This is a genomic window from Serratia sp. CY82433, assembly GCF_052166535.1.
Taxonomy (GTDB): Bacteria; Pseudomonadota; Gammaproteobacteria; order Enterobacterales; family Enterobacteriaceae; genus Serratia; species Serratia sarumanii.
This window is the reverse complement of record NZ_JBJNOR010000001.1, coordinates 563,050-617,343: the sequence shown is the minus strand read 5'-3', so window position 1 is coordinate 617,343 and position 54,294 is coordinate 563,050. Positions and strand designations below refer to the sequence as shown.

Genomic DNA, 54,294 nt, shown 5'->3' with positions numbered 1-54,294 from the left:
AAAGAAGACGACAGTGCGGTAATCAAAATCTTTGCCGGCATCGATTTGCCGCAGAAAAAGGAGGCAATCTGATGCTGCTCGGCGTAATCGCGGATGATTTTACCGGCGCGACCGATATCGCCAGTTTTCTGGTGCAAAACGGCCTGCCGACGGTGCAGTTGAACGGCGTGCCGCAAGACGAAACGCCGGTCAGCGCGCAGGCGGCGGTCATCAGCCTGAAATCGCGCTCCTGCCCGGCAGAGCAGGCGGTCGAACTGTCGTTGCAGGCGCTGGCCTGGCTGCAAAAACAGGGCTGCCGCCAGTTCTACTTCAAATACTGCTCCACTTTCGACAGCACCGCGCAGGGCAATATCGGCCCGGTGACCGACGCCCTGCTCGCCGCGCTGGGGGAAAGTTTCACTGTGGTATCTCCGGCGTTGCCGATAAACGGCCGCACGGTCTATCAGGGCCACCTGTTCGTCGGGGAACAGCTGCTGTCCGAATCCGGCATGCGTCATCACCCGGTCACGCCGATGACCGACAGCAACCTGCTGCGCCTGATGGAATCCCAGGCCACCGGGCGCTGCGGGCTGGTGACGGCGGCGGAAATGGATCGCGGCGCCGGGGCGGTCAGCGAGAAACTGCGGCAATTGGCGCAGGAAGGCGTGCGCTACGCGGTGCTGGATACGCTCAACGAACGGCATCTGCTCAGCCAGGGCGAAGCGTTGAAAACGATGAAGCTGGTGACCGGCGGTTCGGGCCTCGCGATCGGCCTGGCGCGGCAGTGGGCGCAGAACGGCGAGCGTTCGGCAGAGGCGGCCGGCGCGCCGCAGGGCGAGAAAGCGGCGGTGCTGTCCGGTTCTTGCTCCGTCATGACTAACCGGCAGGTGGCGCACTACCGCGAACGCGCGGCGGCGCAGGCCATCGATATCGGCCGCTGTCTCGATCCGCAGGCGCGCGCCGCCTACGCCGCCGAGCTGGCGCATTGGGCGCAGCGTCACGCCGGGGAGGCGCTTGCCCCGCTGATCTACGCCACCGCAGCGCCGGAAGCGCTGCAGCAAACGCAACGGCAGTACGGTAGCGCCGCCAGCGAGGCGGTGGAGGCGTTGTTCGCCGAGCTGGTAGTGCAACTGCGCCAGTTGGGATTCAGCCGCTTTATCGTCGCCGGCGGCGAAACCTCCGGCGTGGTCACGCAGGCGCTGGGCATTCGCGGCTTCCATATCGGCCCCAGCATTTCCCCCGGCGTTCCCTGGGTGCGCGCCAGCGATCGGGCCATTTCCCTGGCATTGAAATCAGGCAATTTTGGCGATGAAGCCTTCTTCGCGCGCGCGCAAACGGAGTTTCCAGTATGACCACGACCATCGAACAGCAGGCACGAGAAGAGATGGTGCGCCTGGGCGCCTCGTTTTTCCAACGCGGTTACGCCACCGGCTCAGCCGGCAACCTCTCGCTGTTGCTGCCGGACGGCGCGCTGCTGGCGACGCCGACCGGCTCCTGTCTCGGCGAGCTGCAGGCCGATCGTCTGTCTAAAGTGAGCCTGAACGGCGACTGGCTGTCCGGCGACAAGCCGTCGAAAGAGATCAGCTTTCACCGCGCGCTGTATCTGAACAACCCGGAATGCAAAGCGGTGGTGCACCTGCATTGCACCTACCTCACGGCGCTCTCTTGCCTGCAGGGGCTGGACGTCGACAACGCCATCAAACCGTTCACCCCCTATGTGGTGATGCGCGTCGGCAAGGTGCCGGTGGTGCCCTACTACCGCCCCGGCGACGAAAGGCTGGCGCAGGATCTGGCCCGCCTGGCGCCCACCCACCGCGCCTTTTTGCTGGCCAACCACGGGCCGGTGGTGACCGGTAAAGACCTGCGAGCGGCGGCGGACAATACCGAAGAGATGGAAGATGCGGCGCGGCTGATCTTCACCCTCGGCGATCGTCCGATCCGCTATTTGACCGATGATGAAATTGCCGAATTACGGAGCTGACCCATGCCTAAATTTGCCGCCAATTTATCGATGATGTTTAACGAAGTGCCGTTCCTCGAGCGCTTCGCCGCCGCTGCCGAACAAGGCTTCAACGCGGTGGAGTTCCTGTTCCCTTACGAGCATCCCGCCGAGCTGTTGGCGGAAAAACTGCGCGAACACGGCCTGCAACAGGTGCTGTTCAACACCGCGCCCGGCGATGTCGCCGCCGGCGAATGGGGGCTGGCGGCGCTGCCGGGCCGCGAGCAGGATGCGCGCGCCGATATCGATCGCGCGCTGGCCTACGCCATCGCCCTCGCCTGCCCCTGTGTGCACCTGATGGCCGGCGTGGTGCCCGCGGGCGCGGACCGGCAGCGTTATCTCGACACCTTTATCGCCAATGCGCGCTATGCCGCCGACGCCTTCGCCCCGCACGGCGTCAAGGTGCTGATCGAAGCGCTCAGCCCACCGGTCAAGCCCGACTACCTGTTCGCCAGTCAATATCAGGCGGCGGAGGCGGTGGCGGCTATCGAGAGACCGAACGTGTTCATTCAGTTCGACTTTTTCCACGCGCAGTTAGTAGATGGCAATATCAGCGGGCTGCTGGAAACGCTGGCCGGGCGCTACGCGCATATCCAGATAGCCTCGGTGCCGGATCGCCATGAGCCGGATGACGGCGAACTGAATTACCCGTGGCTGTTCGACAGGTTGGATACGCTCGGTTATCAAGGCTGGGTAGGTTGCGAATACCGGCCGCGCGGCGACACCGCCGCCGGGCTCGGCTGGCTGAAACCTTACCGCTAACGCCGCCGCCGACACCAGGAAATCGATTTTATAACAATGAAACGCACCCGTATCGCCACGCGGCGATCGCGGTGCCCAACGCTTACCCAACGAAAGGCTTTTTTCATGTCTACCTCTCTGCTGTTGCTGATTGCCGTACTCGGCGTGGTGCTGCTGTTATTGATGGTCATCAAGGCGAAGGTGCAACCCTTTGTCGCGCTGTTGGTGGTCAGTCTGCTGGTGGCGTTGGCCAGCGGCATTCCGACCGGTGAAGTGATGAAAGTGATGACCGCCGGGATGGGCGGCGTGCTCGGCTCGGTGACCATCATCATCGGCCTGGGGGCGATGCTTGGCCGCATGATCGAACACTCGGGCGGCGCCGAGTCGCTGGCGCAGCGCTTCAGCCAGGGGCTGGGGCCGAAACGCACCGTCGCCGCGCTGACCCTCGCCGCGTTTATCCTCGGCATTCCGGTGTTCTTCGACGTCGGCTTTATCATTCTGGCGCCGATTATCTACGGCTTCGCCAAGGTCGCCAAAGTGTCGCCGCTGAAGTTCGGCCTGCCGATGGCCGGCGTGATGTTGACGGTTCACGTCGCGCTGCCACCGCACCCCGGCCCGGTGGCCGCCGCCGGTTTGCTCAACGCCGACATCGGTTGGCTGACCATCATCGGCCTCGCGATCTGTATTCCGGTCGGCGCGATCGGCTATTTCGCCGCCAACTACCTCAACCGCAAAACCTATCCGTTATCGATAGAAGTGCTGGAACAGCTGCAGCTGGCGGCGCCTGAACCGCGTCCGGAAGGGCAAGCGCCGCTCAGCGATCGCATCAACCCGCCCGGCGCCGGGCTGGTGGCGGCGCTGATCGTCATCCCGATCGCCATCATCATGCTCGGCACCGTCTCCGCTACGCTGTTACCTGCCGGCTCGGCGCTGCGCGATACGCTGTCGCTGCTGGGCTCACCGGCGGTGGCGCTGATGATAGCCCTGCTGCTGGCCTTCTATTTCCTGGCGCTGCGCCGCGGCTGGAGCCTGCAACACGCCAGCGACGTGATGGGCGCTGCGCTGCCGACCGCCGCGGTGGTGATCCTGGTGACCGGCGCGGGCGGCGTGTTCGGCAAGGTGCTGGTGGAATCCGGCGTCGGCAAGGCGCTGGCGGAGGTGCTGACGGCCATCGGCCTGCCGCTGGTGCCCGCCGCCTTTATCATTTCGCTGGCGCTGCGCGCTTCGCAGGGATCCGCCACCGTGGCGATCCTGACCACCGGCGGCCTGTTGTCGGAGGCGGTCAGCGGCTTGAATCAGCTGCAGCTGGTGCTGGTGACGCTGGCGACCTGTTTCGGCGGGCTGGGGCTTTCCCACGTCAACGACTCCGGTTTTTGGATCGTCACGCGCTATCTGGGGCTGTCGGTGGCCGACGGCCTGAAAACCTGGACGGTGCTGACCACCCTGCTCGGCCTGAGCGGCTTTCTGTTCACCTGGCTGTTGTGGCTGGCGGTGTGATTTCTCTGGCATACTGAACGCCGTTGTTTTTCATCGCCTTTCACCCTGTGCAGGAGCAGCAACATGACCGTAATCAACACCGCGCCAACGCTTGTCACCGAACGCCTGCGGCTGGACGCGCACAGGCTGGACGACTTCGAGTCGCTAGCCGCATTGTGGGCCGATCCGCTGGTGGTACGCTATATCGGCGGCACGCCGCGCGACCGGGAAGACTCCTGGGGGCGCCTGATGCGCTACGCTGGCCACTGGGCGCTGTTGGGGTATGGAAATTGGGCGGTGCGTGACAAACAGAGCGGGGAGTACCTCGGCAGCATCGGCTTCTTCGACGGCCTGCGCGATATCACCCCGGCGCTCGACGCGCCGGAGATGGGCTGGACGCTGGTGAGTTCTGCGCACGGCAAAGGCTACGCCACCGAGGCACTGCGGGCGGCGCTGGCCTGGGGTAAAACGCACCTGCCGGGGGAGAAAACCGTCTGCATCATCTCGCCGGAAAACCAGGCTTCGCTGGCGCTGGCGAAAAAAGTCGGCTTTAGCGAAAGCCGCCGCAGCGAGTATCACCAAAGCCCGATCGTCGTGATGCATTGCCCGCTCTAAAACCTAACCGCGTTGCATCGCCAACGCCGTCTGAACAAAGTTGTCCCGCAGCGCGTCGGCGCGCTGCGGGTCCCAGGCGATACCGACCTGCCACTCAGTTTCCTCGCCGCTCAGCGGTAAAATGTCGATGCTGGCCGGCGCGATATGCGTGATGCTGTGCGGCAGCAGCGCAACGCCGACGCCGGCGGCGACCAGCGCCAACAGCGTCTGAATATCGCCGGCCTGCTGCACCACGTTCGGCGTCAAGCGGTGAGCGGCGATAAACCGCAGCGACTGATCGCTCAGCCCGCGCCCGCGCTTCGGAGTCAACTGCAACAGCGGCAGCTGATTGAAACGCGCCATCAGATTGTCGGCGCGCAGCGCCAGCGCGCCCGGCGCGGCCAGCACCAACCGGTCACTCAGCATTGCCACGCCGCACAGCGGCGTATTGACCGGCAAACGCACGAACCCCGCCTGCAACTCCCCCTGTAACAGCAACTGATACTGCCGCTCCGACGGGATGTCCTCCAGGCCGATCGCCACCTCGGGAAACCGTTGGCGAAAAGCCGCCACCAGCTGCGGCGCCAGATGAAAGCTGGAGAGGCCAAATCCCAGCGCCAGCCGCCCCGCTTCCCCGAGCGCCACCCGCCGGGCGCGCCGCTGAAACTGCTGGTACTGTTCCACCAGCGCCTGCGCCTCCGGGTAGAGCCGCTGCCCGCCGGCGGTGAGCACCGCGCCCTGTCGGCCACGCTCGAACAATCGAACGCCGAGCTGGGTTTCCAGCGCCTGAATCTGCTTGCTCAGCGCCGGCTGGCTGATGCACAGCCGGCTCGCCGCCTGTCGATAGTTGCCCTGCTCGGCCAGCGCCACCAGGGCGCGCAGTTGTTTTATATCCATTCCATCAGGTTATCAAATAGGGAATTTAATTGATTATACAGTAATCAATCCACCTGCTGTAATCAACGCAGACCCTAACCGGAGAGACACCATGACCATCTCATTGCGCGCCGCCACGGTGCAGTTCCAGCATCGCGCCAACGATAAGAATTACAACCTGTCGATCATTGAGCGCTTTATCGCTCAGGCGGCCGAGCAGCAGGTACAGCTGCTGGCCTTCCCGGAAATGTGCATCACCGGCTATTGGCACGTGCGCCATCTGTCCGACGCCGAAGTGCGGGCGCTGGCGGAACCGATCGCCGCCAGCCCTTCGCTGGCGCGCATTCGCCCGCTGGCGGAGCGTTACAACATGGCGATCGGCGTCGGGCTGATCGAGCTGGGCGACGACGGCCGTTGCTACAACGCCTACGCCGTATGCCTGCCGGACGGCGCGCTGCATGTGCACCGTAAACTGCACGCCTTCGAACACCCGGCTATCGCCAGCGGCGATCGCTATACCGTATTCGACACCCCCTGGGGCGTGCGCGTGGGCGTATTGATCTGCTGGGACAACAATCTGGTGGAGAATGTGCGCGCAACGGCGCTGCTGGGCGCGGAGGTGTTGATGGCCCCGCACCAGACCGGCGGCACCCATTCGCGCAGCCCGCACGGCATGAAGCCGATCCCACAGGCGCTGTGGCAGCGGCGGGCGGAAGATCCGCAGGCGATAGAAGCCGCCTTTCGCGGCGAACACGGCCGCGGCTGGCTGATGCGCTGGCTGCCCTCGCGCGCTCACGACAACGGGCTGTTTTTGCTGTTCAGCAACGGCGTGGGCCGCGATGACGATGAGGTACGCACCGGCAATGCGATGATCCTCGATCCCTACGGCCGCATCGTGGCGGAGACCTGGGCGGCGGAAGACCGGATGGTCAGCGCCGATCTCGATCTGACGCTGATCCCGCTCAGCACCGGCCGCCGCTGGATTTACGGACGCCGCCCCGAGCTGTACGGTTTACTGACCGAACCGCAAGGCTATGAGCGCGATGCCCGCAGCGCACGCTTTTCGACGCAGCCGACGGGGCGCGGCGGCCACTGACAGATAAAAAAAATCCGCCCGAAGGCGGATTTTTTATCCGCGCGGCAACCTGTGCCGCGCATTCACGCCCGCAGGCATGAAGAAATCTTAGAAGCGGTAGCCTACGCCAACGTTCCAGCTGCCAACGTCCACGCTGCGGATGCGGCTCTGCTCGTAGCCAACGTCCAGGGCAACGTTTTCGATTGGGTTGAACTGCAGACCGGCACCGTAGGTGAAGCCGTAGTCGCTGTTTCCACCTTTGTTACCACCAGCCTGGGCGTTGTCGATGTTTTTGCCGTAGCCAACACCGATCACACCGTAGATGCTCGCCCAGTCGTTGAAGCGGTAAGCTGGACCTGCGGTGATGGAATCGTACTGAGATTTCTTGTAGAAACCGTTTTCAGAACGATTTTTTTCCAGGTGGGTGAAGGAGCCGATCACACCCAGTGGGTTGTTGTCGAACTCGTAACGGTATTTCAGGTTGAAACCGTCGGCCTTGTTAGCAACGCCTTGGAGATCACCCTGCGCATAGCCAGCGGATACGGTGCTCTGACCAGCGAATGCGGTACCTGCGCTAACTGCTAATACGCAAGCTGCTACTGCGGAAAGACATGCAATTTTTTTCATAACCACCTCAAACGCGTTTTATTATTAAGTACATCCATTTGTTCATGCTTTGAAAATATAACAAAAATTAGCGTGAAACTCTGCCTTGAAATGAGTGTCTAAAGCTTTATATCGTGTAACAGAAGATTTCAAGAACAGTGTATCTGCTTCTTTTCGCTCTATTTTCGGCCGTATTCTACGGCTTTCTGTGACAAAAATCACCAATTTAATATCCAGATAATTCTTAAGAAAAAGCGCACTTTTTGACCAAATCCGCCACATCTCATCCGAGGATCGGCGGATTTCACCGCGATGCGCGCTTTTCTCAGACAGATTTTCGCCATTTCATTTACACTGCTCGCATCCCCGTTTCGACCGTTTTCTCAAGGCTGAGGAACGGCGCAAAAAAGGCTCGTTAAGGATGTCGTTATCTACTTCCGGCAGAGCGCCCTCCGCGCTGCTGCCCATCTGTCTGTTAATCATCGCCATGGTGTCTATCCAGAGCGGCGCCTCGTTGGCCAAAAGCCTGTTCCCGATCGTGGGCGCCGAAGGCATTACGACGCTGCGCCTTTTCATCGGCACCCTGATTCTGTTCATTATCTTCCGCCCGTGGCGTATGCGCATCGTCGCCGGCAGCCGCTTGCCACTGCTGATTTACGGCCTGTCGCTCGGCGCGATGAACTACCTGTTCTACCTGTCGCTGCGCACCGTGCCGCTCGGCATCGCCGTGGCGCTGGAGTTTACCGGCCCGTTGGCGGTGGCCATGTTCTCGTCGCGCCGGCCGATCGACTTTCTTTGGGTGGCGCTGGCGATCGCCGGGTTGTGGTTCCTGTTGCCGCTCGGCCACGGCGTGGGCGGGATCGATCCGTTCGGTGCCGCCTGTGCGCTCGGCGCCGGTGCCTGCTGGGCGGTCTATATCATCTTCGGCCAGAAGGCCGGCGGCGATCACGGCCCCGGTACGGTGGCGCTCGGCTCCTTGATCGCCGCGCTGGTGTTCTGCCCGATCGGCGCCTGGCAAACCGGCAGCGTGCTGTTCAATCTCGATATTCTGCCGGTGGCGCTGGCGGTGGCGATCCTCTCCACCGCGCTGCCATATTCGCTGGAGATCATCGCGCTGCCCAAAATTCCGGCGCGCACCTTCGGCACCTTAATGAGCCTCGAACCGGCGATGGCGGCGCTGTCCGGCATGCTGTTCCTCGGCGAACACCTGAGCGGCGTGCAATGGCTGGCGCTGGCGGCGATTATCGCCGCCTCCATGGGCTCCGCCCTGACCATTCGCCCCAAGCCGCGCCTCGAAAGCCTTTCCTGATCGCCTGACTCGCCTGCCGACCGCAACGTCGGAATGCAGGCGGGTTAACTGTTTTCCTCGTGACAAATCGGCATACTTCCCCTTAGCCTGTATCGCAGGCTCTTTGGACTTTCGCTCACATGGAGAATAACAGTGATTCACAACAGCCTGTTCAACCCCCGCTTCGGCCGCGGACTCGCGCCGGCGCTGGTTTCAACCCTGACCGAGTTACGCCGATGCGACCTGCCCGAACTGGCGCTGGGCCATCACCCGATCGACGGCGACAACATCTTTATGGACGTGATGACGCTGACCACCGTGCCGGCGGCGGAAAAGCGCGCCGAAATGCATCAGGAATACATCGCGCTGCATCTGCTGATCAGCGGCGAAGAACGCATCGAATACGGCCTGGCGGGCGACTGGCACCGCGAGCATCCCCACGCGGAAAATAGCGACCTTCTGCTGCTGGACATCAAACGCCACCCGCAAACGCTGCACATGACGCACGGCATGTTCGCGATCTTTTTCCAGATGGAAGCGCACAAAACCGGCTGCCTGTGGCAGCGGCCGCAGCACATCAAGAAAGCGGTGGTGAGGATCCATCACCGCCTGCTGCTGTGAACCTGCGGCAGCGTCCGTAGAAAATCGGCGGCCTGGCGGGGAGAGCGCAAGCGCTTGAAACGGCGCCCTGCATCGGTACGGGCCATCTCCGCCAGGTATTTTCGCCGGTTCTTCGAGTAAGTGCGGATCGTCCACAGCACGATCGACTCGCGGCTGAAGAAAGAACGGCGGAAACTTTCCCGATTGCCGGTGCCCGGCCACAGCTCGCGTTTGCTGGCCGCGCGCCGGCACGCGCGGCGCACGGCCTGCCACAGCGTGCGGCAGAAGCCGTAGTCCAGCCACAGGATATAATCGACCTCGCGCCACTTGATCGCCTGCGTGCGGCTGTAGTTGCCGTCCAGCACCCAGCCTCCTCCCGCTGCGGCCAGCGTCTGCTCAAGCCGCGCCAGAAACGCGTCATCGGGCGTCCCCTGCCACTCGGGCCGCCAATAGAGCCTGTCCATCTCGATATAGGGAACGTCAAGCCGTTCCGCCAGTTGACGCGCCAGGGTGCTTTTACCGCTGCCGCTGGTGCCGACGACGTTAATTTTCATCATTCGCCAATAAAGTCCGGGGTTAATTCCCTTACTTTATCCGCATCAATTACGGCTATCAATCTGAATAGGCTTGAAATTAACACCCCGATAACAAAGCAGATATTTAGCCGAACCCGCATGCCAGCAAAAAATAAAATAACAGGGGTAAATCTTCACTGACATAAATAATACCTTAAATTGAAATAACAATAACTTTCATAAAGTTACACAAAAACAAAAAACAAATAAAAATAGTGCCATTCGGCCATTCCTATTTGTGCAATAGCCATTTTCGTACGGCAAAAATAAATACCCCTGCTATAATTGATCCCGTAACGAAATAGGACAACGACTAATCAAGAGGATATCTGATATGAGTACCGCTAAACTGGTGAAAACGAAATCTTCTGATCTGCTGTATACCCGTAACGATCTGGACGAAAAAGTCAAACTGGCCGCCATCAAGGCGCTGAACCATCAGGTCGTGCAATTCATCGATCTTTCGTTGATCACCAAGCAGGCGCACTGGAACATGCGCGGCGCAAACTTCATCGCGGTCCATGAAATGCTGGACGGCTTCCGCACCGCCATCATCGAGCATCAGGACACCTTCGCCGAACGCGTGGTGCAACTGGGAGGCGTGGCGCTGGGCACCGTACAGGTGGTTAACGATCGCACGCCGCTGAAAAGCTATCCGACCAATATCCACAGCGTGCAAGAGCACCTGAAAGCGCTGGCCGATCGCTACGGCGCGGTCGCGAATGACATCCGTAAAGCCATTACCGAAGTGGAAGACGAAGATACCGCCGACATGTTCACCGCCGCCTCGCGCGATCTGGACAAGTTCCTGTGGTTCATCGAATCCAACATCGAATAACGCTAAAAAGTTGCAGAGCGCCCGTCGTTCCGGGCAGAACAGGCTGGGCTTCGCCCGGCCTGTTTTCTTTTGCGCGGCCGTTGCATTGTACAAAAAACGGCCCATATTAAACGGTAAGGTTCCTTTGTCAGGAGGTAATGATGGCCAGCGGCTGGGCGGCGGACGGCGCCGTACAAGATCAGATTGATTCCACCGTCGACGATGCGGTGCAGCGCGCGCGTGAAGCGCTCGGGCACGGCGAGAGCGAGCGCTATTGCCAGGAATGTGGAGAGCCGATCCCCGAGGCGCGCCGCAAGGCGTTAACCGGCGTGCGTTTTTGCCTCACCTGCCAGACCGAACAAGACAAAAAACACGCGGCCGCCAGCCTGTATAACCGGCGCGGCAGCAAAGACAGCCAGTTGCGCTAGCATTATCTGCCCCCCCTTTTCGCCGCACGCGGCTCCGCTTGCACCGTCAGTGCATCATGAAAGTTAGAGTTAGTTATCAATATTGAAGCAAAAACGTTAAAGAACGGTTGTTTCACAGCCAAAGTTTGGTTAATGATAGCCCCATGCACCAAGATAATTCTTACGCACCATTTTGGTGCCTCACGTTGGTGCATAACCATAACAATTCGCCTTTGCGGCACAACATCACGCAATAACTCTTTGTTTTTATAGTAGTTGAAAACATGGCACGATTTTTTCATGGCACCAACTGCAATATAAAAAATGGGTAATCCGCAACCTGTACAGGAATTCCTCTCATGAAGTCGATTTTTAAAGTCTCCCTGGCCGCACTCTCTCTGGCCTTTGCCGTAAGTTCCCACGCAGCAGACAAACTGGTGGTCGCCACCGACACCGCTTTCGTTCCTTTTGAGTTCAAACAAGGCGACAAATACGTCGGCTTCGACATCGACCTGTGGGCCGCCGTCGCCAAAGAGCTGAAGCTGGACTACACCCTGAAGCCAATGGACTTCGGCGGCATCATTCCGGCGCTGCAGACCAAAAACGTCGATCTGGCGCTGGCCGGCATCACCATCACCGATGAGCGCAAGAAAGCCATCGACTTCTCCGACGGCTACTACAAGAGCGGCCTGCTGGTGATGGTCAACGCCGACAACAACAGCGTGAAAAGCATCGACGATCTGAACGGCAAAGTGGTGGCGGTGAAGAGCGGCACCGGCTCGGTGGATTACGCCAAGCAGCACATCAAAACCAAGGATCTGCGTCAGTTCCCTAACATCGACAACGCCTACATGGAGCTGGGCACCAAGCGCGCCGATGCGGTGCTGCACGACACGCCAAACATCCTGTACTTCATCAAGACGGCCGGCGCCGGCAAGTTCAAAACCGTAGGCGATTCGCTGGAAGCACAGCAGTATGGCATCGCCTTCCCTAAAGGCAGCGACGAGCTGCGCGAGAAGGTGAACGGCGCGCTGAAAACCCTGCGTGAGAACGGCACCTATAACGAGATCTACAAGAAGTGGTTCGGCACCGAACCTAAGTAAGCTGTGAATTTGGCAAGCTATTAACTTAAGCACAGGGGGCGCTTACCCCCCTGCGCTTCGTTGTATCTGATACCCACGTTCGGGATCACCGGGAGAAATATCATGCAGTTCGACTGGAGCGCCATCTGGCCCGCCATTCCTATCTTGTTAGAGGGCGCCAAAATGACCCTGTGGATTTCGGTCCTCGGTCTGATTGGCGGCCTGATCATCGGCCTCGTCGCCGGCTTTGCCCGCACCTACGGCGGTTGGATCGCCAACCACATCGCGTTGGTGTTTATCGAAGTGATCCGCGGCACGCCGATCGTGGTGCAGGTGATGTTCATCTACTTCGCCCTGCCGATGGCGTTCACCGATTTGCGCATCGATCCGTTCACCGCGGCGGTGGTGACCATCATGATCAACTCCGGCGCCTACATTGCGGAAATCACCCGCGGCGCGGTGCTGTCGATTCATAACGGTTTCCGCGAGGCCGGCCTGGCGCTCGGCCTGTCGCGCCGCGAAACCATCCGCTACGTCATTATGCCGCTGGCGCTGCGCCGCATGCTGCCGCCGCTGGGCAACCAGTGGATCATCAGCATCAAAGACACCTCGCTGTTCATCGTGATCGGCGTGGCGGAGCTGACCCGTCAGGGTCAGGAAATTATTGCCGGTAACTTCCGCGCGCTGGAAATCTGGAGCGCCGTGGCGGTTATCTATCTGATTATTACCCTGGTGCTGAGCTTCGTGCTGCGTCGTCTGGAAAGAAGGATGAAAATCCTGTGATTGAATTTAAAAACGTCTCCAAGCATTTTGGCCAAACCCAGGTGCTGCATAACATCGATTTGAAGATCGACAAAGGCGAAGTGGTGGTGATCATCGGGCCGTCCGGCTCCGGCAAATCCACCCTGCTGCGCTGCATCAACAAGCTGGAAGAGGTCACCAGCGGCGATCTGATCGTCGACGGCCTGAAAGCCAACGATCCGAAAGTGGACGATCGGTTGATCCGCCAGGAAGCCGGCATGGTGTTCCAACAGTTCTACCTGTTCCCGCACCTGACGGCGCTGGAAAACGTCGCCTTCGGCCCGATCCGCGTGCGCGGCGCGAAGAAGTCCGATGCGGAAAAGCTGGCGCGCGAGCTGCTGGCCAAGGTCGGTCTGGCGGAGCGTGCCCACCACTATCCGTCCGAACTGTCGGGCGGGCAGCAGCAGCGCGTGGCGATTGCGCGCGCGCTGGCGGTGAAGCCGAAAATGATGCTGTTCGACGAGCCGACCTCCGCGCTCGATCCGGAATTGCGCCACGAAGTGCTGAAGGTGATGCAGGATCTGGCCGAGGAAGGCATGACGATGGTCATCGTCACCCACGAAGTCGGCTTTGCCGAAAAAGTGGCGTCGCGCCTGATCTTTATCGATAAGGGCCGGATTGCCGAAGACGGCAACCCGCACGACCTGATCAACCATCCGCCAAGCCCGCGTCTGCAGGAGTTCCTGCAGCACGTATCCTGATCCTGGCGGTTTCACGGCGGGCGCGCCACGCGCCCGCCGCTTTCATTCCGCACGCGTTCCCACGCCACATCGCGCCACCTTTCCTACTATATTCATTGTTTTTCATCGTATTGCTCTGACATCCGCCGATCACAGAACGCCAAAGAGAGGAACAATGCCGCCAAACGCAGACTCCCGACGAGGTTCTCATCTGCGAGAACACCTGCTTTTCCTGCTGCTGTTGCTGACCCTGAACGTCTTCGCGCCACCGGCGCTGGCGCAAAACGCGCCGCCCGCGCCCGTCGACAAGAGCGAGCAGCAGAAGGCCGCCTACGCCGCGCTGGCCGATCTGCTGCAAGACGACAAAGCGCGCGCGGCACTCATCAACCACCTGAAACAGGCCGCCGGCGACGCCCCCGCCGCCGCCCCAACAACGCCGGAGGAATCAACGCCGGCCACGCTGAGCGACAGCCTGAACTCGCTGGCGCAGGAAGGCATCGGCACCTTTAACCAGAAGCTCGGCGCGCTGCAAAAGCTGATCGACTCCGGCCCGAAGCGCGTTTTCAATCCCGCCGGCTTTTTCCGCGCGCTGGGTTACTTTCTGCTGACGGTGGCGGTCACCTTTGCGCTGTTCCACCTGATCCGGCGGCTGATCGCGCCGCTGTACAAACGCATGGGCAGCTGGGGGCACAACGCGCGGCTACAGCGCGGCCCGTGGTATAAGCGCCCCGCCGCCATTCTCGGCGCTTTCGCCGTCGATCTGCTGGTGCTGCTGCTGGCGCTGGCGGCGGGCAACCTGTTCGCCCGCCACGTCCACGCCGACAGCGCCACCATTCTGCGGCTGCAGACCCTGTTTCTCAGCGCCTTCGCGGTGATTGAGTTTTTCAAAGCGGTGCTGCGGCTGATTTTCGCCCCCAACTTCGACTACCTGCGCCCCTTCCCCTTCAGCGACCAGAGCGCGCGCTACTGGAACACGCGCCTCGCCTGGCTCAGCGGCCTGATCGGCTACGGCCTGATGGTGGTGGTGCCGGTGGTGGCGGTACAAATAAGCTACCCGGCCGCCGCCGCCGTCAACCTGGTGGTGATGCTGGCGCTGACGCTGTACGCCATCTGGCTGATCCTGCACAACCGCAAGCCGATACAGCAACAGATCAACCTGCTGGCCGAACGGTCGATGGCGTTTTTCAGCGCGATCCTGCGCGGCCTGGGGCATATCTGGCATCTGCTGGCGATCGCCTATTTTCTGGTGTTGTTCGTGCTGTCCCAGTTCGACATCGGCAACAGCCTGCGCTTTATGATGAGCGCCACGGTGAAAAGCCTGCTGGTGGTCGGCGTCGGCGCTCTGCTGTCCGGCATGCTGACCCGCTGGATTTTCCGCCGCATTTCGCTGCCGACCGACGTTAATCTGCGCTATCCGATGCTCGAGCGGCGCATCAACTCCTACATCCCCAACGGGCTGAAGATACTGCGGGTGATGGTGGTGCTGGCGGTGACGCTGTTCCTGCTCGATGCCTGGCACCTGATCAACCTGTACCAGTGGGCGGGCAGCGAAAATGGCCAGCGAACGCTCGGCGGGCTGGTGCATATCCTGCTGATCCTGCTGATCGCCGTCTTCAGCTGGACGCTGATGGCCAGCATCATCGAGCACCGCCTGGCGCTGGAACTGAGCAACGGCGTGCGGCCGAGCGCACGCGAACGCACGCTGCTGACGCTGTTTCGCAACGTGCTGGCCATCGTTATCAGCACCATTACCGTGATGATCGTGCTGTCGCAGGTGGGGCTGAACATCGCGCCGCTGCTGGCGGGCGCCGGCGCGCTGGGGCTGGCCATCAGCTTCGGCGCCCAGACGCTGGTGAAAGACGTGATCACCGGCGTGTTCATCCAGTTCGAAAACGGCATGAACACCGGCGAATATGTCACCGTCAGCGGCATCACCGGCACCGTGGAGCGCATGACCATCCGCTCGATCGGCCTGCGCGACGACTACGGCGTCTACCACATCGTGCCGTACTCCTCGATCACCACGCTGGCCAACTATGCGCGCGAATTCGGAGTGTATCGCGCCAACTACACCGTCAGCCGCGACGAGGACATCGATCGGGTCAATGAGGTGCTGCATCAGGCCGTCGCGGCGCTGAAACAGGATGAACAGGTGAAGCATTTCCTGATTGGCGAGCCGGTCTTCAACGGCGTGGTGGCGCTGGGCGACCGCTCGTTCACCACCCGCGTGACGGTGCGCACGCAGGCGCTGAAACAGTGGGTGGTGCAGTACGCCCTCGATCGGCTGGTGAAAATCCATTTCGATCGGGCCGGCATCGGCATGCCGCAGCAGGCGATGCAGATCTCCCGCGCGCCGCAGCCGCAGGAACCGCCCGCCGAACGCTAGCTTTCAGGCCCCGTCCGGTACGGGGCCGGACCATTCAGTGCAGCGCGTCGCCCTGCTTCACCGACGTGAACGCCTGCATCAGCTTCACGACGTCGTGCATGCCGATGTTGACCTGGTTGATCACTTCACCGGCGTCATGGGTCAGCGCCACGCCGCCGCCGGCCTGCTCTACGCAGGTTGCCATGCCGGCAATCGCCGCCGCCACGCCTTGCTGGATAGATTTGGTCATGCGTTCGATCTCGGTCGCCGCCTTGCGCGACTGTTCCGCCAGCGTGCGCACTTCGTTGGCCACCACCGCAAAACCGCGCCCGTGCTCGCCGGCGTGGGCGGCTTCGATCGAGGCGTTAATCGCCAGCAGGTTGGTTTGGGAGGCGATTTTACGAATGGCTTCGACGATGGTGCCGATCTGCTGAGAACACTTGCCCAGCTCGGTGACCACGTCCGAGGTTTCGCGCGCCGCCGCTTCGACCTGCTGCATGCCCTTCACCGCCTGCTGCACGATGATCGCGCCCTGCGCCGCCTGCCGATCGGTATCGAGCGACAGATGATGCGCGTTGCGCACCATCTCTTCTTCATGCTGCTGCTGTTGCATCAGCCGGGTGATGTCCTGGGCAATCTTCACCACCTTCACCACCTGGCCTTCGTTGTCGAGGATCGGGTTGTAACTGGCCTCCAGCCATACCCGTTCGCCGCGCCGGTTGAGGCGCTCAAAACGCCCGGTGATGAACTCGCCGCGCGCCAGGCGCTGCCAATGCCGCCGATAATCGTCGGAATTGGCGAACTCCGGCGGGCACAGCACCGCATGCGACTGCCCGCACGCCTCTTCCAGCCGATAGCCCATCAGCGCCAGCATATTGTCGTTAGCGCTGACGATGGTGCCCTGCGGCGTGAAAGCGATCATCGCCATCGATCGATTCAGCGCCGCCAGCAGGCTGCGATGCTCCTGCGCCTGGGTCACTCGCTCGGTCACTTCGCTGGCGATCTTGACGATCTCCACCACCTTACCCTGTTTATTCAGCACCGGCGCATAGGTGCCTTGCAGCCACACCGCCTCGCCGTTTTTCGCGATGCGCTTTATGGTGTCCGTAATGGGTTGGCCCTTATTCAGCGTCTCCCAATGTTTGCGGTATAGCGGGCTGGCAACATAGTTCGGATCGCAGAAAATACGGTGATGCCGGCCAATCACGTCATCGCGTTGAAATCCCAGCGTGTTGAGGAAAAGATCGTTGGCGCGCAATACCGTGCCATCGGGCGAGAATACGATCATCGGAACGGCGTGTTCTATCGCGCTCAGTTCGGCGCCTTTGTGGGTAGTTAACTGACTGAATCGTAACAGCATAAGGTGTAGTCCTTGTGGCAGATGATGGCGCTTTTCTTATTTTTGCCTGGCCACATGCCGCGCCCACACGCAGACGTGCCATCGCGGAAGGAACGGGCAGCGCCGTTCCTTCTGGTTATTGCTATTAACCGGATTAAATTTATTTATTCAGTAAAGTAATTATTCGAATTTAAATAAACCAACAGTCTAAGATTTTTATTATTAATTCCGTATTGAGAATAACGTAAGTGATGAAAATTGAAAGGTAAAATGCGGATTTTTGTCGGCGCCGGCAGGATAACCGGCGCCGGAAGGATTAGCGCCAGCGTTCGGCTGCCCAGGCGGCCTGTTGCTCGGCGTCGTGGAAGGTCCAGGCGACAAAGCGGCTGATCTTCTGCCCTTGCGCCATCTCGATGGTGCGCACCTCGGCCGCGCCCGCCACCTTCAGCGCATGGTAAATGGCCGGCAGCGTGGTGTTTTTCGAGATGAGCGAAGTGAACCACAGGCAGTTGTTGGCCTTGCCGACGCTCTCTTCCACCATCTTGCGCACGAAGGCTTCTTCGCCACCTTCGCACCACAGTTCGTTGTTCTTGCCGCCGAAGTTTTGCACCGGCTTGTCGGCCACTTCCCCTTTGCCCAATTTATGCAGCTTGCGGCGGGTGCTGGCGCGCGCTTCCTGCTCGGACGCGTGGAACGGCGGGTTGCACAGGGTGGCGTCAAATTTCTCGGCCGCGCCGATGATGCCGCTAAAAATCAGCTCAGGCTGTTTTTGCAACCGCAGACGCACGCTGTTGCGCAGCGTCGGGTTCATCTCGACGATCATTTTGGCCGCGTTGAGCGACACCGAATCGATTTCAGACCCGGTGAAACGCCAGCCGTATTCGCGCAGGCCGACGATCGGGTAAATGCAGTTGGCGCCGACGCCGACGTCGAGGATCGCCACGCCCTTGCCGCGCGGGATCTCGCCGCCGTTGCTGGTCGCCAGCAGATCCGCCAGGTGGTGCAGATAATCGGCGCGGCCGGGGATCGGCGGGCACAGGTAGTCCGCCGGAATATCCCAGTGTTCGATGCCGTAAAAGTGCTGCAGCAACGCACGGTTGAGCATTTTCACCGCCGCCGGATCGGCGAAGTCCACCGACACATCGCCCCAGGCGTTCGGTTTTACGAACGGCGCCAACGCCGGGCAGCTGGCGATCAGCGCCGGGAAGTCATAGCGTGAACGATGACGGTTGCGCGGATGCAGGCCGCTTTTCTGCTGCGGGAAGGTTTTCTTTTTTTCCACCGTGACGGGCTCTCTTGAAGGTATTTCCGGCGCGTAAGATAACACATCCCGCCCGCAATGGCGCAGCGGCGGGAAACCCGGCACAATGAAAACCTCATCGATTGCCACAGGATCCCCCATGAGCCGTGAATCTCGTTATTATTATGAACCCGCCGCCGGCCACGGCCTGCCGCACGATCCGCTGAACGCCATCGTCGGCCCGCGCCCCATCGGCTGGATCTCTTCCCGCAGCGCCGCCGGCTTGCGCAATCTGGCGCCCTACAGCTTTTTCAACTGCTTCAACTACCGTCCGCCGATCGTCGGTTTCGCCAGCACCGGCTGGAAAGACAGCGTGGCGAATATCGTGGAAACCGGCGAATTCGTCTGGAACCTGGCGACACGCCCGCTGGCGGAAGCGATGAACAACAGTTCCATCCCCCTGCCGCGCGGCGAGGATGAATTCGCCTTCGCCGGCGTCACGCCGCTGCCCGGGCGCCGGGTCAAAGCCGAGCGCGTGGCCGAAAGCCCGGTTAACTTCGAATGCCGGCTGACCCAATGCATTCAGCTGCAAACCGCCGCCGGCGAACAGGTGGAAACCTGGCTGGTATTGGGCGAGGTGGTGGCGGTGCACCTCGATCCGGCGCTGCTGGATGAACACGGCGTCTACCAGACCGCCGCTGCCGAACCTATCCTGCGCGCCGGCGGCCCGACCGCCTACTATGGCATTTCCGAACAGCACCGTTTCGATCTGGCGCGCCCGACGCGCTGATCGTCTCCCCCGTTTAGGCAGAAGATAAACGGGGGGATTAATAATCAAAAAATCTGAATAAAACCATCAACACTCTCCGATTTCATCCCGCCTGTCACTGCGCAATAATCTTCCCATCGAAAGGCAAACCCCTTTCTCCCTAATTCACTTTGACAGGAATGACGAACATGAAAACCATCAAAACTTTTGCTGCCGCTATCGCCCTGGCCACCGTTTCTTTCACCACTTTCGCCGCTGAACACGTCAGCGCCCAGGATGCCGCCCAATTCGAAAAAGCCGGCGTGATCGTCGCCAGCGGCGCGACCGACCTGAGCAGCCTGAAGTCTCAACTGGCCGCCAAAGCCGATGCCGCAGGCGCCAAGGCCTTCACCATCACTTCCACCAGCGGTAACAACCTGATGCACGCCACCGCGGTTATCTACAAATAATCACCGCCCCAGACGCCAAAAAGCCCGTCGGATATCACCCCGGCGGGCTTTTTTTATCTTCGCTTGCGTCAGCGCTGCATGGGCACGACAGCCAGTTTTTTGCCGCCCGCTTTATCAGCAACCCACCCGTACACGAACCGGACAATGCTGCCGGAAACGGGTTTAAACCCCGTATTTAATGGGGTTTACAGGGGGTATGTACACACATTTTTTTACCGTGCCATTGCTGGACTAACGGAAGAGGATGATTATCATATTACGCAGACTACAGATGCAGAGAGCGTTGTATGCAACATATCATTGAAGGTTTCCTCAGTTTCCAGAAAGAGATTTTCCCGCAGCGTAAGGAACTCTTTCGCAGCCTGGCCTCCAGCCAAAATCCCAAAGCGCTGTTTATTTCCTGTTCTGACAGCCGCCTGGTGCCGGAGCTGGTGACGCAGCAAGAGCCTGGGCAACTGTTCGTTATTCGCAACGCCGGTAACATCGTTCCTTCCTTTGGCCCGGAGCCGGGTGGGGTTTCTGCGACTATCGAATACGCGGTAGTGGCGCTGGGCGTCACTGATATCGTGATTTGTGGCCACTCGAACTGTGGCGCCATGAAGGCTATCGCGTCCTGTCAGTGCCTCGATCCCATGCCTGCGGTAGCCCACTGGCTGCACTACGCGGATGCGGCCAAAGCGGTGGTCGAGAAGAAAACCTGGAATAGCGAAACAGACAAAGTTAACGCTATGGTGGAAGAGAACGTTATCGCCCAGCTAAATAATATCAAAACCCACCCTTCTGTTGCGGTGGGTCTGCGCAACAGCGGGCTGCGCCTGCACGGCTGGGTGTACGACATCGAAAGCGGCGAAATTCGTACGCTGGATAGAAACACCAAGAGCTTCGTGTCCCTGGCCGATAATCCCGACGTCTATTTCGAATAAAATAACGCCCAGATTTTATCATTAAATAAAATCCACGCTGCCGCGTGGATTTTTTTATTGTCAGCCTTAAACCAAACGCGCCTCTATCGCCGCGGCGAAATCGCGACACATCCGTTCGTCGCCGTCGGCGTTGTCCGCCAATACCGTCTCGCCGTCCACCACCCGAATATGCGCCTCCAAATCGAAATCCGCCGGCGGCTGCGGGCGCGCGGCGGCTGCGGCCATCGTCTGCTGCGCCTCGCGCCACGCCTGCGCCACCGTCTGGTTACAGGCCTGCGCCAGATAGTCCGGGTTGAACCCTTCGCCGGTCAGGCTGCGCAGCGTGTCATCATGGCTGACGCTGTTGCCCGGCAACCAATAGTGTTGCGCCAGATCCGGGCCGATGGCCGGGTTGTCCGTCAGGTAACCGTCGCGCTGCAGGAAGAACTGGCGGGTTTGTTCCACCGCCATCATCGCCAGCAGATAACCCTGATAAGAGCAGGCGGACTCCAGCGACAGCAGGTGCGGGATCGCCAGCGTCGGGCGCGGGCTGCCGCTGATACCGAGGATCTTCTGCTCGACCTCGCGCGCCAGCGCGGTGATGGCTTCCGGCGTGCGCTGCTCGTCATCCCACTGATACAGCGCCCACTCGAAGTACGGTACCAGCAGGATATGGCGTTCGTTGAACGCGCGCATCGGCTGGCGCGCCGCGATACCGGCTTCGATCAGCGCATCGGGCACCGCTTCGCCGGCGGCGTTTTTCGCATAGCGTTTCAACCAGTCGGCGTCGTCCAGCAGGCTGTCGCAGAACATCGACTGGGTTTCGGCATAGGCCATCGAGGTCGGTGGGAATTCCTGCGAGAAGCACGGCGCATTCTGGCGAATGTTGGCGAAATGCGCCGCGTGGCCGCCCTCGTGGAACAGGGTGTTGAGCCCGTAAGCCCCGCTGCCCACCTGCCCCGGCTGCGCCAGGCTGGTGAAGTTGATGCGCGCCGGCACCCATTCCCCCTGGCGCACAAACGGCGGCACCGGGCCGTGCATAAAGCCGTTCTCATACTTGCCTTTGCGCACCAGCAGATCGAGGTTCATCTCGGCGCCGCCAAAGCCGATGTGCAGGCGTTTGAAGCTGTCGACCCAGCGTTCCAGCGAACGCGAAAACGGGAAGTAAGGATCCAGTTGGCGGGTGACGTCGCCGGCGCTGGCGAAGCGCACGTTCCACGGCTCCAGCGCCTGGCTGCCCTTGTCGGCCGCCAGTTGCTGCAGGCTGCGGGCGTTGGCCTCGCGGGTTTCCCGCTCGAAGCGATCCAGAATGGCGAACAGCTGCTCCGGCGTCATGCGCTCGGTTTTGTTCACCTTGTAGTCGAAATAGTTGCGATAGCCCATCTGGCGCGCAAAGCGGTTGCGCAGGCCAATCAGTTCCGGCAGGCCGTTATGCAGCAGCCATTGCTCCAGATCGCGCAGCGCCTGCTGCGAGCTGCGGCGGTAGTCTTCGTTCGGGTTGGTCGCCTGGTTGGTCAACAGCTCGCCGAGCGAGGCCGCCACCCGCCGGCCTTCGGCGTTCAGATGCGTAACCTGATAGCCCTTGCGGCGCGCGTAGAGATCGGACTCGGCGTGGATGATCCGATCCAACAGCGCCTGCGCCTGCGGATCTTCAATGGCGTTGCAGTCGAAGAAGCGGAGCCAACCTTGCAGGCCGTGGATCAGCGCCTCGCGCTGCGCCTCCTGCGGCAGCGTTTCCAATCCGGCCAGCAGATTGCGGATCTCCGCCAGCCGGCGCGGTTCGGCGATAAAGCGCTTATAGGCGCTTTCCGCGGCGGCAAAGCGCGCCGACACCTCTTCACCGCCGGTGCCCATGTAGTTTTGCCAGAACAGCTCTTCTTTGGCGCGGTGTACGTCGAGGTAATCCTGATTCAATTGATTGAAGTAATCGAGAGCCTGTTGCATAACCGTCCTTCTCAGCCGATGAGGAAATATCCCAGTATAGTCGCGCTCAGGCCTGATGCAGGCGCTGCAGCCCCTGTTCCAGCGTTTCGCTCTCGCCGGCGGCCACCAGGCAACAGGCGACCTGCCGCTGGATGGCCTGCGGGATCGCCACCTCGCCCGCCAGGCAGCGCTCGGTCCAGCGCGCGGTGGTTTCCGCGTCTTTCGCCGCCGGCAACGTCGGCGTTTCATCCTGCAAGGTGCGCTCCAGCAACACGCGCTGTTCGCCGCCGGCAATATAGTGAATCTGCGGGCAGCGCAGCGGGTTGGCGTAGGCTTCGCCTTCGGTGCCGTGCATCAACAGCCCGCGGGCGCCGATCTGGCGGAAAAACGACGCCACCCGGCCGACATACTCCGGGTGTGAGACGCTGGCGAGGCGCAGCGCATCCTGTTCGCCGAACGGCGTCGCCAGCTTGGCCAGCGTATGCGCGCTGTTGCGCACCCCCATGCGCCAACGCAGCCCGAGCTGCCGCGCCAGCGGCACCGACAGCGCGGAAACCGGCATGAACACCGCCTCGCCGTTATCGAGACGCTGCTGGGCGTGAACGGCCTGTTCCGACCACGGCAGCCCCAGGGCGCGGAAAATCTCGGCGCTGGTCACGCGGGTGCTGTCGTCCAGCACGCCGTGCACCACCACCGGCAGGCCCACTTTCGCGAGCAGCAGCGCCAGCAGCGGCGTCAGGTTGGCCTGCTTGCGCGCGCCGTTGTAGCTCGGCAGCACCACCGGCAGCGGCCGCCCCTGCGGCGCCTGCAGCGGCAACACCTGCTGCTGCATCGCCTGGTAGAAGCCCAGCATCTCCTCTTCGGCCTCACCCTTAATGCGCAGCGCGATCAGAATGCCGCCCAGCTCCAGCTCGGGGACCGCCCCGGCCAGCATCGCCTGATACAGCTGAAATGCGGTCTGCCGATCCAGGTCGCGCGCATGGTTTTTGCCGCGGCCTATTTCTTTGATAATTTTGGTGTAATCCATCCGAAGGTTCCCCTTGCTCACTCTTCGGTTAGCATACCCTATCCGCGCCGCCGCTCAACCTCCTCCGCCAGCCGCCGCTGCGTTTCATCGCCGTCGCGCAACCCGGCGATCACCCCATCGGCATCGTCGGCGCTGCGGTTTTGGCTCATCTTCCATTTGCCTTCGCGCCGGGTGACGGCGATCTCGATACCGACGATGCCTTTAAGCTGCGCGGTGATGTAGTTGGCCGGCGCGTCGTCGAGCCGCCAGGGCGCCGGGCGCCCTCCTTCCTGCTGCGCGGTCAGATCGATCAGCTGGCGCCGCAGCCAGGCCGGGTCGTCCGTCACCGTCGGCACGCCATACAGCTGCACCACGCTGTAATTCCAGGTCGGCACCACCTTGCCGGTCTGGCGCTTGCTCGGATACCAGCCGGGCGACACATAGCCCTCCAACCCCTGAAAAATCACCAGGCATTCCGCCGCGTGCTGCAGCCGCCGCCAGTGCTCGTTGGCGCGCGCCAGGTGCGCCCGCAGCCGGATCTGCCCCTGTTCGACATCGGCCAAAAACGGCAGCGGATCGGCCGTCAATCCCTGCTCACCGTGGCTGACCAGCAGCCCCAGCGGGTGGGCGCGCACCAGCGCCAGTTGGGCATCCAGATCGTCTTCGCGAAATGCGGCGGGTTGAAACATCAGTGTGGCTCCTTACGCTCTCTCATCATGACGACAGTAAAGCACCCGCCGGCGGCCTACTTAAGATCCGCTTTCTGACTATTTCGCGTGATCCGGTTTAACAAGATCAGGGCGACGCCCATCGCCAACAGATTAAATACCATGGCGCCGGCAAAGGCCTCGGCATAGCGCTCCGCCGCGCCGCCGTGCGCCAGCAGCGGCACGAAACCGACGCCGCTGACCACGATGCCCAGCGCGCCCCCCACCTGCTGCACGGTGGCAACCAGCCCCGCCGCCATGCCCGCCTGCCGCTCGTGCGCCAAACCGAGCACCAGATTCAGCAGCGGCGTCATGCTCAGCGCCTGGCCGAATCCCAGCACCACCAACCCCGGCAGCAGCCGCAGCGGATGCGCCAGCGCCGCGCCCCACAGCGCCTGCGCCATCAGCAGCGCCAGCCCGGCGGCGTAAATCGCCACGCCCGCGCTCAACGCACGGTTGCCCCAACGCAGCGCCAGCCGGGGCGCCAACATCGACGCCAGCATAAAGGCCGCGCTGGCCGGGGCGAACAGGCTGCCCGCCTGAAAAGGCGTCAGCCCCGCCCCCGCCTGCAGCAGCAGCGCGAAACACAAGAAAAACGAGGAAGCGGTGGCATAAATCGCCAGCACCACCGCCATACCCGGCGCGAAGCCCGCCTGGCGGAACAACGCCGGATCGAGCACCGCATCGTCGCCGCGCTGCGCCAGACGGCGCTCCCAACGCAGGAAGCCCCACAGCGTCAGCATTGCCAGCGCCAACATCGGCGCGATCCACCACGGCCAGCCACGCGCCGGCCCTTCCAGCAGCGGCAGCAGCAACAGCGACAGGCCGGTCGCCGCCAGCCCCAGGCCAACGCCGTCCAGCCGCTGCGCCTGCGCCACCCGCGATTCGGGAATGCGCCGCGCCGCCCACAGCGCCAGCGCGCCGATCGGCAGATTAATCAGAAAGATCATGCGCCAGCCGCTGCCGAACAGGTTGGCCTCGATGATAAAACCACCGAGGATCTGGCCGAAGATTGCCGCCAGCCCCAGCGTCATGCCCAGCCAGGCGAAGGCGCGCCGCCGCTGTTGCGGCTCGTACAGCACCCGCATCAAGGCGTAAATTTGCGGAAACAGCAGCGCCGCCGCCGCCCCCTGCAGAATACGCGCGGCGATCAGCAGGCTGAGCGATCCCGCCAACCCGCACAGCAATGAAGTCAGCGTGAATCCCAGTATGCCGAGGCTGAACAGACGCCGACGTCCGAAGCGATCGCCCAGACGCCCGCCGGCGATCAGCAGCACCCCGAACGCCAGTTCATAACCGGCGACGATCAACCCGACGCCGGCAAAATCGGCGGCGAATTCTCGCTGGATCACCGGCGCCGCCACGTTGACCACAAACAGATCGAACACCGTGACAAAACCGCCCAACAGCAGCACCGGCAGGCCGGCCAACCCTCGCCGTTCACGAGATAATGAATGTTCCATACCACCTCCAGAGATTATGATGGCCGCAGTATGAAACATGTTTTAAACTGTTACTATATAGCCACTTATACTATTACTGACAGCAACAGGACGGCCGCCATGCCCCCACGCACCCTCGAGCGCACTCGCCACGAACTGGCGGATTTTCTACGTCAAAAGCGAGAACAGCTGTCGCCACAGGCGGTCGGTTTGCCGAGCGGCAGCCGCCGCCGCACGCCGGGATTGCGGCGCGAGGAGGTCGCGGCGCTGGCCGGCGTCGGCCTTACCTGGTACACCTGGCTGGAACAAGGCAGGGAAATCAATGCGTCGGTGGCGTTTTTGGAAAACCTGGCGCGGGTGCTGCAGCTCGACGCCGCCGGCCGCTACCACCTGTTTTTATTGGCGCATCAGCGCCCGCCGGTGCCGGTCGGCCATCAGTGGTGCCAGGTCTCGCCGCTGGTGCGGCGGCTGCTGGACGATTTAGCGCTGCGGCCGGCCTACGTCATGAACCTGAGTTGGGACATCATCGCCTGGAACCCGGCGGCGCAGCGGCTGTTCGCCATCGCCGAACGCCCGCCGGAAGAGCGCAACATGTTGTGGATGCTGTTTGCCGATCCGCAGCTCAATGCGCGCCTGCTGGAGTGGCGGGCGCAGGCGCCGCAAATCCTGGCCAGCTTCCGCCGCGACTACGCTCGCGCGCCGGAGGATGAGGTGATGCGCCAACGGGTACAGGCGCTGGAGCGGGTGTCGCCGCAGTTCCGCCAGCTCTGGCGGCAGCACGACATTCACGGGCGCTGCCAGGGACGGCGCAGCTTCGCCATCCCGGAAATCGGCCCGGTCACCTTTGACCACGCCTCTTTCATCGTCGACGAAGAGAATCACCTGCGGCTGGTGATGTACAGCGCGCTGCCGGACGAACCGGCCAGCGCGGCGTTTGAAGCGCTGCTGCGCGAGGGTTAGCGGCGGCTGTCGAAAATGAGCTTGCAGGCCAGCCCGGCGAACACCCCGCTCAGCAGGTAGTTCGGCCAGCGGGCGCTGAAGCGGCGGCCGGCGAAGCGGCTTTTCATGCCGCTGACCGCCAGGATCACCCCGCCGTTAATCAGCAAGCCCACCAGATTCAGCACCGTCGCCAGCGCCAGCATCTGCACCACCACCGAGCCTGAACGCGGATCGATAAACTGCGGAAACAGCGCCAGCACGAACAGCGCCATTTTCGGGTTGAGGATGTTGGTGAACAGCCCCTGGCGGAAGATGCGCGCCGTCGGCACCGCTTGCAACCCGGCGGAAGCCTGCAAACTGCTGCCGGATCGCAGCGTTTTCCACGCCAGATAGAGCAGATAGGCGGCGCCCAGCATTCTCACCGCGTCGTAAGCCAGCGGCACCGCGACGAACAGTTGCGACAACCCCAGCGCCGCCGCCAGCGCGTGGCAATACGTGCCGAGCTGAATGCCCGCCAGCGAAGCGAAACCGGCGCGCCGCCCCTGGCTGACGCTGCGCGAAGCGATCAGCAGCATATCCGGGCCGGGGGTCAGCGCCAGCGCCACGCAGGCACCGGAAAACAACAACAGCGTTGCGGCATCAATCATGAATCACCTGATAAGAAGAGGGACGGGAATGGAGCGCCCATCATAGCGGCGCCGACGTGGCTTGTCAGCGCCGCTCGCGTCAGATCACCCACAGATCGAGATACTCGTTGACCGGCATCTGCGCCAGCCGCTGCCGGTCCAGCGACACCTCGAGAATACGCTGCTGCTGCAGGGCCGGGAACTGGCGCGCCAGGTTGGTTTTGAACTTATCGACCAGCAGCGGGATACCCTCTTCGCGCCGCCGCGCATGGCCGATAGGATACTCCACCGCCACCTCATCCAGACGGCTGCCGTCGGTAAACTCCACCGTCAGCGCATTGGCGATCGATCGTTTTTCCGGATCGTGATAATCGCGGGTGAAGGCGGGATCTTCATGGCAGCGGATCTTGCCGCGCAACGCATCGATGCGCGGATCCTCGGCCACCCGATCCTCGTAGTCCGCAGCCGTCAGCCGGCCGAACAGCAGCGGGATCGCCACCATATACTGAATGCAGTGATCGCGATCCGCCGGGTTATCCAGCGGCCCCTGCTTGTCGATAATGCGCAGGCAGGCCTCGTGGGTGCGGATGCTCACCCTGGCGATGTCGGTGGCGGTTTTGCCGGCGGCCTGCATCTGGCGATGCAGCGTCATGGCCGCCTCCACGGCGGTCTGGGCATGGAACTCCGCCGGGAACGAAATTTTAAACAGCACGTTCTCCATCACATACGCGCCGTACGGCCGCTGGAAGCGAAAAGGTTGGCCGTTGAAAGAGACGTCGTAGAACCCCCAGGTCGGCGCCGTCAGCGCCGAGGGATAGCCCATCTCGCCGGTGGCGGCCATCAGCGCCAGCCGCACCGCGCGCGCGGTCGCATCACCCGCCGCCCAGGATTTGCGGGTGCCGGCGTTCGGCGCGTGGCGATAGGTACGCAGCGACTGCCCGTCCACCCACGCCAGCGACACCGCGTTCAGGATCTCCGCCCGGCTCAGGCCGAACATCTGCGCCACCACCGCGGTGGACGCCACCTTCACCAGCAGTACGTGATCCAACCCCACCCGGTTAAAGGCATTTTCCAGCGCCAGGCAGCCCTGGATCTCATGCGCCTTGATCATGGCGATCAGCACCTGCCGCATGGTCAGCGGCGCTTTGCCCGCCGCCACCGCCTGGCGCGAGAGCCAGTCGGCCACCGCCAGGATCCCGCCCAGGTTGTCCGACGGGTGCCCCCACTCCGCCGCCAGCCAGGTGTCGTTGAAGTCGAGCCAGCGGATCATGGCGCCGATATTGAACGCCGCCTGCACCGGATCCAGCTGGAAGCGGGTGCCCGGCACCCGGCTGCCGTTCAGCACCTCGGCGCCCGGCACCACCGGCCCCAGCAGTTTCTTGCAGGCCGGATAGCTCAGCGCCTCAAGCCCGCAGCCGAGGGTATCGAGCAGGCAATAGTGGGCGGTGCGGTACGCCGCCGGGGTATCGACGGCCTCTTTCATCACATAATCGACGATATCGACCATTTCGCGATCGAACGGCGGACGGCGGGTGTTGGCAGACTCAAGCATCATGATTCCCAAAGGCTCCATAGTGAAAACGACACGATAGCGATCGGCGCTCAGCGCTGATCCAGCGGTACGAACGCCCGCGCTTCCGGCCCGGTATAGTTGGCGGACGGGCGAATGATTTTGTTGTCCTGCCGTTGCTCGATGATGTGCGCCGACCAGCCGCTCACCCGCGCCATGACAAACAGCGGCGTGAACATTTCGGTGGGCACCCCCAGCTGGTGATAAGACACCGCCGAGAACCAGTCGAGGTTGGGGAACATCTTTTTGGTGTCGCGCATCACGCTTTCCAGCCGATCGGCGATGTCATACAGCTTCATCGCCCCCGCCTCCCGCGACAGGCGCAGCGCGATCTCTTTGATCACCTGATGGCGCGGATCGGAGACGGTGTACACCGGGTGCCCGAAGCCGATCACCACCTCTTTGTTGTCGATGCGGCGGCGAATGTCGGCTTCCGCTTCGTCCGGCGTTTCATAGCGTTGCTGGATCTCCAGCGACACCTCGTTGGCGCCGCCGTGTTTCGGCCCGCGCAGCGCGCCAATGGCGCCGACGATCGCCGAATAGACGTCGGATCCGGTGCCGGCGATCACCCGGCCGGCGAAGGTCGAGGCGTTGAACTCATGCTCGGCGTACAGGATCAAGGAAGCGTGCATCGCCTGCTCCCAACTGGCGGAAGGCGCTTCGCCGTGCAGCAGGTGCAGGAAGTGGCCGCCGATGGAATCGTCGTCGGTCTCCGGCTGAATGCGCTCGCCGTTGTGGCTGTAGTGATACCAATACAGCAGCATCGATCCCAGCGACGCCAGCAGCCGGTCGGCGATGTCGCGCGCGCCGGCCGCGCCGTGCTGCTCTTTTTCCGGCAGCGTGCAGCCGAGGGCCGAGACGCCGGTACGCATCACGTCCATCGGGTGAGACGCCGCAGGCAACGCCTCGAGCACCGTGCGCACGCTGGCGGGCAGGCCGCGCAGGGCTTTGAGACGGTGTTTGTAGGCCTGTAGCTCATCGCGGTTGGGCAACTTGCCGTGGATCAGCAGGTGGGCGACCTCTTCAAACTCGCAGTGGCGCGCGAGATCGAGAATGTCGTAACCGCGATAGTGCAGATCGTTGCCGCTGCGCCCTACGGAGCACAGCGCGGTATTCCCGGCGGGCACGCCGGATAACGCCACGGATTTTTTCGGCTTAACGCCAGTCGGGCTTTGCGGGGGGATCGCTTGGCTCATACCGTCCTCGTTTGGCTTGTGCGTGAATGGCGCCTATTCGTCGCGTTGGCGAGCGAACAGGGCGTCGAGTTTCTCTTCGAACAAATAGTAGTTGATGCTTTCGTACAGCTCGTTGCGGGTCTGCATGGTGTCGATGACGCTTTTCTGCGTGCCCTCCTCGCGCAAAGCGCGGTACACCCGCTCCGCCGCGCGGTTCATCGCCCGGAAGGCCGACAGCGGATACAGCGCCATATCCACCTGGGCGCTGCGCAGTTCGTCGGTGGTAAACAGCGGCGTTGCGCCGAATTCGGTGATGTTGGCCAGGATCGGCACCTGCGTCGCCTCAGCAAAGCGGCGGTACATGCCCAGCTCGGTGATCGCTTCCGGAAACAGCATGTCGGCCCCGGCCGCCACGTAAGCCTGAGCGCGCTCGATGGCCGCCTCCAGCCCCTCCACCGCCAGCGCATCGGTGCGCGCCATGATCACGAAGTCCGGATCGCTGCGCGCATCCACCGCCGCCTTGATGCGATCCACCATCTCTCCGGTGGAAACGATGGCCTTATTGGGGCGATGGCCGCAGCGCTTGGCGCCGACCTGATCTTCGATATGCAGCGCCGCCGCCCCGGCCTTGCTCACCGATCGCACCGTGCGGGCGACGTTGAACGCCGAAGCGCCGAAACCGCTGTCCACATCCACCAGCAGCGGCAGCGGGCAAACGTCGGTGATGCGGCGAATGTCGGTCAGCACATCGTCCAGGGTCGAAATGCCCAGATCCGGCAGCCCCAGCGAACCGGCCGCCACGCCGCCGCCGGAAAGGTAGATGGCCTGGAATCCGGCCCGCTGGGCCAGCAGCGCATGGTTGGCGTTGATCGCGCCGGCGATTTGCAGGGGTTTTTCTTTACTCAGGGCCTGACGAAAGGCGAGCCCGGGTGAGCGCAGCGTCATGACGTTTTCTCCGATTAGCCAGATGAAACAGACAGAGCAAGGGACGGGCCAGGTTGCACTTCGGTGAGGCGAAAAATTAAAATCGATAAAAATAAGCGAGTTACAACATCTTCAGCGCAATCGGCCAGACAAAGAGGTAAAAAACGTTTCAGCTAACGTTTCAATCGCTGTTTCACGCAGAAAATTTGAAACATAACTGAAACCGGGCTACACCTAATGCAGCCACTTCCATTCGGTAACCCACCATGAGCGATCACGTCACGCCGGACAAACCGGTGATCTGGACCATCTCCATCACCCGCCTGTTCGATCTGTTCCGGGACATCAGCCTCGAGTTCGACCATCTGGCAACCATCATCCCGATCCGCCTCGGCTTTGAGGAGGCGGTGCAGCACATCCGCGCCCGCCTGGCTACCGAGCCTTGCGACGCCATCATCGCCGCCGGCTCCAACGGCGCCTACCTGAAAAGCCGCCTGTCGGTGCCGGTCATCCTGGTCAAGCCCGGCGGCTTCGACCTGCTGCAGGCGCTGAGCAAGGCGCGCAGAACCGCCGATCGGATCGGCGTCATCACCTATAAAACCCCTCTGCCCGCGCTGCTGGAGTTCCAGCAGACCTTCGATCTGCCGCTGGAGCAGCGCAGCTACGTCACCGAAGAGGACGCGCGCGGCCAGATCGCCGAGCTGAAAGCCGCCGGCATTCAGGCCGTGGTTGGAGCGGGCCTCATCAGCGAGTTGGCGGAAGAGGCCGGGCTCACCGCCATTTTTCTCTATTCCGCCGCCACCCTGCGCGCCGCCTTCAGCGATGCGCTGGACGTGACGCGCCTGATGCTGGGCGGCGGCAAACGCGGCGGCGATTACGCCGCGCGCAATACCCTGCAGCCGCGCTACGGGCTGAGCGATTTGCAAGGCGACTCCCCGCAGATGGAGCAGACGCGGCGCACCATCATGCTGTACGCCCGATCGCCGGCGGCGGTATTAATTGAAGGAGAAACCGGCACCGGCAAGGAGCTGGCGGCGCAGGCGATCCACCGGGAATACTTTTCCCGGCGCGGCGCGCCGGCCAGAGGCGCGACGCCGCCGTTCGTCGCCATCAACTGCGGCGCCATCGCCGAATCGCTGCTGGAGGCGGAGCTGTTCGGCTATGAGGAAGGCGCCTTTACCGGCTCACGGCGCGGCGGCCGGCGCGGGCTGTTGGAAACCGCCAACGGCGGCACTCTGTTTCTGGATGAGATCGGCGAAATGCCGCTGCACCTGCAAACCCGGCTGTTGCGCGCGCTGGAAGAGAAGGCCGTCACCCGGGTCGGCGGGCAGCAGCCGGTGGTGGTCGACTTTCGCGTCATCAGCGCCACCCACAACCACCTGGAGCAGGCGATTCAACGGGGCGGTTTTCGCGCCGATCTGTTCTACCGCCTGAGCGCCCTGCGGCTGCAGCTGCCGCCATTGCGGGCGCGCGGCGACGATATCGCGATGCTGGCGGAACACTTTCTGAAGCGGTCGCTGGCGGCGCTCGACGTGCCGCTGACGGAGCCGCTGCGCGCCGCCCTGGCCGGCTGTTACGCCGCGCTGAGTCATTACGCCTGGCCCGGCAACCTGCGCGAACTGCGCAACATGATGGAGCGGGTGGCGCTGATGCTGAGCACCGGCACCGCGCCGAGCGGCGAGACGCTGCGCTGGCTGCTGCCGGAGCTGGCGGCGGCCACGCCGTCCGAGACGCCGCCAGCGCCCGTCTCCGCCCACGAAGCGCTGGCGCGATGCGGAGGCGACCACGCCGCCGCCGCCCGATTGCTCGGGATCAGCCGCACCACCTTATGGCGCCGGCTGAAAAAAACGAACTGAGCATCAGCCGGCGCGCCGGCCGTCCGAGGCCGGCAGCAGCTGTGCTCGCCGCTCGCCCAGCAGGTTCATGCCCGCCGCCGCCAGCAGGATGATCGCCGCGCCCAACAGCTGCCAGGCCGACAGCCGGTGGCCAAACGCCAGGCGATCCACCAGCATGGCGGCGATCGGGTAGATGAACGACAGCGAGCCGATCAGGTTGGTCGGCAGCTTCTGCAGCGCGCCGTACATCAGCACGTACATCAGGCCGGTGTGCAGCACGCCGAGCGTCGCCAGCATGCCCCACTGCCCAGCGCTGGCCGAAACGTGGAAATCCACCAGCGGCAACAGCATCACCGCCCCTACCGCCACCTGGATCAGCGCAATAAGATGCGGCGGCGTGCCCTTCAGCCGCTTGGCCGCCAGCGCCATCAGGGCGTAAAAAAACGCCGCGCCGAGCGCCAGCGCGATGCCCGCCAAATAATGACTCTGTTCCCCCGCCTGCCGCGGCTGCGCCAGCACCACCAGCATCATGCCGCCGAACGCCAGCCCCAGCCACAGCAGCTTGCGGGCGGTCAGCCGTTCCCCCAGAAACAGCGCCCCCAGCCCCACCAGCATAAACGGCTGGGTGTTGTACACCGCCGTGGCGATGGAGATAGAGGCATAGGAATAGGCGGCAAACAGCAGCAGCCAGTTGATCACCAACGCCACCCCACCGGCGATCGCCAGCAGCAGCGTGGCGCGCGTCAGCACATCGCGCCGCAGCTGCCCCAGCGCGCCGCACACCGCCAGCAGCACCAGCGCCCCCACCGCGCAGCGCCAAAACACCACGTTGACCACCGGCTGGCCGGACATCAGCACAAACCAGCCGATGGAGCCGGAAATCAGCATCGCCGCCGTCATCTCCAGCGAGCCGCGTTTTATCTCTGCATTCATTCTGCGTTCCTCCAAACTTGCCCAGAGGCATAGCTTGCGGCTTCGCCGGGCGGCTTTCCATAGCATAAAAAAGGCAGATATGCTTAACTGCCTTTTTCTCGTAGTTATAATAAAGAAAATACCTAACGGAGGCGTTATGGATGATATCGATCGCCAGATCCTGACTCTTTTGGCGCAGGACGCGCGCGCGTCGTTGAAGACGCTGAGCGCGCAGGTGGGGCTGTCGTCGCCGAGCACGTCGGAAAGGCTGCGGCGGCTGGAGGAAAGCGGCGTGATCCAGGGCTATACCCTGAACGTCAATCTACAGGCGGTGGGCTACGCCTTCGAGTCGCTGGTGCGCATCAAGCCGCTGCCGGGCATGCTGAAGAAGGTTGAACAGCTGATTCAGGCGATCCCGGAAGTGGTCGAATGCGACAAGGTGACCGGCGAAGACTGCTTTATCGTGCGGCTGGTGGCGCACTCGATGGCGCAGCTCGACCACACCCTCGATCGGCTGGCCGAGCAGGCGCAGAGCAACACCTCGATCGTGAAAACCACGCCGGTCAAGCGCCGCCTGCCGCCGCTGCTCTGATTAACGCCGCCGCTTGCGGGCGAACGGGTTGCCGCGCTTCTTCTCTTTTTTGGCCGCGTCGGCGGCGGATTTCAGCGCCGCCAGATGCGCCTTGTCGGCCTCCGGCACCGCGCGCTGTTCGATCGGGAACACCGGCAGCGACGCCAACAGCCGCGAACCGTAGTTTTTGGTCAACAGCCGGCGATCGTAGATCACGATCTCGCCGTAGCATTGGTTGCTGCGGATCAGGCGACCGACCTGCTGGATCAGGTTGAACGAGGCGCTCGGCAGGCTCTGCACTTCGAACGGATAGCGCTTCAGCGATTTCAGCCACTCGCCTTCGGTAATGATCACCGGGCTGTCGATCGGCGGGAACGCAATTTTGTGAATGTGTACCTGGGTCAGCAGCTCGCCTTTCAGATCCAGCCCTTCGGCGAACGATTGCAGCCCCACCAGCACGCTGGCGACGCCCTTCTCCACCCGCTTGCGGTGCTCTTCCACCAGCCGGTAGCGCGGCTGGTCGCCCTGCACCAGCAGCATCAGCCGCAGATCGGTCACGTAGCTGAGGAAAGTCTGCATCGCCCGGTGGCTGCTGAACAGGATCAGCATGCCTTTGTGTTTGCCGCTCGCCTGCTCGGCGCGGAAACATCGCGCCATCTCCTCGAGGTGTTCCGCCTCGTTGGCGAGCGCCGGTTCGTAGCGCATCTGCGGAATGACAATCTTGCCCTGTTCGACGTGATTGAACGGCGAAGAGAGCGTTTCGAAACGATCGCCGGCCTTCTCGCTCAGCCCGCTCATCTCCTGCAAACGCGCGAAGCTGTTCAGCGAACGCAGCGTGGCCGAGGTGACCACCACGTGCGGTACCTTGCGCCACAGCAGCTTCTCCAACTGGTCGCTGACGCGGATGCCGACGCAGTGCAGGTAAAGATGAGTGACGTTATCGCGCAGCTCGCGCGTGACCCATTTGGAGATCGGCGCGTTGGAGGATTTGTCGAGCGCCGCCAGCCGCCACAGCTTGCTCATCGCCTCCAGATAACCCAGCGTGCGGCTCATCTGAATGATCGACCGGTGCAGGCGCACGATGTCATGCTTGCCGGTCTGCTCGGTGAGATCGTTAAGCACGAACTCCGCCAGCCCGCGCAGCGCGTCGGTCAGTTTGAACAACCGCGCGCAGCTCTCCACCATCTCCGCCGGCAGCTCGCCCATTTCAAAACGGTGCTCGGCCGCCACGCTGTCGCCGGGCAGATAGGCGCTGACCTGATGCTCGAAGATCTGCACCAGCTCGCGCAGCTCCTCGCAATGGTTTTTCAGCCGCTCGCTGTTGGCCAGCCCCGGCGGATTCTTCGGCCGGTACTGCGTCATGCACTGCTCGACCTGGCGCACGATCATGTCCAGTTGCAGGTTGGTCGACAGCGCGGTGATTTCCCCGTCGATCTCCAGCGCGTCGCGCGCCACCTCCGGCAAATGGTGGCCTTCGTCCAGCACCAGCAACAGCTCTTTCGGGTTCGGCAGCACCGATTCCGTCTCCAGCGCCGCCATCACCAGGGCGTGGTTGGCCACCACCACGTCGGCGCTCTCGATCTCTTTGCGGGCGATATAGAACGGGCATTCGCGAATGTAGTGGCAGTTGCGCCCCAGGCAGTTGGCCTTGTCGGTGCTCAGCTTGGCCCACAGCGGATCGTCGATGCTCTGCTGATAGTGATCGCGCAGCCCGTCCCACTCGAAGCGGGCCAGCGCCTTGGTCAGCTTCTGGCACAGCGCCTGCTCTTCGCCGCTGGACGGCGCCAGCTCGTCGTCGAGGAACAGCGTCAGATCGCCCTGTTGACTGACGTCGGTGCTCATCGCCGCCAGGTTGCGCGGGCACACGTAGCGCCCGCGGCCAAAGGCGCCGGTAAATTTCAGATCGGGGATAATCTTTTTCAGCAGCGGCAAATCCTTGCTGTAGATCTGGTCCTGCAGCGCCACGTTGGCGGTGCTGACCACCAGCGGTTTGCTCTCCGCCCGCCCGACGGCGATGCCCGGGATCAGGTATGACAGCGTTTTGCCGACGCCGGTCGGCGCCTCGATCGCCAGATGGCGCGGGTAGTCACCGGCCAGCGTCTTCGCCACCTCGGCGATCATCTGGCGCTGGGGCGCGCGGGAAATAAAATCCGGTATTTGCTGCTGCAGGGCTTTGTACCACTGGCCAATCTGATCTTTAACTGCGGAGGAGAGCGCCATTCAACTCTTATCTAAACGAAATGATGGCGCTATTGTCCCACAGACCGCCCGCGGCGTCAGCCCGAGTTACGTCTGCGGATCGATCATCGAGGCGCGCCCGGCGCTGAACGACCACTCGTCCAACTGGGTGGTGGTGATCACCACCATTACATCCTCGGGGCGCAGCCGCAGGTTTTCCGCCAGCAGCGCCGCCAGCCGCCCGTAGAAACGCCGCTTGGTGTCGGTGTCGCGCGGCCGCCCGGCGGTGATATAAAACAGCACGAAATCCGCGCTGCGCGGCCCGCCGAGATAGTCGCGATCGTAGATAAGCTCACCGGGGCGGTATTGATCGATCACCTGAAATTTATCCGTCGGCGGCACCTCAAAGGCCTCCACCAGCGCCTGATGCAGGCTGTCGGACAGGGTTTGCAGATAGTCGGCGGACTTGCCCTGAAGCAGGGCGATACGGCTAAACGGCATGATTGGCCTCCTGTTCCAGCTCGCGCAGGCGCGCCACGGCCGACGCCGCCGCGGGCCAGCCGGCGTAGAACGCCAGATGGGTGATGAGCTCGGCCAGCTGCTGACGCGTCACGCCGTTGCGCTGCGCCAGCTGAAGGTGAAACGGCAGCTGTTCCACGCGGTTGAGGGCCACCAGCGCGGCGACGGTAATCAGGCTGCGCTCGCGCGGGCTCAGCGCCGGCCGCTGCCAAATATCGTCAAACAAGACGCTGTCGCTGAGCTGCGCCAGCTTGGGGGCAATATCGCCGAACGCCTGCTGCCCGGCCTGGGATTCTGATGGCATCACACTCTCCTGTCAGTTGCGGATAGCCTTACGCTACCCGCCGCCGCAGCGAGTGAAAATCGGGATTTTCAGCAGTCTCGGTTCAGAAAAACGGGAGGGTTCCCCGCCGGGCGGCGGGGAGGCATCACGATTCCAACGGGGCAACACCGTCGAAATGGGCGCTCAGCAACGCATTCAGCTCCGGCCACTGTTCCACCCGCTCTGCGATGGCGTACAGCCGCGGGCAGTGTTGCCGGAACCACGCGCGGCCCGGCCGCCAGTTGCACATCACCGCCACGTACAGATCCAACGCGCTGAAGCTCTTGCCGAGAAACCACGGGCCCGCAGCGCCGGCGGCGGCGTTCAGCTGCCGCAATAAGCGCTCGCGATAAGCCATTACCGCGTTTTTCAGCTGTTCCGCCCCCGCCGCCTGCGGCTGCCAGCGCTGCGGATGGTCGGCATAGGTGAAGGTGGGGTAAATCTCCGCGTTGATGAACAGCAGCCAGCGCAGAAAACGCGGCAACAGCGGCGAGCCGCCGGGCGGCGCCAGTTCAGCGTGCGGCGCGCGATCGTGCAGCAACAGAATGATCGCCGCACTCTCCGTCATCACTTCGTCATTGGGCAACACTAAGGTGGGCACCTGGCCCAACGGGTTCAGCGCCAGCAGGCGATCGCGCTCCGGGCCGTCCTGCGTGTAGTCCACCTCCTCATAGCCCCAGGGGAAAGCGGTCAACACCAACGCGGCGGCCACGATCGTCGAGCCGCAGCCCTGCGTGCCGAACAAAGTATAAGTATCGTGCATGATTCCTCCCGCAGCGGAACAAGGTATCGATAACTGTAGACCAGCCGCCGACCGTCGGCCGAAGAAAAAATTCACTCTTTACGCGACTTTTTTAATCGTTCGACATGAAAATGAATTTTTTGTCATAAATAGATCACATTACTACGGTAAAAATTCTCCGCCGCCAACAATCAGGCGGCACAGTAAAACAGCAATGCAACTGATGATAAGCGTCTTTCAATCGAATAAAGCAGGGTAACCCATGAAACGTAATCTTCTGGCCGTTATTATTCCGGCACTTTTACTTGCGCAAGCGGCACAGGCAGCAGAAATCTACAATAAAGACGGCAACAAACTCGATTTTTACGGTCGTGTAAAGGCCCTGCATTATTTCTCCGATGATGCCGGCAACGACGGTGATAAAACCTACGTGCGTATCGGCTTTAAAGGCGCGACTCAGATTAACGATATGCTGACCGGCTACGGCCAGTGGGAATATCAGATCGCCGCCAACCACACGGAATCCGACGGCACTAAAGACACCAAAACGCGTTTGGGCTTCGCCGGTCTGAAATATAAGGATCTCGGTTCCTTCGACTACGGCCGCAACTACGGCATCATTTACGACGTCGGCGCCTGGACGGATATGATCCCTGAATTCGGCGACGATGCTTATATCAAGACCGACAACTTTATGAACGGCCGTACCAACGGCGTCGCCACCTACCGTAATAACAACTTCTTCGGACTGGTCGACGGCTTGAAATTTGCCGTGCAGTACCAGGGCAAGAACGAAAACGACGGCCGCTCCGCCAGCAAGGCGAACGGCGACGGCTGGGGCCTCTCCTCCAGCTACGAAATCATCGACGGCCTGAGCGTGGGCGCCGCCTATGCCTCTTCCAACCGCACCACCACGCAAAAAGCGGGCACCTTCGGTAAAGGCGACAAGGCCGATATCTGGGCCGGTGGTCTGAAATACGACAACAACAACGTCTACCTGGCCGCGACTTATTCGCAGAGCCGCAATATCGCGCCTATTTCCGGCACCGCCACCATCAATAACAATGCCACTTCCGTTAGCGGCTTCGCCAATAAAGCGGAAGGGATTGAATTGGTCGCGCAATATCAGTTCGACTTCGGTCTGCGCCCATCGCTGGGTTACGTTCAGCAGAAAGGCAAAGATATTGAAGGCATCGGCGACGTCGATCTGGTGAAATATTTCGACGTAGCGGCAACCTATTACTTCAACAAAAACATGTCCACTTATGTCGAATATAAAATCAACCAGCTCGATGACGACAACAAGCTGGGTCTGAAAAACGACGACGTGGTTGTTGTCGCCCTGACCTACCAGTTCTGATGTGATGAATGAATAACCACCACTGCAAACTTTAGCGTCACTTGATACCCAGAGTTTTATTTCGCCGGGCGGCTGCGTCCGGCTTTTTTGTTTTTATTTTCCCCCTGTCCAATCCCCCCGCTTGCCTTGCAAAAAAAACGGGTCTACATGTATAGCTTTCTCCCCGAGCGAAATCAGCCATGCATAACGACGGACGCTTCGACTTCCACAACGCCCTGCGCTACAGCAGCGACGAACTGGCGAATATCCTCAGCCACTGCTTTGAAAACTACATCGTGCGCTTTGTTGTCGACGGGCCGACCTTCGCCGCCCGTTTCGGCGCCGAAGATCTCAGCCTGAACGACAGCCTGATCGTCACCCACCGCCATGAACCGGTGGCGGTGGCGCTGATCGCCCGCCGCGGCCGGCACAGCCGGGTCGCGGCCTTTTCCGTGCGCCCGGAGATGCGCGGCCAGGGCCTGGGCAAGACGCTGATGCAGCGGCTGGTGGCAGCCGCCCGCCACCGCGGCGACCGGCGGCTGTCGCTGGAAGTGATCGAAGGCAACGACGCCGCGCTGGCGCTGTACCACCGCGCCGGGCTGCGCATCGTGCGCACCCTGACCGGCCATCAGGCGCCGGCGGAAGCGCCGCCAGGCACGGCGGAACTGCAGGCGGTCGATCCGCTGACCGTCAGCCATCGCCTGACGGCGGAAGGCGCCACCGATCTGCCCTGGCTGATCGCCCCCGAATCGCTGTTCAAGCTGCCGGGCAAACCGCAAGCCTATACGCTCAATCGTCAGGCCTACGCCGTGGTGATGCCCGGCGCCGAGCACTGCTGGCTGCGCCTGATCTACGTGCCGCCGCAGCACCGCGGCCAGGGGCATGCGCGCGCCTTGCTGGCCGCCCTGCAAACACGGTTCGCCCCTTTGCCGCTGACTGCCAACGTCGTTGTGCCCGAGGTGGCCGCCCCCTTCTTTACGCATCTTGGCTGGCGGCAGGATCCCCTGCGCCAGTTCGAGATGGATATGCTGCTGGACAGCCCACAAGAATAAAACCGAGAGAGATAACGATGGCAGGAAAACAGGCAAGGACACTCACCCTCGGCGCGGCGATTGGCGTCGCGCTGCTGACGCTGGCCGGTTGCGCGCAGCCGCCGCACACCGACGCGCAGGCCCAGCAGCGGCTGGCGGATCAGTCGGTGCTGGCGGTGAACTGGTTCCAACAGTCCGGCGAATACCGCGCGCTGGCGCATCAGGCTTTCAACAGCGCGCAGCGCGCCTTCGATCAGGCCAGGGCCGCGCCGGGCCGTAAAAAGGCGGTGGTGGTCGATCTGGATGAAACCATGCTGGACAACAGCGCCTACTCCGGCTGGCAGGCGCAGCAGGGCCAGCCATACGACGGCGCCACCTGGGCCAAATGGACGCAGGCCGAACAGGCTGGCGCGGTGCCGGGCGCGGTGTCGTTCGCCCGCTACGTCAACGCCCATCAGGGCACGATGTTCTACGTGTCGAACCGCAAGCAGAGCGAATACGCCGCCACGGTGGCCAACATGCAGAAGCTCGGTTTCACCGGCATGTCGGAAAAGACCGTGCTGCTCAGCACCGATACCTCCAATAAGCAGGCGCGCTTCGACGCCATCAAACAAGCCGGCTACGACATCGTGGTGTACGCGGGCGACAACCTGAACGACTTCGGCGCCGCGACTTACCACCAGGACAACGCGCAGCGCCGGGCGTTCGTCAGCGAGAACCAGAACAAGTTCGGCACCGAATTCATCGTGCTGCCCAACCCGCTGTACGGCGATTGGGAAAGCGGGCTGGCCCGCGACTACAACAAGCTGACGCCGCAGCAGAAGCTGCAGGTGCGCCAACAGGCGATCAAAGCCTGGCACGGGCGCTAAGCCTCACAGCAGTTTGTACATATAGCAGGTGGCTTCCAACGCCCCGCCGTCGCTGGCGCGGGCGTAATGCGGAATGTCGCCCGCCGCCTCGAACCCCAATTGGCGGTACAACCCCTGCGCCGCGCTGCCGCTCAGGGTGTCCAGCACCAACAGGCTGCGGCGATGACGCGCCGCCAGCGCCTGCACTTCCTGCATCAACAGCCGCGCGACGCCCTGCCGCCGCGCCTGCGGGTGCACCATCAGCTTGGCCACTTCCGCCCGGTGGCGGCCATTGTCCGGCATCGCCAACAGCAGCTGCACGGTGCCGACCGGCCGACCGTTCGCCAGCGCCACCAGCATCGCACGCTCTCCCCGCGCCAGGGCCGGCAGCAGCCCCTGCCAAAATGCCCGCGCCTGCTCCACTGTAAACGGCATGACAAAACCGATGCTGGCGCCGTGCGCCACGCTGGCGTGCAGCATCTCGGCCAAGTCGGCCATGGCGCTTTGCGCCGCGTCGGCGCCCCACTGTTGCAATTCAATCATGGCTATGGCCTGCAGATAACGAGCGTGTAATGAGCCGGCTCATCGCCGGGGACATGGAAACGGGACGCGCCGAACAGGCGGTAGCGCAGGCAGTCGCCGGGCGACAGCCGGAAAACGCGCCCTTCCAGCGTCAATTCCAGCTGCCCGGACAGCAACCAGAGGTGATGCTCCAGCGCCGGTATCGACGGCAGGTCGTAATCAATCTGCGCGCCGGCATCGAGCCGGGCTTCGATAAACTCGGCCTTATACAGCGCGGCGGGAGGAGAAACGGAGCGACGGTGGAAACCGCTGGCGCGATCGACCCATACCGGCTGTTGCGGCGGCCGCAACAGCTCCGGCGGTTCGTCTTCGATTTCGCTCAACAGGCGCGACATGGTCAACCCGTAGGCGGCGCACAGCCGGTTCAGCAGCGACGCCGTCGGGCTGGTTTCGGCGCGCTCCACGCGCGAGAGCGTCGCCCGGCTGAGACCGGTGCGCTGCGCCAGCTCCTCCAGCGACCACCCCTGCTGCTGGCGCAAATCCGCCAGCCGCTGCGCCAACCTCAGGTCGGCAGTCTCCAAACCGTTATCCATCGCTCACACTCCGCCTTGAAATCCCATATAAGAGAAATAATCTCAAATTAGAGACATGGCAAGCGGATTTTAAAAAATGCCGCGCAGCGCGATGAATATCAGCATGCTCAGCAACACCACCGCCAGCATATTGCGCAGCAAGAACGCCACTATCACCGCAAACACCATCGAAGAAGGAGGAGCGTTCTAGCACTCGCGCGAGGGCGGGTTTTGTACAAGATTGCCCGTCTCGGCGCCCGGCGGCGCGATCGCCGCGCAGCGCCAGGCGCTGAATACCGCCAGCAGCGGCGCCAGCGCGAACGCCAGGAACAGCCAGCGCGCCGCCGACGCCGCGCCCGCCGCGCCGCCCGGATCGTTCAGCCCCGCCAGATTGGCGATCATCCCGGCCAGCGCCGCACCGAATGCGGTGGCGAACAGCTGCACCGTGGTAATCGAAGCGCCGGCGATATCTTTGTCCGCTTCGGGCGCCACCTGCAAAATGCGCGTCAGCAGGTGCGGCCAGCCGAAGCCGATGCCGAACCCCACCAGCAACAGCGCAATGACGATCGGCGCCAGCGCCTGCCAGTGGCCGCCGGACGGCACCGGCATCAGGATCGCCAGCGCCAGCAGCCCCACCAGCACAAACAGCGGCCCGCTGACGATCGCCCGGCGAATGCCCGCCCCGCGCCAACCGGAGCTGAGGATCTCGGACAGCGTCCAGCCGGCGGCCATGGCGGCGGCAATATAGCCGGAGATCAGCGGCGACTGGCCGTGCAGCAGCTGCAGAAAATAGGGCACGAAGATCTCGCTGGTCATGCCGATCACCAGCAACGCGGTCGTGATGTAGAGCGCCGCCAGCGATGAGCCGCGCCGCAGCGCGCCGTGCGGCAACAGGCGGGCGCGCGAGTGCGCTTCGCGCTTCAGCAGCCAGGCCATCAGCACCAGCGAGAGCGCGATGCCCGCCAGGTTGATCCAGGCGCTGTGCGCCAGACTGCCGGCGGACACCGCCAGCACCGCCACGGTCAGCAACAGCAGCTGCGCAGTCGGCAACGGCGCGGCCGCCTGCTGCGCTTTACCCTTGGGCAGGATGAGGAAGGTAAATGCGGCGTACAGCGCCATGATCGGCAGCAGAATGCCGAAGGCCCAACGCCAGGCGTTCAGCTCGGCGAAAATGCCGCCCACCGCCGGCCCCACCAGGGTGGCGATGCCCCACATCGCCGAGATGAGCGCCATGGCGCGCGGCCACAATCGCTGCTCGAACACCAGGTTGATCATCGCGTAGGAGAGCGCAAAGATCAGCCCGCCGCCGAAGCCCTGCACCGTACGGCCGATCAGCATCACCGGCATGCTCGGCGCCAGCGCGCACAGCGCCGCCCCGGCGATGAAGAACAGCGAAGCCACCAGATAGGCGCTGCGCGCGCCGTAGCCGCTGAGCAGCCGGGCCGACAGCGCGGAACCGAGGATCGACGCCACCACGAACAGCGTGGTGTTCCAGGCGTAGAGATCCAGACCGCCGATATCCTGCACCACCGAGGGCAGAATGGTGGTGGCGACCAGAATATTGATGGCATGCAGCGCCACGCCGAGCGAAAGCGCGATCGCACTGGCCGCATTTTTGCCGGAGAAAAGGTCGCTCCAGCGGCTATCGTCATGGGTTATCACGGTTGTCGTCCTGTTTTCAGAGGAATGGCATTGAGTTGGTCATAAGATTGCGTTAAATTTAACAAGAGTTATCTTGGAATAAGTTAGGGCGAGGCGGAGAAATATGTCAAGAATAAACTTGGAAAATAGCGGCGGCACCGCACAATCGGTCAGTGACCGCTTGCTGACGCTATTGAAAACCCGCGGCCCGCAGCAAGCTTCTGACGCAGGAAAGGTGCTCGGCACCACCGGTGAGGCGGCCCGCCAGCAGTTCGTCAAGCTGGCGAAAGAGGGGCTGGTCGAAGCGGTGGCGGAAACGCGCGGCGTAGGCCGCCCGGTGCAGCTGTGGCATTTGACCTCGGCCGGCAACGCGCGCTTTCCCGACACCCATGCGGATCTGACGGTGCAGCTGCTGCGCACCGTGCGCGACAAGCTGGGCGAACAGGCGCTCGACGTGCTGATCGAGACCCGAGAGCAGGAAAACCGCATCAACTACAAGCAGGCGATGATCGGCGCCGCCGATCTGCAGGAGCGCGTGGCGCGCCTGACCGAAATCCGCTGCCGCGAAGGCTATATGGCCGAATGGCGTCAGGAGGAAGACGGTTCCTATCTGCTGGTGGAAAACCACTGCCCGATCTGCGCCGCCGCCACCGTCTGCCAGGGCTTCTGCCGGGCGGAGCTGAGCATCTTCACCGAAGTGCTGCAGGCGCAGGTGGAGCGCGCCGAACACATTCTGGCCGGCTCGCGCCGCTGCGCCTACCGGATTTCGCTCCTTTAACACCGGTTTTTGCCCACGTTTTCAACCGGTACAGATTATTCTGCTTGTGCATCCCGCACCTTCCCTTCTAAGGTTGAATTAACGCATATTCAGACCAACAGCGGGCCTCGCGCCCGCTCTGGCAAATCCGTCGGCGCCTGGCGCGCAGCGGCAGAGTAACCCCACGGGAGTTGAACGATGAAGAAGCCGCATGCCGGATTCTGGCTGGCGACGCTGGGACTGGGCGTCTGCTGGCTGCTGGCGCTGCTGACTCGCGATCGGCTCAACGGCATCCTGCTGGCCGGCGCGGCGCTGGCGCTGATCTTTACCCCGGCCGCCCGCCGCAAAGGCGCGGCCCTGGCCGCCCTGGGCGGTATCGGCATGGATGGGCTGTGGAGCTACAGCGGCGTGCTGCACTACAGCGGGCAACACGGCCTGCCGCTCTGGACCATCGCGCTGTGGATCGGCTTCGGCTGCTGGTGGTATTGGCTGCTGGACGTGGTCAGAGCGGCCCCCTGGCCGCTGGCGGTGCTGGGCGCCGCCGTCGGCCCCTTCGCCTACGCCGTGTCCTGGAAGCTGGACGCGTTGCTGCCCGGCGTGCCGCCGGAGTTCATGCTGCTGCTGCTGGCCGTCGGCTGGTCGATTTACCTGCCGGCCGTCAGCTGGCTGCAGTGGAAGCGGCGGGACAGCTGAACGGCGGGCGGCAGCCGGGAAAAATAATGCCGAAAGCCATTGCTTATCGGTTGCCCGATCGGGTTTACTGAGCGTTCTAATAATAATCACCCCTGCAAAAACATATCCCTATGCTTAGCCAACAAAGCCGTAGCGTCCTGCCGTTGATCGGGGCGTTGTTCACGTTATATATCGTTTGGGGTTCCACCTATTTCGTCATTCGCCTCGGCGTCGCGCAGTGGCCGCCGCTGATGATGGCCGGCATTCGCTTTCTGGTTGCCGGCATCGTGCTGTTCAGTTTCCTGGCCTGGCGCGGCCACGTGCTGCCGACGCCGAAGCAGTGGCTGGCCGCCGGCGCCATCGGCATTCTGTTGCTGGCGGTGGGCAACGGCCTGGTGACGGTAGCGGAGCACCAACACGTGCCGTCCGGCATCGCCGCGGTGATGGTGGCGACGGTGCCGCTGTTCACCCTCTGCTTCAGCCTGCTGTGGGGGATGCGCAACACCAAACTGGAATGGGCCGGCATCGCGCTCGGTCTGGTGGGCATCGTGCTGCTTAATACCGGCAACAACCTGGTGGGCAACCCGACCGGCGCGCTGCTGATTTTGCTGGCGTCGGCCAGCTGGGCCTTCGGGTCGGTACTGGGATCGCGCATCTCGCTGCCGGCCGGGCCAATGGCCGGCGCGGCGGAAATGCTGGTCGCCGGCGTAGTGTTATTGGCAGCCAGTCAGCTGAGCGGCGAGCGTCTGACTCAGATGCCGAGCACCGGCGGCTTTCTGGCGCTGGGCTATCTGATCGTCTTCGGCTCGATGCTGGCGATCAGCGCCTATATGTTCTTGTTGAAGAACGTGCGCCCGGCGGTCGCCACCAGCTACGCCTACGTCAACCCGGTGGTGGCGGTGCTGCTTGGCATCGGCTTTGCCGGCGAATCGCTGGCGCCGCGCGAGTGGCTGGCGCTGGTGATCATCGTGGCGGCAGTGGTGCTGGTGACGCTGGGAAAATACCTGTTCGCCCGCCCGGCCCGCGTGCAGGCCATCGACAGCAAACGGTAGCGATCGCAAAGGGCGGTCTGCGGGCCGCCGTTAAAAACGATTCTTGTTTCACCCGGCGAAGGGGCTATAATTCCCGCTGTTCCAAGCAACCTGCGAAATTATTCCTATGCTGAAAAAAGCGTTCGTCATCGTCATCGCCCTGTGCGCCTTCGGTTCTTTGGGCGGCGTATTCCTCGCCGGGCTGAACATCTACACCCGTTCCACCACCCCGCACGAAGAAAGCGCGCCTGCCGGGGATGCCGCCGCCACGCCGGCGCAAACCGAAACCCTTCAGGCCAAGTGATCGTCCAGCCAGCGCTGGCAGCGCAGCTGTAAAAAGCGCTGCAGCCGCCTGACGCGTTCCGACACCGGCGAGCGATGCGGGCACCAGGCACTTCGAGCAGTTCCTCACCGCGCCATAGCCGCTTTCCCCGCGCCGGGGAGAAAAACGACGCGCTGCGCCTGATGCAGGCCGACGTCGCGGTGGGTTTCCTGCTGGCGCTGGAGAACGGCTTCGTCACCGGCAGCGCGATCGACATCGACGGCGGCGGCCTGCTGTAACGGCGGCTAGAGCGCCGTCACGCCCTGTGCAGCGGCCTGCTGTTCCAGCACGGTGATAATCTGGTAGGCCGAACGCGGCACCAGGCTGAAATCGCCGATCAGCAGGCGGTCGCTGACCGCCTCATCCAGCATCGCCCGGGCGCCGGCGCGCAGGATTTCCACCTGTTCCGGCGGCGTACCCGCCGCGGTGATCAGCGGCAGGCCGGGCACCGCCGCCGTGCGGCCGATGATTTTCAGCCCCTCCAGCGCCTGCGGCTGCGCCCGGCGCAGCAGTTCCATGCTGATTGAATCGATGGCGGCGATATCCGCCTGCCCGCTGCGGATCAGCTTCAGCGACTGATAATGCGCGCCGGAGGCAATCGCCGCACCAAAGAATTTCCCGTCCTGCGCCAGCGGCGCGATCAGCGCGCGCAGGCCGTTGTAGCCGGATTGGGAATCGGTGCTGTTATACGCCACCGTCCGGCCGCGAAAATCCGCCAACCGTTCGCCGGGGTCGCCCGCGCGCACCACCAGCCAGCTGCGGTAATTCGGCCCGTCGCACCCCTCAACCCGATAATGGTAGGTGCCAATCAGCTGCACCTGCGGCAGAGTGCTGACCAACGGATAACCGCAGGTTTGGCTGAGCAGCAGATCGTCGCGCCGCCAGTGCTGCGCCAAATCGTCCGGCCAGCTGAGCCGCTCCGGCGCCGCCGGCAGCCCCAGGCGCAGCAGCTTGTCGCGCAATACCTGCCAGAAAGATTCGGCCTGCTCCCGGCCAACGCCGTACATCGGTAGAGACACCTGCATCATTTCCCCCTTACCCCGCCGGAGTGGTCGCCAGCGTCTGCTGACGCCAGGCGGTGAGATAACGCACCCAACGTTCGAACAGCATATCGGTGATAATAGCCAACAATGCCACCACCGCCGCGCCCTGGATCACATAGGCGGTGTTAAAGCCGCTCAGACCGATGATGATCGGCGAGCCGAGGGTCTTGGTGCCGACGGTGGAAGCGATGGCCGCCGTACCGATGTTGATGATCACCGACGTGCGGATCCCGGCGACGATCACCGGCGCCGCCAGCGGCAATTCGACCCGCCACAGGATTTGCCAGGCGCTCATCCCCACGCCGCGGGCAATCTCGCGCGTGGCGGGCGGCACCGATTCGATGCCCGCCAGCGTGCCCTGCAGGATCGGCAGCAGGCCGTACAGCACCAGCGCAATGATCGCCGGCTGTTCGCTGAAGCCCATTACCGGCACCGCTACCGCCAGCACCGCTACCGGCGGGAAGGTCTGCCCCACCGCCACCACCGTTTCCACCAGCGAACGAAACTCCCGGCCGCTGCGCCGGGTTACCGCCACGCCGGCCGCCACGCCGAGAGCCACCGCAATCAGGCTGGAGATCGCCACCAGCGACAGGTGCGCCCCCACCAGCGCGATAAAGCTGTCCTGCTGATAAATGGGCCGCTCCAGATCGGGGAACCAGGCGGCAAAGAGGCCGCGCAGATGATCCATGCCGAACACCAGCGCCAACAGCAGCGCCAGCGTCCAGGGCAGCGGATCGCGCAGCAGGCGCAGGATGCGCCCGCTCATGACAGCGCCTGCCCGGCGATCAGATCGTTGAAGTGCAACACTCCCAACGCTTCGCCCCGTTCATCCACCACCGGCAGGCAGTCGCTGCCGCGCGCCACAAACACCGACAGCGCCTCCCGCAGGCTCATGGCGGCGGCGATCGGCTCGCCCTCGGCGGCACCGGGCCGCACTCGCTCCGCCACCGTTCCCAGCGACAGCAGCTTGATGCCGCGATCGCTGCGCCCGAAGAAGTCCCGCACGAAGTCATTGGCCGGCGCGGTCAGCAGCGCCAGCGGCGTGCCCTGTTGCACCACCCGCCCCTGATCGAGCAGCACCAGGCGGTCCGCCAAGCCCAGCGCCTCGTCGATGTCGTGCGTCACCAACACGATGGTGCGGCCGGAGAGCTGATGGATGCGCGCGATCTCCGCCTGCAGCGCCGCGCGGGTGACCGGATCCAGCGCGCCGAACGGTTCGTCCATCAGCAACACCTCGGGATCGGCGGCCAGCGCGCGCGCCACCCCTACCCGTTGCTGCTGCCCGCCGGACAGCTGGTGCGGATAGCGACGGCGAAACAGATCCGGCTCCAGATGCAACAGCTCCAGCAGTTCGGTTACCCGATCGCGAATGCGCGCGCGCGGCCATTTCAGCAGCTGCGGCACGGTGCCGATATTCTCCTCCACCGTCCAGTGCGGAAACAGGCCGATCGATTGGATCGCATAGCCCATGCGCCGCCGCAGATCCTGCGGTTTGAACGACTGGATCTCTTCGCCGGCAAAGAGAATCTTGCCCCGATCGTGCTCGATCAGGCGATTGATCATTTTTAGCGTCGTGGACTTGCCGGAACCCGAGGTGCCGATCAACACGGTGAATTCGCCCTCGGCGATGTGCAGCGTGAGATCGTCTACCGCCGGCTTGCCCTGAAAAATTTTGCTGACTTGCTCAAAGTGAATCATCGGCGCGATACGTCCAGGATTGAAACCCAAAATTTAAACAGCGAATCGACGATGATCGCCATCATGACCACCGGGATCACCCCCAGCAGAACCAGATCCAGCGCGCTGCTGAGCAGCCCCTGAAAGACGATGGCGCCAAAGCCGCCGGCGCCGATCAGCGCCGCCACCACCGCCATGCCGACGGTTTGCACCGCCAGAATGCGCACGCCGGTCAGGAACAGCGGCAGCGCCAACGGCAGCTGCACGCGCAGGAAGATCTGCCCGCGCGTCAGCCCCATGCCGGTGGCGGATTCGATCACCCCCGCCGGCACGCTTTGCAGCCCCGCCACCACGCTGCGCACCAGCGGCAACAGCGCGTACAGCACCAGCGCCACGATCGCCGGCGCCATGCCGATGCCGCTGACGCCGTGTTCCGCCAGCCAGGGCACCGCCGTCGCCAGCCCCGCCAACGGCGCGATCAGCAGGCCGAACAGCGCAATGGACGGCACGGTCTGGATAATGTTCAGCGCGGAGAAAATCGGCCGCTGCCAGCGCTCGGAGCGAAAACACAGCACCCCGAGCGGCACGCCGATCGCCAGCGCCGGCGCCATCGTCGCCAGCAGAATGGTCAGGTGCTGCAGCAGCGCGGCGTCAAACACCTCCTGGCGATTGTGGTACTCCTTCAGCAGCGACAGCTGATCGAGCTGATGCCCGAACAGCAGCAGCGCCGGCGGCACCAGCACCAGCGCGTTGCCCAGCATGCGCCACAGGTGCGACGCGGTGATGCGCGCCATGGCGTCGGCGGCGATCAGCAGGCTCAGCGCCATCGTCAGCCAGCATCCGCTGCCCCAGGAGGTGCGCGCCAGGCGCGATCCCTCCTGCGCCAGACGCCCGGCGGCCTGCCCGCTGATCCAGAAGGCCAGCGTCAGCACCCCGCAGGCGGCCAGCGCCGCCAGCAGCGCCCGTCCCCGCGTCGGCGGCAACAGGCTGAGGATCGCCAATGCCGCCAGCGGCAACAGCAGCCACAGCCTCGGGCCGTGCAGCAGGGAGAACAAGGAGAGGCTTTTGCCCGACAACAGGCGATTGGGGGCATAACTGAGGAACGGCAGGCCGAACGCGGCCAGCAGCAACAGCATGAACAGCGTCAACAAGACGCGATGTTTTACGGCGATAGTCAAAGAAACGCTCCGGTTCCCTCGGTTTACCCCCTCTCCCGACGGCAGAGGGGGCACCTCGGCATTATCCCTTAACAAACCCTTTCTCTTTCAGGTAAGCGGCCGCCACCTGTTTGGCGTCCTGGCCTTCCACGGCGATCTGCGCGTTGAGTTTTTGCAGCGTCGGCCCGTCCAGCGAGGCGAACACCGGCTTGAGCAGCTCAGGCAGATTGGCGTGCGCCTTCAGGGCCGCTTCGCGCACGATCGGCGCCGGCGCGTAGATCGGCTGTACGCCTTTCGGATCAGCCAGCGTCTGCAGCCCCAGCGCCGCCACCGGGCCATCGGTGCCGTAGGCCATCGCCGCGTTGACGCCGGAGGTCTGCTCCGCCGCCGCCTTGATGGTCACCGCCGTATCGCCGCCGGCCAGGGACAGCAGCTGATCCTGATTCAGCTTGAAGCCGTAGGCATTCTGGAACGCCGGCAGCGCATCCGGCCGTTCGATAAATTCCGCCGAGGCCGCCAGCTTGAACTTGCCGCCGCCGTTGATCCACTTGCCGAGATCCGACAGCGTCTTCAGGTGATTGGCCTCCGCCACGTCCTGGCGAATGGCGATGGTCCAGGTGTTGTTGGCCGGCGCCGCGTCCAACCAGACGATTTTGTTTTTGTCGTAGTCGAGTTGCTTCACCTTCTCGAAACCGGCCTGGGCGTTCTTCCACGCCGGATCTTTCTCATCGGAGAAGAAAAACGCGCCGTTGCCGGTGTATTCCGGGTAGATGTCGATCTCGCCGGAGGTGATGGCGCCGCGCAGCACCTTGGTGGTGCCGAGCTGCAGCTTGTTGGTGGTCTGGATGCCATTGGCTTCCAGCACCTGCACGATGATGTTGCCGAGCAGCGAACCTTCGGTGTCGATCTTGGAGCCGACGCGCACCGAGTCGGCCGCCTGCGCCAGACCGCCGGTGGCCAGCAGGGCCAGCGCGAGGGCAAAGGAACGTCCGCGTGATAAGGTGATTGCCATACTTTTCCTCTGGTTATACGTTTTCCGGCTCATGGGCCGGTTAGGTTGGAAAATCCTGAGAAACGCGCTTCCAGCGCGCAATAAATTTTTCCGTCGGCAGGGCATCGCCCTCCCCCTGCGGTTCACCGGCGCGCAACGGATGCACGCCGACGTCGATCGGCGTCAGGGCGTAATCGCGCAGCCACTCGCCGTAGCCTTGCGCGACAAATCCCTGGCTGCGGCGCTGGTACGCCTCGCGCTCCGCCAGATAGACTTCGCGCAAACCATACCAGGGCAGGCCGGGCAGATCGTGATGCACTAAATGGTAGTTCAGATTGAGAAACAGCAGCCGCCACGGCCAACCCGCCTCATTAATAATAGAACGTGCCTGCGGTGCGTCCACGGCGCGATGCTCAAAAAACGATCTTACCTTGGTCAGCGCCAGCGCCGGGTAGCTGATGGCCAGCAGGTAAAACGCCGCGCCGATACTCTGTGCCTGCAGCCAGTCGAGCAGCATCGCCAACAGCGACAGGTGCACCAACCACCTCGCCCAGACGCGCCACTCCCCGGCGGCAAGCGCTTTCACCGCCCCGACCAGGGTCGCGGCGATATCCAGCGCCGGGCCGAGGAGCACCCGGCCTATCAGCGTATTGCGCACGGCGGCCAGCAGCGGCAGCAGCCGGGGATAGCGCCGCCACTGCGCGGCGCTGAAGTAATAGCTTTCGGGATCTTCGTGCGGATCGGTCAGGTGGTCGTTGCGGTGGTGGCGCAGATGCGAATCGCGATACAGCCCGTAGGGATACCACACCGCCAGCGGCAACAGGCCGAACAGCTGATTGACGCGCGGCCAGCGCGTCGGATGGCCGTGGATCAGCTCGTGCTGCAACGACATGTACCAGGTGGTCAGCAGGATCAGCAGCGGCGCGCCAAGCCACGGGCCCAGCGTTTGCCACCCCAGCGCCACGCCGAACCAGCCGCCGTACACCGCCGCCATGATCCCCCAGGTGGGCAGCTCCAGCCGCCAATGCCGGCGCCGATAAAGCTGCCTGATTCGTTCGCGCTGTTCGGGGTGCAAATAGTGGGCGTGGGACATGCTGCAGCTCGCGGTAAGAGATTTTCTCCCAGTATCCGTGAGCCGTAGCGGCATTCAAAATAACGAAAATGGCAAAGCTAAGTGAAAATTCAGCGGGTTGCGTACGCGTAAAAGCGAAAAAACGGGCCGCGCAGGCGGCCCGTCGGTCACATCTTCAGGGAACGAAATCGAGCACCACGGCGTTGAACAGCGCATACTCGGTGGCGTTGGCCATCGGCGGAAACTGCGCGCGCTGCACCGCCGCGCTCGCCGCTGCGCACAGTGGCGCGTCGCCTCTTACGATCTTGCTGCTCGCCAGCTTGCCGTCCGGTCGCAGCCGAATGCTGATAGTGCAGCGTTGGCCGCGCGCGCGTTCAGGCAAACGCAGCTCGCGGCTCACCGCGTTATGCACCCGCACCGGATAGCTGAGCGGCGCCGTGGCCTGCGCCTCGGCCTGCGGCTGCGGCAACGGGATGCCGGCCTGACGCCCGGCGCCGCAGCCGCTTAACAGCAACAGCGCCAACAGGCCTAGTGTCTTTTTCATTCCCTATATCCTTATTGGGTTGTTAATCCTTATATGACGGCGATCACTGCGCCGCCGGGTAAGCCTCGCCGTCATCCGCGTAGCGCTGCAGCCGCTCGCGCCACCACTTGGCCGCCAGACCGCTGGCGCTTTCCCGCCAGCCGAAATAGGCAACGTCGCTGCAGCGCTCAGATTCAACGCGTTTCGCCACCAGTTCGCCGCTGTTCAGGTAAGGTTCCGCCAGAGAACGCGGCAGATAGCCGCAGCCCAGCCCGGCCAACTGCGCCTGCAGCTTGGCGTCGAAGCCGAAGACCGTCAGCGTATCCTGTTCTTCCAGCAGGTTCAGGCTCTGCGGCGCGTTGACCCGTGAGGTATCGCGCACCACCACCGCCCGGTGCTGACGGATCTCATCTTTCGGCAACGGTTCCGGCAGCGCCGCCAGCGGATGCTGTGGCGCGACGGCGAACACGTAATCCAACTGCCCCAGGCGGCTGAACGCATAACCCACCCGCGACGGCGGCTCGCAGATGGCGCCGATGATAATGTCGGCGCAGCCGTAAACCAGCGATTCCCAAGAGCCGGCCAGCACCTCGTGGCTGAAACGCAGCCGGGTATGGTGATGCTGCCGATAGAACTCGTCGATCAGCGGCAACAGGCGGGCAAACGGGAAGGAGGCATCGATCCCGAGCGTGATCTCGCTTTCCCAGCCGTTCTCCACGTAGCGCGCCTGCTGCTCCAGATCCTGCGCCGCCCGCAGCAACACCCGCCCTTTTTCCAGCATCAACTTACCGGTATCGGTGAACTTCGCCCGGTGGCCGGAGCGATCCAGCAGGGTGATGTCGAGATCGTTCTCCAGCTTTTGCACCATATAGCTGAGTGCCGAAGGGGTTTTAAACAGTGCGGCGGCCGCGGCGGCGAAAGATCCGTGCCGGTCCAGCGCGTCCAAAATCAGCAGCGCTTCCAGGTTTAATCTCATGCTTTCTCCCGTGTATAAAAAAACTCAACAAGTCGGCAAAAATTCTGCGGTATCTTTGAAATCGCCCTC

At 62.9% G+C, this 54,294-nt stretch carries 58 protein-coding genes (1 of these 58 only partly in view); 29 read left to right on the top strand and 29 right to left on the bottom strand.

Going from position 1 to position 54,294, the window contains the following annotated elements; all coding sequences use genetic code 11:
• The 6 genes from ltnD to ACJ8PI_RS03110 all read left to right on the top strand — a co-directional run.
• Nucleotides 1-72, top strand: partial view of an L-threonate dehydrogenase gene (gene ltnD, locus ACJ8PI_RS03135; protein WP_033646860.1) — the 3' portion only. It extends 843 nt beyond the left edge of the window; 72 of the gene's 915 nt are visible here — the last part of the coding sequence; its start codon lies off the left edge, out of view; the stop codon is at nt 70-72.
• Nucleotides 72-1,331 (top strand): 3-oxo-tetronate kinase, encoded by a 1,260-nt coding sequence (gene otnK, locus ACJ8PI_RS03130; protein WP_080289896.1) that lies wholly within the window; start codon nt 72-74, stop codon nt 1,329-1,331. Before ltnD ends, otnK begins: the two co-directional genes overlap by 1 nt.
• Nucleotides 1,328-1,960: a 3-oxo-tetronate 4-phosphate decarboxylase gene (gene otnC / locus ACJ8PI_RS03125; protein WP_033637668.1), complete on the top strand. Its 633-nt coding sequence runs from the start codon at nt 1,328-1,330 to the stop codon at nt 1,958-1,960. Before otnK ends, otnC begins: the two co-directional genes overlap by 4 nt.
• 3 nt (nt 1,961-1,963) lie before the next feature.
• A complete protein-coding gene (locus tag ACJ8PI_RS03120; RefSeq protein ID WP_060428002.1) occupies nt 1,964-2,740 on the top strand; it encodes an HPr family phosphocarrier protein in 777 nt (258 codons plus the stop codon).
• A 105-nt stretch (nt 2,741-2,845) separates the two neighbouring features.
• Complete coding sequence (locus ACJ8PI_RS03115) at nt 2,846-4,216, top strand: GntP family transporter (RefSeq protein WP_033646865.1); 1,371 nt, start codon at nt 2,846-2,848, stop codon at nt 4,214-4,216.
• 63 nt (nt 4,217-4,279) lie between these two features.
• Nucleotides 4,280-4,810: a GNAT family N-acetyltransferase gene (locus ACJ8PI_RS03110; RefSeq protein WP_033637665.1), complete on the top strand. Its 531-nt coding sequence runs from the start codon at nt 4,280-4,282 to the stop codon at nt 4,808-4,810.
• A gap of 3 nt (nt 4,811-4,813) precedes the next feature.
• Here ACJ8PI_RS03110 and ACJ8PI_RS03105 read toward each other — a convergent pair whose 3' ends face one another.
• Nucleotides 4,814-5,686, bottom strand: coding sequence for a LysR family transcriptional regulator (locus ACJ8PI_RS03105; protein WP_049213477.1), 873 nt, complete (start codon nt 5,684-5,686; stop codon nt 4,814-4,816).
• Between the two features lie 91 nt (nt 5,687-5,777).
• Here ACJ8PI_RS03105 and ACJ8PI_RS03100 point away from each other — a divergent pair, with 91 nt between their 5' ends.
• Nucleotides 5,778-6,761: a nitrilase family protein gene (locus ACJ8PI_RS03100; RefSeq protein ID WP_164134061.1), complete on the top strand. Its 984-nt coding sequence runs from the start codon at nt 5,778-5,780 to the stop codon at nt 6,759-6,761.
• An 87-nt stretch (nt 6,762-6,848) separates the two neighbouring features.
• Here the strand turns inward: ACJ8PI_RS03100 and ompX are convergent, their stop codons facing one another.
• The gene (gene ompX / locus ACJ8PI_RS03095; protein ID WP_033637662.1) at nt 6,849-7,367 is read right to left on the bottom strand and encodes an outer membrane protein OmpX; all 519 of its coding nucleotides are present in this window, start codon (nt 7,365-7,367) and stop codon (nt 6,849-6,851) included.
• 400 nt (nt 7,368-7,767) lie between these two features.
• Between ompX and rhtA the strand changes: the two genes are divergently transcribed.
• Together rhtA and ACJ8PI_RS03085 are read left to right on the top strand one after the other, a co-directional pair.
• On the top strand, nt 7,768-8,655 hold the full coding sequence (gene rhtA, locus ACJ8PI_RS03090; RefSeq protein WP_004939202.1) for a threonine/homoserine exporter RhtA: 888 nt from the start codon (nt 7,768-7,770) through the stop codon (nt 8,653-8,655).
• Nucleotides 8,656-8,787: 132 nt separating this feature from the next.
• The gene (locus ACJ8PI_RS03085) at nt 8,788-9,255 is read left to right on the top strand and encodes a YhcH/YjgK/YiaL family protein (RefSeq protein ID WP_033646871.1); all 468 of its coding nucleotides are present in this window, start codon (nt 8,788-8,790) and stop codon (nt 9,253-9,255) included.
• On the opposite strand, the gene ACJ8PI_RS03080 is transcribed toward ACJ8PI_RS03085, so the two are convergent.
• A complete protein-coding gene (locus ACJ8PI_RS03080; protein ID WP_103772639.1) occupies nt 9,237-9,788 on the bottom strand; it encodes a shikimate kinase in 552 nt (183 codons plus the stop codon). The two genes, ACJ8PI_RS03085 and ACJ8PI_RS03080, sit on opposite strands and share 19 nt — an antisense overlap.
• Nucleotides 9,789-10,143: 355 nt before the next feature.
• Between ACJ8PI_RS03080 and dps the strand changes: the two genes are divergently transcribed.
• The 6 genes from dps (at nt 10,144) to ybiO (ending at nt 15,982) form a co-directional block, all read left to right on the top strand.
• Nucleotides 10,144-10,647, top strand: coding sequence for a DNA starvation/stationary phase protection protein Dps (gene dps / locus ACJ8PI_RS03075; protein WP_004939215.1), 504 nt, complete (start codon nt 10,144-10,146; stop codon nt 10,645-10,647).
• A 140-nt stretch (nt 10,648-10,787) separates the two neighbouring features.
• Entirely contained in the window at nt 10,788-11,054 is a 267-nt protein-coding gene (locus ACJ8PI_RS03070; protein ID WP_049196278.1) for a DksA/TraR family C4-type zinc finger protein, read from the top strand.
• 338 nt (nt 11,055-11,392) lie between these two features.
• Nucleotides 11,393-12,136 carry a glutamine ABC transporter substrate-binding protein GlnH gene (gene glnH, locus ACJ8PI_RS03065; protein ID WP_004939223.1) on the top strand — a complete coding sequence of 248 codons (744 nt, stop codon included), beginning with the start codon at nt 11,393-11,395 and terminating at the stop codon, nt 12,134-12,136.
• 102 nt (nt 12,137-12,238) lie between these two features.
• Nucleotides 12,239-12,898 carry a glutamine ABC transporter permease GlnP gene (gene glnP, locus ACJ8PI_RS03060; RefSeq protein WP_004939229.1) on the top strand — a complete coding sequence of 220 codons (660 nt, stop codon included), beginning with the start codon at nt 12,239-12,241 and terminating at the stop codon, nt 12,896-12,898.
• Nucleotides 12,895-13,617 carry a glutamine ABC transporter ATP-binding protein GlnQ gene (glnQ, locus tag ACJ8PI_RS03055; protein WP_004939230.1) on the top strand — a complete coding sequence of 241 codons (723 nt, stop codon included), beginning with the start codon at nt 12,895-12,897 and terminating at the stop codon, nt 13,615-13,617. Before glnP ends, glnQ begins: the two co-directional genes overlap by 4 nt.
• 154 nt (nt 13,618-13,771) lie before the next feature.
• Nucleotides 13,772-15,982, top strand: a complete 2,211-nt coding sequence (ybiO, locus tag ACJ8PI_RS03050; RefSeq protein WP_164134060.1) for a mechanosensitive channel protein — start codon at nt 13,772-13,774, stop codon at nt 15,980-15,982.
• Between the two features lie 34 nt (nt 15,983-16,016).
• Here ybiO and ACJ8PI_RS03045 read toward each other — a convergent pair whose 3' ends face one another.
• A complete protein-coding gene (locus ACJ8PI_RS03045; protein WP_033653405.1) occupies nt 16,017-17,321 on the bottom strand; it encodes a methyl-accepting chemotaxis protein in 1,305 nt (434 codons plus the stop codon).
• Between the two features lie 295 nt (nt 17,322-17,616).
• Complete coding sequence (rlmF, locus tag ACJ8PI_RS03040) at nt 17,617-18,582, bottom strand: 23S rRNA (adenine(1618)-N(6))-methyltransferase RlmF (protein ID WP_165791075.1); 966 nt, start codon at nt 18,580-18,582, stop codon at nt 17,617-17,619.
• Nucleotides 18,583-18,700: 118 nt separating this feature from the next.
• Here rlmF and ACJ8PI_RS03035 point away from each other — a divergent pair, with 118 nt between their 5' ends.
• The 3 genes from ACJ8PI_RS03035 to ACJ8PI_RS03025 all read left to right on the top strand — a co-directional run bounded on the left by ACJ8PI_RS03035 (nt 18,701) and on the right by ACJ8PI_RS03025 (nt 20,681).
• Complete coding sequence (locus ACJ8PI_RS03035; protein ID WP_033646882.1) at nt 18,701-19,330, top strand: flavin reductase family protein; 630 nt, start codon at nt 18,701-18,703, stop codon at nt 19,328-19,330.
• A 167-nt stretch (nt 19,331-19,497) separates the two neighbouring features.
• Complete coding sequence (gene bhsA, locus ACJ8PI_RS03030) at nt 19,498-19,758, top strand: multiple stress resistance protein BhsA (RefSeq protein WP_015377148.1); 261 nt, start codon at nt 19,498-19,500, stop codon at nt 19,756-19,758.
• Nucleotides 19,759-20,045: 287 nt separating this feature from the next.
• On the top strand, nt 20,046-20,681 hold the full coding sequence (locus ACJ8PI_RS03025) for a carbonic anhydrase (protein ID WP_004939270.1): 636 nt from the start codon (nt 20,046-20,048) through the stop codon (nt 20,679-20,681).
• A gap of 66 nt (nt 20,682-20,747) precedes the next feature.
• Here ACJ8PI_RS03025 and ACJ8PI_RS03020 read toward each other — a convergent pair whose 3' ends face one another.
• Genes ACJ8PI_RS03020 through ACJ8PI_RS03005 form a run of 4 tightly spaced genes read right to left on the bottom strand, consistent with a single transcriptional unit; the run spans nt 20,748 to nt 25,759 of the window.
• Entirely contained in the window at nt 20,748-22,604 is a 1,857-nt protein-coding gene (locus tag ACJ8PI_RS03020) for a M3 family metallopeptidase (protein WP_164134059.1), read from the bottom strand.
• Nucleotides 22,605-22,650: 46 nt separating this feature from the next.
• Nucleotides 22,651-23,610, bottom strand: a complete 960-nt coding sequence (gene ybiB, locus ACJ8PI_RS03015) for a DNA-binding protein YbiB (protein WP_164134058.1) — start codon at nt 23,608-23,610, stop codon at nt 22,651-22,653.
• A gap of 38 nt (nt 23,611-23,648) precedes the next feature.
• On the bottom strand, nt 23,649-24,278 hold the full coding sequence (locus tag ACJ8PI_RS03010) for an FMN-binding negative transcriptional regulator (RefSeq protein WP_060429008.1): 630 nt from the start codon (nt 24,276-24,278) through the stop codon (nt 23,649-23,651).
• A gap of 56 nt (nt 24,279-24,334) precedes the next feature.
• On the bottom strand, nt 24,335-25,759 hold the full coding sequence (locus ACJ8PI_RS03005; RefSeq protein ID WP_164134057.1) for an MFS transporter: 1,425 nt from the start codon (nt 25,757-25,759) through the stop codon (nt 24,335-24,337).
• Between the two features lie 99 nt (nt 25,760-25,858).
• Between ACJ8PI_RS03005 and ACJ8PI_RS03000 the strand changes: the two genes are divergently transcribed.
• The gene (locus ACJ8PI_RS03000) at nt 25,859-26,698 is read left to right on the top strand and encodes a helix-turn-helix transcriptional regulator (RefSeq protein ID WP_033637650.1); all 840 of its coding nucleotides are present in this window, start codon (nt 25,859-25,861) and stop codon (nt 26,696-26,698) included.
• On the opposite strand, the gene ACJ8PI_RS02995 is transcribed toward ACJ8PI_RS03000, so the two are convergent.
• From ACJ8PI_RS02995 to prpB, 4 genes are all read right to left on the bottom strand, one after another.
• Complete coding sequence (locus ACJ8PI_RS02995) at nt 26,695-27,324, bottom strand: LysE family translocator (RefSeq protein ID WP_048321374.1); 630 nt, start codon at nt 27,322-27,324, stop codon at nt 26,695-26,697. The genes ACJ8PI_RS03000 and ACJ8PI_RS02995 overlap by 4 nt on opposite strands.
• Before the next feature lie 79 nt (nt 27,325-27,403).
• Nucleotides 27,404-28,855, bottom strand: a complete 1,452-nt coding sequence (locus ACJ8PI_RS02990) for a bifunctional 2-methylcitrate dehydratase/aconitate hydratase (RefSeq protein ID WP_164134165.1) — start codon at nt 28,853-28,855, stop codon at nt 27,404-27,406.
• A gap of 50 nt (nt 28,856-28,905) precedes the next feature.
• Nucleotides 28,906-30,069 (bottom strand): bifunctional 2-methylcitrate synthase/citrate synthase, encoded by a 1,164-nt coding sequence (prpC, locus tag ACJ8PI_RS02985; protein WP_033646891.1) that lies wholly within the window; start codon nt 30,067-30,069, stop codon nt 28,906-28,908.
• A 33-nt stretch (nt 30,070-30,102) separates the two neighbouring features.
• A complete protein-coding gene (gene prpB / locus ACJ8PI_RS02980; protein ID WP_033646893.1) occupies nt 30,103-30,993 on the bottom strand; it encodes a methylisocitrate lyase in 891 nt (296 codons plus the stop codon).
• Between the two features lie 245 nt (nt 30,994-31,238).
• On the opposite strand from prpB, the gene prpR reads away from it, so the two are divergent.
• On the top strand, nt 31,239-32,828 hold the full coding sequence (prpR, locus tag ACJ8PI_RS02975; RefSeq protein ID WP_164134056.1) for a propionate catabolism operon regulatory protein PrpR: 1,590 nt from the start codon (nt 31,239-31,241) through the stop codon (nt 32,826-32,828).
• Nucleotides 32,829-32,831: 3 nt separating this feature from the next.
• Here the strand turns inward: prpR and ACJ8PI_RS02970 are convergent, their stop codons facing one another.
• Entirely contained in the window at nt 32,832-33,740 is a 909-nt protein-coding gene (locus ACJ8PI_RS02970; RefSeq protein WP_041034093.1) for a DMT family transporter, read from the bottom strand.
• A gap of 136 nt (nt 33,741-33,876) precedes the next feature.
• Between ACJ8PI_RS02970 and ACJ8PI_RS02965 the strand changes: the two genes are divergently transcribed.
• On the top strand, nt 33,877-34,311 hold the full coding sequence (locus tag ACJ8PI_RS02965) for an Lrp/AsnC family transcriptional regulator (RefSeq protein ID WP_033637644.1): 435 nt from the start codon (nt 33,877-33,879) through the stop codon (nt 34,309-34,311).
• On the opposite strand, the gene dinG is transcribed toward ACJ8PI_RS02965, so the two are convergent.
• The 4 genes from dinG to ACJ8PI_RS02945 all read right to left on the bottom strand — a co-directional run bounded on the left by dinG (nt 34,312) and on the right by ACJ8PI_RS02945 (nt 38,072).
• A complete protein-coding gene (gene dinG / locus ACJ8PI_RS02960; RefSeq protein ID WP_033637643.1) occupies nt 34,312-36,510 on the bottom strand; it encodes an ATP-dependent DNA helicase DinG in 2,199 nt (732 codons plus the stop codon).
• Between the two features lie 66 nt (nt 36,511-36,576).
• Nucleotides 36,577-36,969 (bottom strand): tautomerase family protein, encoded by a 393-nt coding sequence (locus tag ACJ8PI_RS02955; RefSeq protein WP_084826590.1) that lies wholly within the window; start codon nt 36,967-36,969, stop codon nt 36,577-36,579.
• Nucleotides 36,959-37,291: a carboxymuconolactone decarboxylase family protein gene (locus tag ACJ8PI_RS02950; protein ID WP_164037354.1), complete on the bottom strand. Its 333-nt coding sequence runs from the start codon at nt 37,289-37,291 to the stop codon at nt 36,959-36,961. Before ACJ8PI_RS02950 ends, ACJ8PI_RS02955 begins: the two co-directional genes overlap by 11 nt.
• A gap of 124 nt (nt 37,292-37,415) precedes the next feature.
• The gene (locus ACJ8PI_RS02945; protein WP_442528079.1) at nt 37,416-38,072 is read right to left on the bottom strand and encodes a glutathione S-transferase family protein; all 657 of its coding nucleotides are present in this window, start codon (nt 38,070-38,072) and stop codon (nt 37,416-37,418) included.
• A gap of 241 nt (nt 38,073-38,313) precedes the next feature.
• On the opposite strand from ACJ8PI_RS02945, the gene ompC reads away from it, so the two are divergent.
• From ompC to ACJ8PI_RS02930, 3 genes are all read left to right on the top strand, one after another.
• Nucleotides 38,314-39,411 carry a porin OmpC gene (gene ompC / locus ACJ8PI_RS02940; RefSeq protein WP_033646909.1) on the top strand — a complete coding sequence of 366 codons (1,098 nt, stop codon included), beginning with the start codon at nt 38,314-38,316 and terminating at the stop codon, nt 39,409-39,411.
• Nucleotides 39,412-39,590: 179 nt separating this feature from the next.
• Nucleotides 39,591-40,442 (top strand): GNAT family N-acetyltransferase, encoded by an 852-nt coding sequence (locus ACJ8PI_RS02935; RefSeq protein WP_033646911.1) that lies wholly within the window; start codon nt 39,591-39,593, stop codon nt 40,440-40,442.
• A 17-nt stretch (nt 40,443-40,459) separates the two neighbouring features.
• Nucleotides 40,460-41,290, top strand: a complete 831-nt coding sequence (locus tag ACJ8PI_RS02930; RefSeq protein ID WP_164134055.1) for a 5'-nucleotidase, lipoprotein e(P4) family — start codon at nt 40,460-40,462, stop codon at nt 41,288-41,290.
• Nucleotides 41,291-41,293: 3 nt separating this feature from the next.
• Here ACJ8PI_RS02930 and ACJ8PI_RS02925 read toward each other — a convergent pair whose 3' ends face one another.
• The 3 genes from ACJ8PI_RS02925 to ACJ8PI_RS02915 all read right to left on the bottom strand — a co-directional run bounded on the left by ACJ8PI_RS02925 (nt 41,294) and on the right by ACJ8PI_RS02915 (nt 44,025).
• The gene (locus tag ACJ8PI_RS02925; protein ID WP_049233840.1) at nt 41,294-41,812 is read right to left on the bottom strand and encodes a GNAT family N-acetyltransferase; all 519 of its coding nucleotides are present in this window, start codon (nt 41,810-41,812) and stop codon (nt 41,294-41,296) included.
• Between the two features lie 2 nt (nt 41,813-41,814).
• Nucleotides 41,815-42,384 (bottom strand): helix-turn-helix domain-containing protein, encoded by a 570-nt coding sequence (locus tag ACJ8PI_RS02920; RefSeq protein WP_033646915.1) that lies wholly within the window; start codon nt 42,382-42,384, stop codon nt 41,815-41,817.
• 186 nt (nt 42,385-42,570) lie between these two features.
• Nucleotides 42,571-44,025, bottom strand: coding sequence for an MFS transporter (locus tag ACJ8PI_RS02915; protein ID WP_033646916.1), 1,455 nt, complete (start codon nt 44,023-44,025; stop codon nt 42,571-42,573).
• A 103-nt stretch (nt 44,026-44,128) separates the two neighbouring features.
• Between ACJ8PI_RS02915 and ACJ8PI_RS02910 the strand changes: the two genes are divergently transcribed.
• The 5 genes from ACJ8PI_RS02910 (at nt 44,129) to ACJ8PI_RS02890 (ending at nt 47,025) form a co-directional block, all read left to right on the top strand.
• Nucleotides 44,129-44,782, top strand: a complete 654-nt coding sequence (locus ACJ8PI_RS02910; protein WP_033637630.1) for a helix-turn-helix transcriptional regulator — start codon at nt 44,129-44,131, stop codon at nt 44,780-44,782.
• A gap of 177 nt (nt 44,783-44,959) precedes the next feature.
• Nucleotides 44,960-45,454, top strand: a complete 495-nt coding sequence (locus tag ACJ8PI_RS02905) for a DUF2878 domain-containing protein (protein WP_033637629.1) — start codon at nt 44,960-44,962, stop codon at nt 45,452-45,454.
• 110 nt (nt 45,455-45,564) lie between these two features.
• A complete protein-coding gene (gene yedA / locus ACJ8PI_RS02900; RefSeq protein WP_164134054.1) occupies nt 45,565-46,485 on the top strand; it encodes a drug/metabolite exporter YedA in 921 nt (306 codons plus the stop codon).
• Between the two features lie 106 nt (nt 46,486-46,591).
• Nucleotides 46,592-46,768 carry a hypothetical protein gene (locus ACJ8PI_RS02895; RefSeq protein WP_016928550.1) on the top strand — a complete coding sequence of 59 codons (177 nt, stop codon included), beginning with the start codon at nt 46,592-46,594 and terminating at the stop codon, nt 46,766-46,768.
• Between the two features lie 74 nt (nt 46,769-46,842).
• Nucleotides 46,843-47,025 (top strand): hypothetical protein, encoded by a 183-nt coding sequence (locus ACJ8PI_RS02890; protein ID WP_204350473.1) that lies wholly within the window; start codon nt 46,843-46,845, stop codon nt 47,023-47,025.
• A 6-nt stretch (nt 47,026-47,031) separates the two neighbouring features.
• Here ACJ8PI_RS02890 and ACJ8PI_RS02885 read toward each other — a convergent pair whose 3' ends face one another.
• From ACJ8PI_RS02885 to ACJ8PI_RS02850, 8 genes are all read right to left on the bottom strand, one after another.
• A complete protein-coding gene (locus ACJ8PI_RS02885) occupies nt 47,032-47,793 on the bottom strand; it encodes a phosphate/phosphite/phosphonate ABC transporter substrate-binding protein (RefSeq protein WP_103772519.1) in 762 nt (253 codons plus the stop codon).
• Nucleotides 47,794-47,821: 28 nt separating this feature from the next.
• Entirely contained in the window at nt 47,822-48,595 is a 774-nt protein-coding gene (locus tag ACJ8PI_RS02880) for an ABC transporter permease (RefSeq protein ID WP_130042659.1), read from the bottom strand.
• A complete protein-coding gene (locus ACJ8PI_RS02875; protein ID WP_164134053.1) occupies nt 48,592-49,527 on the bottom strand; it encodes an ABC transporter ATP-binding protein in 936 nt (311 codons plus the stop codon). Before ACJ8PI_RS02875 ends, ACJ8PI_RS02880 begins: the two co-directional genes overlap by 4 nt.
• Entirely contained in the window at nt 49,524-50,684 is a 1,161-nt protein-coding gene (locus tag ACJ8PI_RS02870; RefSeq protein ID WP_060438952.1) for an ABC transporter permease, read from the bottom strand. Before ACJ8PI_RS02870 ends, ACJ8PI_RS02875 begins: the two co-directional genes overlap by 4 nt.
• Nucleotides 50,685-50,745: 61 nt before the next feature.
• Nucleotides 50,746-51,675: a glycine betaine ABC transporter substrate-binding protein OsmF gene (gene osmF, locus ACJ8PI_RS02865; protein ID WP_164134052.1), complete on the bottom strand. Its 930-nt coding sequence runs from the start codon at nt 51,673-51,675 to the stop codon at nt 50,746-50,748.
• A 40-nt stretch (nt 51,676-51,715) separates the two neighbouring features.
• The gene (locus ACJ8PI_RS02860) at nt 51,716-52,747 is read right to left on the bottom strand and encodes a fatty acid desaturase (protein WP_103773792.1); all 1,032 of its coding nucleotides are present in this window, start codon (nt 52,745-52,747) and stop codon (nt 51,716-51,718) included.
• Between the two features lie 154 nt (nt 52,748-52,901).
• Complete coding sequence (locus tag ACJ8PI_RS02855; RefSeq protein WP_060421387.1) at nt 52,902-53,270, bottom strand: cell envelope integrity protein TolA; 369 nt, start codon at nt 53,268-53,270, stop codon at nt 52,902-52,904.
• A 43-nt stretch (nt 53,271-53,313) separates the two neighbouring features.
• Complete coding sequence (locus ACJ8PI_RS02850) at nt 53,314-54,225, bottom strand: LysR substrate-binding domain-containing protein (RefSeq protein ID WP_033646934.1); 912 nt, start codon at nt 54,223-54,225, stop codon at nt 53,314-53,316.
• Nucleotides 54,226-54,294: the final 69 nt, after the last annotated feature.

What these genes read in the sequence shown, in the direction of transcription:
- ACJ8PI_RS02970 (WP_041034093.1), bottom strand. Translation starts at nt 33,740, where the DNA reads ATGAATGCAGAGATAAAACGCGGCTCGCTGGAGATGACGGCGGCGATG.
- ACJ8PI_RS03100 (WP_164134061.1), top strand. Translation starts at nt 5,778, where the DNA reads ATGACCATCTCATTGCGCGCCGCCACGGTGCAGTTCCAGCATCGCGCC.
- prpB (WP_033646893.1), bottom strand. Translation starts at nt 30,993, where the DNA reads ATGACGCTGCGCTCACCCGGGCTCGCCTTTCGTCAGGCCCTGAGTAAA.
- ACJ8PI_RS02880 (WP_130042659.1), bottom strand. Translation starts at nt 48,595, where the DNA reads ATGAGCGGGCGCATCCTGCGCCTGCTGCGCGATCCGCTGCCCTGGACG.
- ACJ8PI_RS02950 (WP_164037354.1), bottom strand. Translation starts at nt 37,291, where the DNA reads ATGCCATCAGAATCCCAGGCCGGGCAGCAGGCGTTCGGCGATATTGCC.
- ACJ8PI_RS03005 (WP_164134057.1), bottom strand. Translation starts at nt 25,759, where the DNA reads ATGGAACATTCATTATCTCGTGAACGGCGAGGGTTGGCCGGCCTGCCG.
- ACJ8PI_RS02955 (WP_084826590.1), bottom strand. Translation starts at nt 36,969, where the DNA reads ATGCCGTTTAGCCGTATCGCCCTGCTTCAGGGCAAGTCCGCCGACTAT.
- dinG (WP_033637643.1), bottom strand. Translation starts at nt 36,510, where the DNA reads ATGGCGCTCTCCTCCGCAGTTAAAGATCAGATTGGCCAGTGGTACAAA.
- ACJ8PI_RS02910 (WP_033637630.1), top strand. Translation starts at nt 44,129, where the DNA reads ATGTCAAGAATAAACTTGGAAAATAGCGGCGGCACCGCACAATCGGTC.
- ACJ8PI_RS02905 (WP_033637629.1), top strand. Translation starts at nt 44,960, where the DNA reads ATGAAGAAGCCGCATGCCGGATTCTGGCTGGCGACGCTGGGACTGGGC.
- ACJ8PI_RS02885 (WP_103772519.1), bottom strand. Translation starts at nt 47,793, where the DNA reads ATGTACGGCGTTGGCCGGGAGCAGGCCGAATCTTTCTGGCAGGTATTG.
- ACJ8PI_RS03120 (WP_060428002.1), top strand. Translation starts at nt 1,964, where the DNA reads ATGCCTAAATTTGCCGCCAATTTATCGATGATGTTTAACGAAGTGCCG.
- ACJ8PI_RS02965 (WP_033637644.1), top strand. Translation starts at nt 33,877, where the DNA reads ATGGATGATATCGATCGCCAGATCCTGACTCTTTTGGCGCAGGACGCG.
- ACJ8PI_RS02995 (WP_048321374.1), bottom strand. Translation starts at nt 27,324, where the DNA reads ATGATTGATGCCGCAACGCTGTTGTTGTTTTCCGGTGCCTGCGTGGCG.
- dps (WP_004939215.1), top strand. Translation starts at nt 10,144, where the DNA reads ATGAGTACCGCTAAACTGGTGAAAACGAAATCTTCTGATCTGCTGTAT.
- ACJ8PI_RS03010 (WP_060429008.1), bottom strand. Translation starts at nt 24,278, where the DNA reads ATGTTTCAACCCGCCGCATTTCGCGAAGACGATCTGGATGCCCAACTG.
- ybiO (WP_164134060.1), top strand. Translation starts at nt 13,772, where the DNA reads ATGCCGCCAAACGCAGACTCCCGACGAGGTTCTCATCTGCGAGAACAC.
- ACJ8PI_RS02945 (WP_442528079.1), bottom strand. Translation starts at nt 38,072, where the DNA reads ATGCACGATACTTATACTTTGTTCGGCACGCAGGGCTGCGGCTCGACG.
- ACJ8PI_RS03070 (WP_049196278.1), top strand. Translation starts at nt 10,788, where the DNA reads ATGGCCAGCGGCTGGGCGGCGGACGGCGCCGTACAAGATCAGATTGAT.
- yedA (WP_164134054.1), top strand. Translation starts at nt 45,565, where the DNA reads ATGCTTAGCCAACAAAGCCGTAGCGTCCTGCCGTTGATCGGGGCGTTG.
- ACJ8PI_RS02930 (WP_164134055.1), top strand. Translation starts at nt 40,460, where the DNA reads ATGGCAGGAAAACAGGCAAGGACACTCACCCTCGGCGCGGCGATTGGC.
- bhsA (WP_015377148.1), top strand. Translation starts at nt 19,498, where the DNA reads ATGAAAACCATCAAAACTTTTGCTGCCGCTATCGCCCTGGCCACCGTT.
- rhtA (WP_004939202.1), top strand. Translation starts at nt 7,768, where the DNA reads ATGTCGTTATCTACTTCCGGCAGAGCGCCCTCCGCGCTGCTGCCCATC.
- ACJ8PI_RS02895 (WP_016928550.1), top strand. Translation starts at nt 46,592, where the DNA reads ATGCTGAAAAAAGCGTTCGTCATCGTCATCGCCCTGTGCGCCTTCGGT.
- ACJ8PI_RS03105 (WP_049213477.1), bottom strand. Translation starts at nt 5,686, where the DNA reads ATGGATATAAAACAACTGCGCGCCCTGGTGGCGCTGGCCGAGCAGGGC.
- ACJ8PI_RS03025 (WP_004939270.1), top strand. Translation starts at nt 20,046, where the DNA reads ATGCAACATATCATTGAAGGTTTCCTCAGTTTCCAGAAAGAGATTTTC.
- ACJ8PI_RS02850 (WP_033646934.1), bottom strand. Translation starts at nt 54,225, where the DNA reads ATGAGATTAAACCTGGAAGCGCTGCTGATTTTGGACGCGCTGGACCGG.
- ACJ8PI_RS02925 (WP_049233840.1), bottom strand. Translation starts at nt 41,812, where the DNA reads ATGATTGAATTGCAACAGTGGGGCGCCGACGCGGCGCAAAGCGCCATG.
- ACJ8PI_RS03000 (WP_033637650.1), top strand. Translation starts at nt 25,859, where the DNA reads ATGCCCCCACGCACCCTCGAGCGCACTCGCCACGAACTGGCGGATTTT.
- ACJ8PI_RS02875 (WP_164134053.1), bottom strand. Translation starts at nt 49,527, where the DNA reads ATGATTCACTTTGAGCAAGTCAGCAAAATTTTTCAGGGCAAGCCGGCG.
- glnP (WP_004939229.1), top strand. Translation starts at nt 12,239, where the DNA reads ATGCAGTTCGACTGGAGCGCCATCTGGCCCGCCATTCCTATCTTGTTA.
- ACJ8PI_RS02990 (WP_164134165.1), bottom strand. Translation starts at nt 28,855, where the DNA reads ATGCTTGAGTCTGCCAACACCCGCCGTCCGCCGTTCGATCGCGAAATG.
- ACJ8PI_RS03115 (WP_033646865.1), top strand. Translation starts at nt 2,846, where the DNA reads ATGTCTACCTCTCTGCTGTTGCTGATTGCCGTACTCGGCGTGGTGCTG.
- ompC (WP_033646909.1), top strand. Translation starts at nt 38,314, where the DNA reads ATGAAACGTAATCTTCTGGCCGTTATTATTCCGGCACTTTTACTTGCG.
- ACJ8PI_RS03035 (WP_033646882.1), top strand. Translation starts at nt 18,701, where the DNA reads ATGAGCCGTGAATCTCGTTATTATTATGAACCCGCCGCCGGCCACGGC.
- prpR (WP_164134056.1), top strand. Translation starts at nt 31,239, where the DNA reads ATGAGCGATCACGTCACGCCGGACAAACCGGTGATCTGGACCATCTCC.
- ACJ8PI_RS02935 (WP_033646911.1), top strand. Translation starts at nt 39,591, where the DNA reads ATGCATAACGACGGACGCTTCGACTTCCACAACGCCCTGCGCTACAGC.
- ACJ8PI_RS02855 (WP_060421387.1), bottom strand. Translation starts at nt 53,270, where the DNA reads ATGAAAAAGACACTAGGCCTGTTGGCGCTGTTGCTGTTAAGCGGCTGC.
- ACJ8PI_RS02890 (WP_204350473.1), top strand. Translation starts at nt 46,843, where the DNA reads ATGCGGGCACCAGGCACTTCGAGCAGTTCCTCACCGCGCCATAGCCGC.
- glnH (WP_004939223.1), top strand. Translation starts at nt 11,393, where the DNA reads ATGAAGTCGATTTTTAAAGTCTCCCTGGCCGCACTCTCTCTGGCCTTT.
- prpC (WP_033646891.1), bottom strand. Translation starts at nt 30,069, where the DNA reads ATGAGCCAAGCGATCCCCCCGCAAAGCCCGACTGGCGTTAAGCCGAAA.
- ybiB (WP_164134058.1), bottom strand. Translation starts at nt 23,610, where the DNA reads ATGGATTACACCAAAATTATCAAAGAAATAGGCCGCGGCAAAAACCAT.
- ACJ8PI_RS03020 (WP_164134059.1), bottom strand. Translation starts at nt 22,604, where the DNA reads ATGCAACAGGCTCTCGATTACTTCAATCAATTGAATCAGGATTACCTC.
- ACJ8PI_RS02920 (WP_033646915.1), bottom strand. Translation starts at nt 42,384, where the DNA reads ATGGATAACGGTTTGGAGACTGCCGACCTGAGGTTGGCGCAGCGGCTG.
- osmF (WP_164134052.1), bottom strand. Translation starts at nt 51,675, where the DNA reads ATGGCAATCACCTTATCACGCGGACGTTCCTTTGCCCTCGCGCTGGCC.
- otnK (WP_080289896.1), top strand. Translation starts at nt 72, where the DNA reads ATGCTGCTCGGCGTAATCGCGGATGATTTTACCGGCGCGACCGATATC.
- ACJ8PI_RS03045 (WP_033653405.1), bottom strand. Translation starts at nt 17,321, where the DNA reads ATGCTGTTACGATTCAGTCAGTTAACTACCCACAAAGGCGCCGAACTG.
- ACJ8PI_RS02860 (WP_103773792.1), bottom strand. Translation starts at nt 52,747, where the DNA reads ATGTCCCACGCCCACTATTTGCACCCCGAACAGCGCGAACGAATCAGG.
- otnC (WP_033637668.1), top strand. Translation starts at nt 1,328, where the DNA reads ATGACCACGACCATCGAACAGCAGGCACGAGAAGAGATGGTGCGCCTG.
- ACJ8PI_RS03110 (WP_033637665.1), top strand. Translation starts at nt 4,280, where the DNA reads ATGACCGTAATCAACACCGCGCCAACGCTTGTCACCGAACGCCTGCGG.
- ompX (WP_033637662.1), bottom strand. Translation starts at nt 7,367, where the DNA reads ATGAAAAAAATTGCATGTCTTTCCGCAGTAGCAGCTTGCGTATTAGCA.
- ACJ8PI_RS03080 (WP_103772639.1), bottom strand. Translation starts at nt 9,788, where the DNA reads ATGAAAATTAACGTCGTCGGCACCAGCGGCAGCGGTAAAAGCACCCTG.